Raw genomic sequence first — 56,571 nt, forward strand, 5'->3', positions numbered from 1 at the left:
TGCAGCGCGAGCGCCGCGGCCTCCGCATCCTCGATGCCGTGCAACACCTGCTCGGTTCGCTGGAAAAAGATCTTGCCGGCTTCCGTCAAACCGAGATGACGGGTGCTCCGGTTGAACAGTTGCACCCCGAGCTGCGCCTCGAGCTCCCCGATGTAGCGCGACACCGACGCCGGTGAGAGCCCCGCCCGCCGGCCGGCCGCGGAAAAGCTGCCCTCGCGCACCGTGCTGACGAACAATTCCATGGCCTGGAGCCGGTTCATCGATCTTTTCATTTTCTGCAAAAGAGATGCTCGGACTATGCCAATTGTTCGAAAAACCTCAAGCCCGTAGCTTTGCCTGAAGCGGCCGTACAAGGCCGAAACGTTAAATGGCGAGGAGCGCATCCAATGGAATTTGGCGTATTCATTCTGGCTCAGCAGCGCGGCTATCACCAATCCTCGCAGCAGGTCATCAACAATGCCGTCGAACAGACCGTCGCCGCCGAAGCGGCGGGCTTCGATACGGCATGGTACGCCGAGCACCATTTCAACAATTACAGCCTGTGTCCCTCGCCCCTGATGATGGTTGCGCATTGCGCCGGCCTGACGAAGCGGATCCGGCTCGGCACCGCCGTCTGCGTGCTGCCGCTTTACAATCCGGCGCGGCTGTTGGGCGAGATCGGCTTTGCGGACACGGTCTCGAACGGCCGGCTCGATCTCGGCATCGGCTCGGGCTACCAGCAGTTCGAGTTTGACCGCTTCGGTGTCGACCTGAACGATTCGCATTCGCTGTTCGCCGAGTTCTATGACGTGCTTCAAGCCGGCATGCGGGAGCGGATATTCTCCTATTCCGGCAAGCATCTTCAGATGCCGCCGACTGCCATCGCCGTGCGCACGGTACAGACGCCGATGCCGCCGATCTGGGTGACGTCAGGGCATCCGGAAACGCTCGGCCGCGCCATTCGCGACGATCACAACCTGTTTGTCACCGCGCTCCTCAACGGTCTCGATGCCATCAAAGCGCTACGCGAACGGCTCGAAGGCATTGCCGCCAAGGAAGGGCGCTCGATCGACGACACGCATTTCGGCTTCCTGCGTTGTGCTTACGCCAGCGACAATGAGAGCGAAATCCTCTCCTACCTCGACAATGCCCGCTTTCAGCGCCGGCTGTCGGAAAGCCTGAAATTCCGGCGTGCCCAAAGCGACGACGGTTACCTGATCAAGGAGGAAGCCGGGCCGAACGACATGAGCCTGGAGACGATGCGCAGCAATCTGCCGGTCGGCAGCGTCAACCAGGTGATCGACCGGATGCTGGAAGAGATCAGCATCCTGAAGCCTTCCCATATCGCGCTTCAGACCCAACTCGGCGATTTCGATCAGCGCACGATGCTGCGGCAGATCGAGTTATGGGGCAGCCGCATCATTCCGGCGATCAGGCGAGAACTGGGATCAAGCCGGGCCGGCGAACGCAAGGTCTCCGGCGAAGCCGTTTCGGCATAAGGCAGCCGCGCGGCGTGGAATGGTTATTCCGGAGGCACGGACCATGGGCTGTGAATTGAACCCCCAAACGACCGATTTCCGCTCGGTCGAGGCGACGGAATTTCGCAACGCGATGCGAAGCCTGGCGAGCGGCGTCGCCATTGTGGCCACAGGCAAGGGAACAGAGCGACGCGGACTGACGGTCAGCTCGGTTACGTCGCTTTGCATCGATCCGCCCTGCCTGCTGGTCGGCATCAATACCAGCTCGGAGACTCATGACGCAATTCTCCACAGCGGCCACTTTGGCGTCAGCCTCCTCGGCATGGCCCAGCACGACCTTGCTTTGCGTTTCGCCGGTCGTGGCGGTGTGAAGGGTGTCGATCGGTTCGAGACCGCGGCTTGGAATCAGGGAATCCTGGACGTGCCGGTTTTACGAACATCGATCTGCGCACTGGAGTGTGTGCTGCACCAGCACCAGGTGGTCGGCACGCACGGTATCTTCATCGGGAGGATCGTTGCGACGCGGGACGGTGATGGCGCCCCGCTCGTCAATTTTCACGGCGAGCTTCGGTCGCTATCTGCGTGCTGACGGCATCGCGATAATTGCGTCGGCGTTTGCGCGCCGATCGAGCGCTACCCGCAACTCCGGCCTCGGCAAGGAAATTGAGAGATGATCGTGGAATGCACGCCCGAAGGCGGCGTACGCCTCGCAGAGCCGTTCGATTTTCGCAATTTCAAGCTGGTGCTGAAAGGCACGACCGGTGTCCGACCTGCTTCGATCGAGAGCATCACTTTCGTCGATGACCGCAATGCGCTCGTCCCCATCGACCTTGTCCCTGCACTGCCCGGTCGACCGGATGACGCGGCCTGGGAGGCGGCCTATGCCGACATGATCGAGCAAGCCCGCAGGCACGGCTGGATCGATGCAAACGCAAACGCGATCCGTGCCCACGTCGAAAGAAAATAGCGCGAACCGTTCCCAGCCGCGGAGCCCGCGCCGCATGGCTCTCTTCGGGGCGAAGCGGCCGAACCCCGCCCCGTCGAATCGGGCAGCTTTGTGCCAATATCGGCCGTTCGACGAATGGCCATGCGCTCGTCGTCGATACAGGTCGCAGACCGAACGATGTCGATCTCGCCGCGCTCACGCGCGCGCCGTAAGGCCTTCGTCCACAACCTCGGCAGCCGCCTCCGGTGCGTGAAGTGTGCTAAGTCGGCGTCCATCTGGGCTGATGGCGTTCGACCAGCCGTGGAGAACACCGAGTGGTCGGCCATGGGCGCTCGACGGGCTGCGATCGGGTTGTTAAGCCCGCCCGCCTAGGAAGATTTTGAGTCGAGACATGACCGTTGCGATCGAGATGGGACATACGACGGCAGGCGCCCCGGCTAACCTGGACCTTGAGGAACTGCTGGCGACCCGCCTGCTGGTGCAGGGCAATTCGGGTTCCGGCAAATCCCATCTGTTGCGCCGGCTGCTGGAACAGAGTGCCCCCTGGGTGCAGCAGACCATCATCGACCCCGAAGGCGACTTCGTGGCGCTTTCCGACCGATTCGGCCACCTCCTGATCGATGCCGAGGACCATACCGAGCGGGGCCTGCAGGTCGCCGGCGAGCGAGCGCGCATCCATCGCGTCTCCACGGTGCTCAATCTTGAGGGGCTCGACGCCGAGAACCAGATGCGGCGCGCCGCCGCCTTCCTCGGCGGGCTTTTCGAGGTCGCCCGCGACCATTGGTACCCGATGTTGGTGGTGGTGGATGAGGCGCAGCTCTTCGCGCCGGCAGTCGCCGGCGAGGTTTCGGACGAGGCGCGCAAGCTCTCGCTCGGCGCCATGACGAACCTGATGTGCCGTGGCCGCAAACGCGGGCTTGCAGGGGTCATCGCCACCCAGCGACTGGCAAAGCTCGCCAAGAACGTCGCGGCCGAGGCTTCCAACTTCCTCATGGGCCGAACCTTTCTGGATATCGACATGGCGCGCGCAGCCGACCTTCTGGGCATGGAACGGCGACAGGCAGAGGCCTTCCGGGATCTGGAGCGCGGGCAATTCATGGCGCTGGGACCGGCCCTCTCCCGTCGTCCGCTGGGGCTGCGCATTGGTCCAACGGACACCACGCCGCGCAACGCGACCCCGCGCCTGATGCCTCTGCCGGAAGCGACACTGGACGCACGCGCCATCATCCTGGCAGCGCCGCCGCCCGAGAATAATCGGCCCCAGCGCCGGTCGCCGCCAGACCTCCTCGGCCAGCTCATGGCGGCGAAAGCCGCAGCGCTGGAGATCCGTCCCGAAGCGACGGAGCAGCCGCTCGGCGCTGAGGAACTCGCGGAGCGGCGCGAGCGAGTGGACCGTATTCTGCGCGCCGTCATGGCGGAACCCGAGGCCGGATTCCGCGCCATCGGCGTCCTCTATCAGGAGTTCGTGGTCCGCTGCCGAATAGAGGGCCTCGGTTCGGCCGTGCCGGAGCTAGGTGACTTCCGTCGCATGCTGACGCGCGCCCGCGCCGGGCTCGGCTCCGATGTGGCAGAGGATGATGGGTGGCAGGATGTCTCGGTCCGCGCCTCACTTCTGCCGGAGGATATGCAGGGCGTCTTCATGATGATCGCCCGCGCCGCGAAGGAAGGTTGGCCCTGCCCAGGCGATGCAGCGATTGCACGCGCCTATGGCTCACATTCGTTGCGCCGTGCACGGCGTCTGCTGACCTACATCGAGGAGCAGGGTCTCATCGTTTGCCAACTCGACGGTGCCGGTCGGCGGATCGTAACGCTCGTCGAACTGGCTTGGGCGACGGCACCGGGCGACCCCAATGCCGAGGAACTGCCGGCGGAGCAAGGCTGCGGCGGCTCGACTCCATGATGCGACGGTCGAGCGCGCACTCAGATAATATCACGCATCAAGCCGTAGCTGTCTGCAGCAGAAGACTGCCACGGGGCTTGTGATACACAACTTGATAATGGCGCCCGTCTCGCTCCGCGGTATATGATTCGCAAAAGCCGTTGAGCGCTGCGCTATAGTTCCTTTGACGAGTCTGCGCTGTGGTCGCCGATCGCTTTTGCATGTCCCCCTCAAAAGGAGTTCTGAGCTTGAGCGTTGCCTTCACCAAGGAAGACAGTGCCGAAACTGCGTCGGAGACTTTGCTTCCCGACCGCCCGGTTTCGCCTCATCCGAACCTTGTCACGGAAGCGGGTTTAAAGGCTCTGGAATTTCAGCTCCAACAGGCTCGCGAGGCGTACGAGACCGCGCAGAAGATCGAAGACGTGAATGAACGCCGGCGGCAAGCAGCAACCCCTTTGCGTGATGCGCGCTACTTTGCGGCGAGAGTTCGAGCGGCTCAGGTCATCCCCAATCCGACGTCGACTGACACTGTCGCCTTTGGGAGCACGGTGACGTTCAGGCGAGACGATGGGCGCGTACAGAAATATCGTATTGTGGGAGAGGACGAAGCGGATCCCAAGGCCGGTTCTATTTCCTTCGTATCACCAGTGGCAAGGCTTCTGATGGGCAAAACTGTTGGGGATGTCGTCGGCACATCCGGTCAGGAACTTGAGATCATTGCGATCTCGTAGCATGCCCGCACCCCGCGCCGCACCATTGACAGCCCGCGCTCGGCTGCCTCGGTGGAACACTCCGCGCCCTTGCCCGTTCTCTTCGATTACAAAGAGGAAGGAACTGTCCCATGATGAAAATCGCTATTGCCGTGGCGGCTGCCGCAACGGTGCTGACGACTGCTCCGCTTGTCACTCCAGTTAAGGCCCAAGGCGTCGATGTCCAGGTCGGGCGGGACCGCGACTACGATAGGGACGATCGCCGACGGTACAACTCCGACACCACAGTAGGCGTCGGACCGGGCGGTGTCACCATCGGTCGAGGACAACGTTGTCGTACCGTGACCACCACAGTTGAAAGGGACGATGGCCGCATGATCAAGCGCAAGGAGCGCCGCTGCGACTAAAGCGGCGGAACTGACGTCCGGCCTCTGACCATAGCTCAACTCGGAGCGGGCACCGAACGATGACGCTTGCGTCGCCATCATCTTGTGCGCTGGCGTTCTCCGATCGGCGAAATCCGTTTGACAACCAAAGCATTGACATTGTTGCCCCACCCAGACTCGTAGGGCGCTGGAGAACAGCGCCCTCACTGCGGGGCGATGTCTTCTCCGATCAGGTCTTGGCCTTCTGATCCGAGACCGCCTCGCGAGCCAGTCGCTCTGCTTTCAAACGCTCCCGATTTGCATGGAGCGCCTGTTGGGCGCGTTGATACTCGGAAAGTGCCGCTTTGGCGTCCGTGTCTCTGAAGACCTTTCGAGCTTCCCGTTCGGCCGCGGTCGGCGTCCTCCGCTCGGATATGTGATTGCTCATTTGCTCCTCCGTCGGTCGCAACGGTCCTCGCGCAAGGTGGTACGCGCATCAGGACTGCCAACCTAGGTGGTAGGTTTTCCTCCGGCTTGAATTTTGGGGTGTGAGTGCCAGAGGCAGGGATTCGACGCCTGACGAACCCGTTGGTTCCATTCCGTCTTGGCGGCTTCAAGTCGCATGGCCGGTGCCCCGAACTACGGGCGCGGCGGCCGATGGCGGCGCATCAAGCCGCACGGCGACGCCCTCGAGCTGCGGGCTCGGGGACGGATAAAGCTTCATCACCAGCGGGTCGTGTCCTGGAACGATATGACTTTCGTCCGGCGCAAGTGCCAGCAGGCGGTCGAAGCCTTCCAGCATTTCGCCGATGTGGAGCGCGGTCGTAAACGGACGTTCAGCAGCCATGTTCTCGTAAAAATGGCTGACATCGGAGGCGAGTACGACAAATCCTCGGCGGGTCCTGACCCGAACGAATTGAAGCCCGGCGGAATGGCCGCCGGCCGCATGTACCGTGAGCCCAGGCGCGAGCTCGGCATCGCCATCATAGAACAAGACTCGTCGCGCATAGTTCAGCCGTACAATCCCGCAGATATCGTCGACCTCGAATGAATGCGATAACCTCGGATATCGCATGAAGCGCCCCGTGGCATACGTCAGTTCACGCTCCTGCAGATGGAACCGCGCGTTGGGGAAGCGGTCGAAATTGCCGACATGGTCGTAGTGCAAATGTGTCAGGATGACATCCTCGACCTCGGTCGCATTGATGCCGAACGCGCCGAGCGTCTCCACCGGGCAGCGCAGGAACGTCCTCTTTCGTTTGCTCGATACTTCCGCGTTGAACCCGGTATCGATGACGAAGGTACGACCTCCGCCCCTCGCCACCCACACGAAATAGTCCATTGGCATCGGCCCATCATGCGGATCGCCACCGATGAAATGCTCGCTCCGCCGCGCATCGCGAGTAGCATAACGGATGGCAAACAGTTCGTATTCCTGCTCGGCCATGGTCAGGATTTCGTTTCAACTTCGTTGAACGCTTCCCGCGCGTTTCGGAACGCATCGATGCCCGAAGGGATGCCGCAATACACGGCGACCTGAAGCAGAATCTCCTTGATCTCGTCCTTGGTGAGGCCGTTCTTCAGCGCTCCCTTGACATGCAGCTTCAGTTCGTGAGGCCGGTTCAGCGCTCCCAGCATCGCCAGATTGACGATGCTGCGGGTGCGGCGGTCGAGTCCCGGCCGCGTCCACAACGCCCCCCAGCAAAACTCGGTCGACCACTCCGCCATTGTCCGGGTGAATTCGTCGGCGCCTGCGATGGATTTGTTGACGTACTCTTCGCCAAGCACTTCCTTGCGGACCTTCAATCCCTTGTCGAACAACTCAGTCATCATCGGCTCCTTCCATTGTTTGAGTACGGTGTTTCAACCCGTGCTCAGCCATGCGCCCTCATCAGGCTCGAGACTTCGGCAAGCGTGTCGAGACGCCAAACGTCGTCGATGATGCGATCGACATCCCATCCGCTTCCACCCAGCCGCCCGCAATTGCGTAATTTCGCTTCGATATCGCCATCCGACAACGGGTCGGCAAGACTTCCCTTTGCAGCCATCACGACCTCGCTGAACGTCTCTCCGGACGTCAGTTGGATCGTGACTCGCGCGGCGCCATCCGGAAGCGAAGCGTCAAGCACCGCGCCCACCTTCTGACGCAAGGCCGCGATGTCGGGCCGAAACACGATCGCGTCCGAGAATTCGACGACACCGGCAGCACCCAGCAAGAGCGCGCAGGCGACGCAATGATGAATGCTGACGCGTGCGTCGCGTTCGTTGCGAACCGGACGGTCGCCGCGCGCCAGCAAGAGCGCAGAACCCTGCACCGTGACGGAGGCTATATCATCGACACGCCGGTTCAATTCTGCCCGCAACTTGAAGCAGGCATCGATCACGGCATGGAACACGATGCCCGCCGGATAGGGCTTGTAGGTATTCCTCGCGATCTCCCAAGTCTTGCCGAGACCGCCCGTCAGGCGCCCAAGATCTGGTTCGTCCCCCATGGCGCGAGCCCAGCCGAGCCGTCCTTCAATCGCCCGCGGCGAAGCCGAATAGCCCTCGGCCGCGAGCAACGCCGCGAACAGGCCATTGCGCGCCGCATTGCCGACACTGACATTCTTGGCCGCGGTTGGAAGATTTTCGACAATCCCCGCGGACTGACTGGCCGCAATTCCGATCGCATCTGCGATCTGGCCTGCCGAGAGCCCGAGCAGCCAGGCACAGGCTGCGGCGGCGCCAAACACCCCGCAGGTCGATGTGATATGCCAGCCACGCGCATAATGTCCCGGGGATACTGCGTTGCCGACGCGGCATTCGACTTCCACGCCAAGAATGAATGCGGTGAGAACGGCTTGCCCCGAAAACCCTCGCGGTTGCGCCAACGCCAGCACGGGCGCTGCGACCGGCGCCGCTGGATGAATGATCGTATCGAGATGGGTATCGTCGAAATCGAGCAGATTGGCCGAAATGGCGTTGACGAACGCCGCGCCCATCGCATCGAGCCGTTCCGGACGACCGATCACCGCGGATGTCGCGACACCGCTGAACGGCAATAGAGCCCGCACCGCGCTGGTAACGGCGGGATCATTCGCCGATCCCAGCGCTGTCGCGAAGAAATTCAGGATCGAGCGTTTCGCCTCGTGACTTTGCGTCGCGACATCCATCCACGCGATGCCGGCAATGAAATCGGCGAGCATTGTGCTGGCGCCTTGCGCTTCATCTTGCCGCACGGAGCAAATTCCTCGGACCTCGTTTTTCCGACCCTATTCCGGCGCACCGTGGCGTGTCGACAAGAATCTTATGCTTGACAGATTGACTGACAATCCGGACATTCGACCAAACGCGGCCGGGAGCCCTGCCGCAAAAAGAACAATGAACGCCCGCCTCGGGCGGTACGACAGGGAGCGAGACGATGGCGGGAGAGACGATCGGCTTCGTGGGAACGGGCCGCATGGGCGGGCCGATGGCCGGGCGACTGATGGATGCCGGCTACGCCCTGTGCGTCTACGATACGCAGAGCGAGGCCACCAAGCCGCTCGTCGCGCGCGGGGCGCGCCTTGCAAAATCGCCTGCCGAGGTTGCCTCGTCGGCAGATATCGTGCTGGCGAGCCTGCCGACCCCTGACATCGTCAAGGCCGTCGCACTAGGGCCTGACGGAATCATTGCGGGAAACCGCGCCCGCATCGTGATCGACCTGTCCACCAGCGGCCCCGGTGCGGCCAAACTGATCGCAGAAGGATTCAAACCCAGAAACCTGACGCTGGTGGATGCTCCGGTCAGCGGCGGCATCAAGGGCGCGGTGAACGGCACGCTCGCGGTCATGGTGTCGTGCCCCAAGGACACCTATGAGACGGTGCAGCCGATCCTAAAGCACTTCGGAAAGCTGTTTTATACCGGCGACAAACCGGGCACGGCGCAGACCGCAAAGCTCGCCAACAATCTGATGGCGGCGGCCGCCCTGGTGATCACGTCGGAAGCGGTCGCGATGGGCGTCAAGGGCGGTGTCGACGCCAAGGTGCTGATCGACATCATCAATGCCAGCAGCGGCCGCAACAGCGCGTCCGAAGACAAATTCCCGCGCGCCGTGCTTCCCGGCACGTTCGATTTCGGTTTTACCACCGGCCTTTCTTACAAAGACGTGCGGCTCTGCATCGATGAGGCCGAGGCCATGGGTGTGCCGATGGTGTGCGGATCCGTGGTTCGGCAGATGCTTGCCATCACCAACGCCAAATATGGCGCGTCGTCCGATTTCACATCGATCGCAAAGGTCCTTGAAGAGTGGGCCGGCGTGGAAATGCGCGGCTAGGATCCGGCAAAGCCGAGCGAGGAACGATTGCAATGACGATCGGGTCGAGCGGATCGAACGAGACGCCTCTGGCGCGGCAACTGGCCCGCGCTTCGCTCGCCGTCGATCTCAACCGATTCGATGAACGCGTCATCGCCAAGGCCAAGATTTGCCTTCTGGACTTTCTCTCCTGCGCATTCGAGGCGCGTCATCATCCGTGGAGCCGTCAGGCGATCGGCATCGCACGCCACAACGAGAACGGCGCAACCATCATCGGGACAAGCAAGCTTGCGACGCCAGGCGACGCGGCCTTCGCCAACGCGACGCTCGGCCATGGCTTGGTGCGCGAAGACATGCACGCCGCCAGCATCTGCCATCATGGCGTCGTGATCTGGCCGACGCTGCTCGCTCTGTCCGAGCGAACGCCGCTGTCTGGCGCCACCCTGCTCGCCGCTGCGATCGTCGGCTATGAGGCCGGCGCGCAGATCGGGCGAGCCCTCTTCAACGCCGATCTGGCGCGCCTTTATCGACCGACAGGTCTTGTCGCACCGCTGGGAGCAGCCCTCGCGGCAAGCCGTGCGCTTGGCCTTACCGAAGATGCTGCGACGAGCGCGGTTTCGATTGCCGCCAATACATCGTCCGGCCTGAACGAGTGGCCGCATGCCGGCGGCTCGGAGATGTATTTCCATCCGGGCTTTGCCGCCCGCAACGCCATCGCAGCGATTGAACTGGCGGAAGCCGGCGCCTACGCCTCGGAAACCATCCTCGAAGGCGAAGCTGGAATGTTTGCGGCCTACCGACGCCAGGGCGCGCCTGCCGGCATCCGGTTGTTTGCAGGCTCAGAGCCGGAAATCATGGCCGTCTACAACAAACCGGCGCCGGCCTGCAATTTTGCGCAAACCGCCGCGCAGGCCGCGTTGCGGGCGGCTCGTGAGCTTGAGAATCTGGAAGAGATCGAGGCGGTTTCGATCCTCGTCCCCGAAGCGGCGGCGCGCTATCCCGGCTGTGATTCCCAAGGGCCTTACCGGAATCCGCTGCAAGCCAAGATGAGCATTCCCTTCAGCGTCGCAGCCGTGCTTGCCCGCGGCGCCATTGAAGAGGACAGTTACGCAGAGATCAATGACCCCAAAATCCTGCGTCTGGTCGAGCGAACCGATCTGCAATGCGATTCCAGTTTCACGGCCGCCTTCCCGGCGCAGCAGGGCGCCGAAGTCTCGATCGGCCTGCGTAACGGAAAGGCGATCCGGCAACGCCTCGACAATGTCATAGCGGCCACGCCGCAGGAAATCCGCACCCGCTTTCGACAGGCCGCCACGGACGCCATCGGCGGTAATCGCGCGCGCGGTCTGGAGGAGCTTGTCGACGGCTGCGAACGGCTCCCGGACAGCGGCGTCATCGCCAAGCAGTGCCGGCTTGAACCGGCAGAGCGGCTGCTCCGGCCAGCTTCGTGATGACTGGACAAGAAAAAGGAAACGCAATGACCAAACCGGGACCGATGATGCCGGCAGCAAGCCCAGGACCCACATCCTCCCGTGTGATGCGAGGTGAGCGGTGACCGCAGCGCTGGAAGGCTTTCTGCAGGCCTTGACCGCCGGACTTCTGATCGGTGCGGTCTATGGCCTGATGTGTGTCGGGCTCGGCCTGATTTTCGGCGTCATGCGGGTCATCAACTTCGCCCAGGGCGATTTCATGATGCTCGGCATGTATGCGGCGTTCTATTTCTTCACCGCGCTCGGCGTGCAAGCCACTTTCGGCAACGCCTTTGGGCCGTTCGTGGCTATTCTCCTTGCCGGTCCAGTGCTCGCGGTGTTCGGTTACGCGATCCATCTCGTCCTGATCTCGCGCGTATCGGGCACGCGCACCACCTCCCTCGAGGGTGAAGGTCACTACGCCCAGCTCATTCTGACGCTTGGGATCGCGCTGATCCTGCAGAACGGCGGCCTGATCGTGTTCGGTTCGGTGCTGGCGTCGATCCGCACGCCGCTGTCGAGCTCGGCCTGGGAGCTCGGGCCCCTGTTCAATGACATCAGTGTGTTCGTCAACAAGGCGCGCGGCATCGACGCTGTGGTCTCGCTGGTAACGATGATACTGCTGACCCTGTTGATCACGCGATCGCGGCTCGGAAAGTCGCTGCGGGCCGCAGCCGACAATCCGACGGCGGCAACCTATATGGGGATCGACGTCGATCGCGCGCATCGCGTTGCCTTCGCGCTCGGCACCGGCATAACAGCGATTGCCGGCGGCCTGCTCGCCACCAATTATCCATTTCATCCCTTTGTCGGCGTCGAATACGTCATCGTCATGTATGCCGGCGTCGTGCTCGGCGGCATGGGCAGCATCATCGGCGCCTTCTGGGGCGGCATGACCATCGGCCTGGTGCAGCAGATGTCGACGCTGGTGCTGCCGACGCAACTGCAGAACGCCGCGATCTTCGTCGTCTTCCTCCTGATCATCTTCTTCCGTCCGCAAGGCTTCTTCGGACGCATGGTCGAGAGGACGTGACGATGCAAAACCTGCGATCGCTCCTCCCCATTCTGATCTTCACAGCGCTCTATGCCGTGCTGTCGCTGAGCGTCACCAATTCGTACTACCAACTGGTGATGACGCTGGTGCCGGTGTGGGCGGTGTTCGGCCTGTCGTGGAACCTGCTCAGCGGCTACACCGGCCTGATCTCGTTCGGCCATGCCGCGTTCTTTGGAATTGGCGCCTACACCACAGCGCTCGGTCAGATCTATTTCGACCTTTCGCCGTGGATGCTGATCCCGATTGCAGCCATGCTCGGCGGCATCGCCGGGTTCCTGATCGGATTTCCGACATTCCGGCTGTCGGGACACTACTTCGCGCTGGCGATGCTCGCCTATCCGCTCGCCATTCTCTACGTGTTCGAATGGCTCGGCTTCCAGGAAGTCACGTTGCCGATCAAGCGCGACAATCCGATCGCCTACATGCAATTTGCGGATCCCCGTCTCTACACGTTGCTGGCGCTCGCCATGATGCTAGGGACGATCCTGCTCACCCGGGTGATCGAAAAATCGCGGTTCGGCATGGCGCTGCTGGCGATCAAGCAGAACGAAGCCGCGGCCGAAGCAGCCGGCATCAACACGCTGGCCTGGAAGCTGCGCGCGATCACCCTGAGCGGAGCGATTGCCGGGGCAATCGGCGCCTTCTACGCCGTCGTGCTGCTGGTGGTGACCCCGCAATCAGTGTTCGGCATGCTGGTTTCCGCGCAGGCGCTGACGGTCGCCATGTTCGGTGGGGTAGGAACAGTCTGGGGACCGGTGATCGGCTCCGTGATCCTGATCCCGCTTGCCGAAACGCTCAACGCAGAAGCAGGTTCGCGCTTTCCCGGCATTCAAGGCGTGATCTTCGGACTTGCGATCATATCCGTCATCCTGGTTGCGCCTGAGGGACTGTTCTGGAAACTGCGCGATTTCTTGCGGAAGCGAGTGACCTCACCCGCTGTAGCGAGCCCGAGCGCGCCGGTTCAACCTGCTGCCGCCATCGCCAATCCGTCCCGTCCGGAACGATCCAGGGGCGCGGGCGAAGTGGTGCTCGAAGTCCGCAACCTGTCGCGCTCCTTTGGCGGGCTGAAAGCCGTCCAGAACGTCAGCTTCAAACTGCGGCGCAACGAGATCCTTGGAATCATCGGTCCGAACGGCGCCGGAAAGACCACGCTGTTCAACCTGCTGAACGGATTCCTGCGACCCGGCACCGGCGAGGTTCTCCTCGACGGGCGCGACATGTCAGGCCGCAAGCCGCACGAGCTCTGCGAGGCCGGTATCGGCCGGACCTTCCAGATCATGCGCCCGTTCTTGCGTATGTCGATCTCGGACAATGTCGTTGTGGGCGCCTATGTCCGCGCGAAAACAGACGCCGAAGCCAGGCAGTTGGCGACCGAGGCGATCGCGCGTGTCGGCCTGTCCGATATTGCCGACCGCATCGCCGGCGAACTCACGACCAAGGAGCTGCGGCTGATGGAATTGGCCCGCGCGCTCGCCGGGCAACCGCGAATCCTGTTGCTCGACGAAACACTGGCGGGCCTCGGGCATGACGAAGCCAACGAGGTCGTGGCGGTGATCCAGCGTCTCGCCCGCGACGGCATGACGATCGCGATCATCGAGCACACCATGCAGGCCATGGTCCGCCTGGTCGATAGTTTCCTCGTTCTCGACCATGGCGCCGTCATTGTGGAGGGCGAACCGGAAGCCGTCACGCGCGACAGCCGCGTCATCGAGGCCTATCTCGGCAAGAAATGGGTGGCCCATGCTCCACATTGAAGGGCTGACCGCCGGCTATTCGGCAATTCCGGTTCTGAACGGCGTCTCGATCAAGGTCGAACAGGGCCAGTTCGTCGCTATCGTCGGCCCGAACGGCGCCGGCAAGACCACGCTGTTCAAGGCGATCTCCGGAATCGTGCGGCCAAGCGCCGGTACGATCACCTTCGAGGGGACCGACCTGTTGTCGGTTCATCCCGCGCGTCGTCCCCATCTCGGCATCGCCCATGTTCCCGAAGGCCGCCAGGTTTTTCCCTCGCTCACCGTGATGGAAAATCTCGAGATGGGCGCGATGACCGAAGCAGGCCACCGCGACTGGAAGCGCAACATCGAGCGCATCTTCGACTGGCTGCCCGTGCTCGCCGAGCGCCGCGACCAGTTCGCGGGAACGTTGTCAGGCGGACAGCAGCAGATGCTGGCGATCGGCCGGGGATTGGCGTCTTCGCCAAAGCTTCTGATGCTGGATGAACCTTCGATGGGGCTCGCACCCACTGTAGCCGATTTCATCTTCGAACGGCTGATCGAGATTCGCCGGCAGTCGAAGCTGACAATCCTGCTGGTCGAACAGCGCGTGGCGGAAGCACTGGAATCCGCCGATCACGGCTACGTCCTCGAAGCCGGCCGCGTCGCGCTCCAGGGCAACAACGAAACCTTGCGCGCGGACGACCGCGTGCGCAAGGCCTATCTCGGCATGTGACAACGAACGATCAACAAGCCATTGGGAGGAAAAATGAGCCAGCAAAGAGAAGCCAACAAGGCATCCAAAAAGTCGCTCACGCGCCGGACAGTGCTTTCCGGCGCGGCCGCCATGGGACTTTCGACGATCGCGCGGGCGCAGGCGCCGGCCGAGGTCAAGGTCGGCCTGATCGTGCCGCTTTCCGGCATCTATACCCGCCCTGGCCAGGTGATGCGCATGGGCGCGGAGATGGGCATTGAGCACATCAATGCGCAGGGCGGCATCAAGTCGCTTGGCGGCGCCAAACTCAAGCTGGTCGTGATCGATTGCGGCGATACCACCGAGAAGGCCAAGAACGCCGCGCAGCGCATGGTGGCGCAGGAGACCGATCTGGTCGCCGCGACCGGATCATATCTCAGCTCCTTCACGCTGGCGGTCACCGAGGTCACCGAGCGCGCCGAACTGCCGATGCTCACCCTCTCTTATTCGGACCTGCTCACTGAGCGTGGCTTCAAATACATCTTCCAGACCGCGGCACCCGCAAGCCGGCAGTCGGAACTCGGCCTGCCCGAGCTGATGAAGCTCGCCGAGAACGCATCGGGCAAGCGTCCGAAGAAGGTCGCGATGCTGATGGACAATACGGCGACGTCGGTTGCGACCGCGAAGGCGCTGAAGGAGAAGATCTTCGCGCAGGAAGACCTTCAGTTGATCCTGGAGGAAGTCTGGACACCGCCGCTTTCCGACGCCACGCCGCTGATCCAGAAGGTCAGGTCGGCCCGTCCCGACCTGCTGCTCTTCATGCCCAATGCAGTATCCGACGCCAAACTCGGCCTTGAGAAAATCAACGAGTTCGGACTGGGCCAGGGCAAGATTCCCACGGTCTCGTTCTCGATCACGATTGCCGAACCAGACATGCTGCAAAGCGTCAGTCCCGAAGTCGTCCAGGGCATCATGACGGTCGTCGCGAACTGGGGTTCGAAGGGCCATGAGGAGCTGATCGCCGAGCTCAAGGCCAAGTACAAGGAGCCCTGGATGACGCAGAACGTCATCTCGACCTATGGCGACATGTGGCTGATGAAGCTGGCGCTCGAGAAGGCCGCCAAGGCCGATCGGCGCGCGGTTGCGGAAGCGTTCCGGACAATGGATGGCGGCCCTTCGAAACACTACCCCGGCGGTCAGTTGAGGTTCGATGAAAAGGGCCGTCGGGTCGGCGCCGGCGTGGTGGTCGTGCAGTGGCAGTCGGGTGTGCCCGTCACCGTCTATCCGCCCGATCTCGCGCAGGCGGCGCCTTTCTGGCCGAAGAAGTCTTCCTGATCTGAACAAGCCTCTCGGAGATTTTCAAGGAGTCATTGTCATGAGCAAGATTACGCGACGAACGCTGCTTGCCGGCGCCTCGATCGGACTAATGGCACCCCGTGCGTGGGCGCAAGCACCATCTGAAGTGAAAGTTGGATTGCTGGTGCCGGTCTCCGGTCTCTATGCACGGCCGGGGCTGGTGATGCGCCATGGGGCCGAGATGGCCGTGGACCACATCAACGCGCTGGGCGGCGTGAAGTCGCTGGGCGGCGCCAAGCTCAAGCTGGTCGTCCTCGATTCCGGCGACACGACGGAAAAGGCGAAGAACGCGGCGCAGCGCATGGTGGCGCAGGAGCCAGATCTGGTGGCGGCCAGCGGCGCCTATCTGAGCTCGTTTACGCTCGCGGTCACCGAAGTGACGGAGCGCGCCAATCTACCGGTCCTCACCCTCTCCTACTCCGATCTGATCACCGATCGCGGCTTCAAATACGTCTTCCAAACGTCTGCGACCGCCGGCTCCCAGGCCAAGCAGGCCCTGCCGCAAATCGTGAAGCTTGCCGAAACCGCTTCCGGCAAGAAGCCCAAGACGGTTGCGATCGTCACCGACAATACCGGTGCATCGGTCGCCTCGGCGAAGTCGATGCGGGAAGGCCTGCTTGCCGAAAACGGGCTGCAACTGATCGTCGACGAAACCTTCACCCCGCCGCTCGCCGACGCCACCTCGCTGGTGCAAAAGGTCCGAGCGGCAAGGCCCGACCTGCTCTTCTTCCTGCCGACCGTGATTTCCGACGCTAAACTGCTGCTCGAGAAGATGAACGAGTTTGGCCTGGGACAAGGCAAGATCCCGACCATTTCGTTCGGCATCGCCATCGCCGAGCCCGACATGCTGCAGACCGTCAGCCCGGAATTGCTGCAGGGCGTGCTCACCTGCGTCGCTAGCTGGGGCGCCAAGGGGCACGAGGCGTTGATCGCCGAGCTCAAATCCCGCTACAAGGAACCGTGGATGACGCAGAACGCGATCTCCACCTATGGCGACATGTGGATCATCAAGGACGCGCTGGAGAAGGCCGGCAAGGCCGACCGGGTCGCGGTCGCCGACGCGTTACGCTCCATGGACGGCGGCCCCTCGAAATATTATCCGCTCGGCGAGATCAAGTTCGACGAAAAAGGCCGTCGCGTCGGCGCCGGCATGACCATCGTGCAGTGGCAGTCCGGCGTACCCGTCACCGTCTTCCCGCCGCAACTGGCCTTGGCCCAGCCGTTCTGGCCCAAGAACTAACCCTCAAGGATCTGGAAACCGTCATGGACAAGGCAACCTACGACCGCGGACTCAAAATTCGCAAAAGCGTTCTCGGTGATGAATTCGTCGACAAAGCCATTGCGACGGCCGATGACTTCAATCGTCCGATGCAGGACCTCACGACGGAATACTGCTGGGGCTATGTGTGGGGCCGTGACGGCCTTTCGCACAAAACTCGCAGTTTCCTCAACCTCGCGATGCTGTGCGCGCTCAATCGCCCGCACGAGCTCAAGACTCACGTTCGGGGCGCGCTGACCAACGGCGCCACCCGCGAGGAAATACGCGAAGTGTTCATGCAGGTCGCAATCTATTGCGGCGTGCCGGCCGGCGTCGACGCCTTTCGCAATGCGCGGGAAGTCTTCGCCGAGCTGGATCAGAAGAAGTAACCGGAGCCGCAACCGCGATGCTGAAGGGAAAGCGGGCACTCGTGACCGGCGCGACGGCAGGACTGGGACTTGCCGTAGCGGAAAGCCTTGCCGGTGCGGGCGCCAACATCGTCCTTCATGATCTCGTCGACCCCAAAGCGACGGCAGACCAGCTTCGCTCCCGCTTTGATGTCGAGGTGACGAGCGTTGCCGCGGACCTGTCGCAGCGCGCATCCATCGAAGCCATGATGGCCGATCTGCTCGGGCTGGGCGCAATCGACATCCTGGTGAACAACGCCGTGGTCCGGCATTTCGCGCCGGTCGAGAATTTCGCACCGGAGCGATGGGACGAAGCGCTGGCCGTCAATCTGTCGGCGCCGTTTCACCTGATCCGCCTGGCATTACCTGCGATGAAGGCACGCAATTGGGGCCGCATCATCAACATGGCCTCGATCTACTCCACCCGCGCCGTGGCCGACCGCATCGACTACGTGACAACCAAGACCGCCATCCTCGGCATGACCCGGGCCGTCGCGATCGAAACGGCAACGAGCGGAATCACCTGCAACGCGATCAGCCCGGGCACCCTACCGACGCCGGCGATCCAGCGAAAGATTGCATCGATTGCAGCCGATGAAAGCCGGGCCGTTGACGAGACGACGCGCGACTATCTGGCGGCTCGGCAGCCGAGCGGACGGTTCATTGGGATGGAAAGCGTCGGAGCGATGGTTGTTTTCCTTTCCAGCCCGGCTGGACAGGACATCACCGGCGCGACCCTGCCGATCGATGGAGGCTGGGCCGCCGCATGAGCACGAATGTCCGATTGCGGAGATGATGATTCTGCCCGTAAATCGCTATTGAACCAATGCCGGTACCAGGGCGGTAGACGATGAACAAACGCGGTGAATTGCAATTCACGCTTCGAATCGAGGACGTTCCGACCGTTCGCTCGATGGTCGCGCAAAAGCTGCGCGGAGCGATCATGTCGGGAAGGCTGAAGCCGGGCCAGCGCCTGGTCGAACGGGAGCTTTGCGAGATGATGGGCGTGAGCCGGCCGTCCATCCGCGAGGCGCTCCGGGTGTTGGAGGCGGATGGTCTCGTCAAGACGGTCCCTCACCGCGGTCCGGTGGTCAGCACCATCAGTCTCGAGGAAGCAAAGCAGTTGTACGCGGCGCGCGCCGTGCTCGAAGGATTTGCCGGCCGTGAATGCGCCCGTCTCCGCGATCCGGACGTGGTACGCAGAATTGGGGAAGCGCTGGCGCGGCTGAAGGCGGCATTCGCCGAGGGCGACTTGACCGCCGCCCTGGAAGCCAAGACGGATTTCTATGCGGCAATGATTGGCGGCTGCCAGAACGCCTTCATCGAGCGAATGCTCAGACCGCTGCACGACCGCATTACGCTGCTGCGGATTACCTCGATGTCGCATCCGAAACGTATCAACAAGAGCTTGCGCGAAGTCACCGCGATCTGGCGCGCGATCCAGAGTGGCGATCCCGATCTCGCCGAGCAGTGTTGCGTCGACCACGTCAAGGCGGCCGCGGTGGCCGCGCTCAGCATGATCGAGCAATCATCCGCTCCAAAGGAAAAAGCAGTGGCGGAGGAATAGCCGGAACCGGCCAAGGCTTCTTGACAGACCGACGGCAGATAGGAAATTGCAATGAAGTTCTTCAAGACGATTTTTCTGTTGCTGTTGCTGTTGTCGTTGCGGGCGCCACCGGCTTTCGCACAGGAATACCCGAACCGGCCGATCACCCTCGTCGTTCCGTTCTCGGCCGGCGGACCTGGCGACGTGATCGCGCGGCTGCTTGGAACATCGATGAGCGCAACGCTGAAGCAGTCGATCGTCATCGAGAACGTCGTGGGCGCCGGCGGCACGATCGGAACCAATCGCGTCGCCAAGGCAGCGCCGGACGGATACACGCTGCTGCTGATGCATGTCGGCCAGGCGACCGCACCGGCGCTCTATGCCAAGCTGCCGTTCGACCCGATTGGCGATTTCGCGCCGATCGGTCTCGTCACTGATGTTCCGATGCTTCTGGTGGCGCGAGCGAATTTTCCAGCAAAGGACCTGAAGGAACTTGTCGCCTATGTGCGTGCCCAAGGCGACAAGGTCACCTACGGCAATGTGGGCCTCGGCTCCGCCTCGCATCTTTGCGGGCTGATGTTCATGAACGCGATCGACGCAAAGCTCACTCCGATCTACTACAAAGGCGGTGGACCGGCGCTCAACGACATCATCGCCGGTCACATCGACGTCTATTGCGATCCTGCAACCGGGCCGACGCCCCATATCCAGGCCGGCACCATTCCTGGCTACGCGATTACCAGCAAGAAACGGGCGGCGACCCTGCCGAACGTGCCGACCTCGGCAGAGGCTGGCGTACCGGCGTTCGACGTTACCACCTGGTACGGAATGTATGCGCCGCGCAACACGCCCAAGCCGATTGTGGACGCGCTGGTCGCCGCCTTGCAAAAGGCGCTCAAGGATCCGCCGCTGGTCAACCGCTTCGCCGAGTTGAGCATGACGCCGGTCGAACAGGAGCAGGCTACGCCCGCGGCGCTCGATGCGTTCCTTCGAGCCGAAACCGCCAAGTGGTCGCGCATCATCAAGCAAGCGGGTATCGAGCCTCAATGACTCAACTCCCTTCACCCTTCAATCGGGGAGCAGGCTGGCTCATCGTGCAGAACGGCCGGGCTGCATCGCAAAGGTATTGCGCCTTATCACGCGTCATCGAGAACTACTGGGCGGGGGGTTGAGGATGCGGAGCAAACTGGGATCGTTCTGCAGGGTGTGAACACTAATCCCTAGGCCCCCGAGCGCATAGACGCCGATCGCAATCCCGCCGACGGCCCAATATCCCGTGGCGATTCCGCCGGCCCCGAGGCCTAGCGCCAGCGCCATTCCACCAATGCACAGGATGCCGAGGCTGACGCCGCCGAACGCCACCACGCCCATCGCAACCCCACCAAAGGCGGCGAAGCCGACGGCGATATTACCCACAGCAATGATGCCGCGGGCGGGCCTTAAGCCGACAAGCCACGTCGGGCCAAGCATGACGTGGATGAGCGGCAGACCGAACAGAATTGTCTGTGACTTGTATTCATAGAAGTACGGCGGCCGTCCTGCCCACGCGCCGCTCGCCGCTGTTGCGGAACTTCGTTCCCGCAAAGGCCTGCCGCATTCGGGACAGGCCGTCGCCTGTTCGCTGATCTCCCGGCCACAATCCGCGCACCGCACCAAAGTCATCCTGGCATCTCCCGCTGTCCTGATGTGCAGGTTGCCCCATTTCTTAAATCGGAGCTGAATCAGTTCCACATATGAACGGCGATGAGCCAGCCCGTTCGTTCGCGCGCGAATATGTTCAGCCAGTTGCCCTTGTAAGGACCGCCACCGCCGAGTCCCCGAAGTGTCCAGCGGCCCGACGCGACCAGAGAGGCATCCTTCGCGAACACGTCACCAAGATCGACAACATAGTCGCGAAAGCCTTGCGCGCGGATATCGGCAAAGAACGCGCAGATCGCCTCCGCGCCGACGACGGTCGATCGTCCGGGCGGCACGATCCGCGCGTCCGGAGTGTAGAAGCGGGCCAGATCGGCGACCTTGCCTGAGTTGAATGTGTGAGCCCACTCATCGACGAGGGTTTGCGTCTGTTGCTGCATGATTGACGATTTCTCCCTCATCTGTGTGCGAAATCATCGGGCGCGACGGCCTGCTGTTGTGCTACGCCAAGCAGAGGCCAGAAGACCCAGTCCTCAAGCGGACAGAGCGGCGTGATGGTCCCGTCCACACCGGCTGGTCGGATGCGCACGCTATCCGTCGACGGGTAGTCGAGCACAATGCGCGTCGCTCCGAGCCGACGGGCAAAGCTCTGCGAGCCGGAGATCGTTTCGACCTGAAGCGCCGCTCGCGGCCCATGGATGAGCAGGAGGCGCGATCGGCCGCGCTCTTTCCTTGCCGCTTGGGCGAACGCCTCCGGCGGCATATCGGTCAGATAGTAGATGACTGTGTCTGGCGTCGTGAGGCGCGCGAGGCGTGGAAACCAGTGCCCTTGGAGCGGGAGCAACACCAGAGCGATGCCGTGCGCCCGGCGCAACAGGTCGGCGATGATGCGCAGCCGCGGCTCGGGCCGCTGACCCTGATGCAACAGGACCACCTGACTGAACCTCCGGTTCTTGCCAAGAAACGCCGCAAGCCGAAACAGCACGGAGAAGACGCAGACATGGTGGATCGTATCGACCCAGAGTGGACCGAAACCGTCGAGCCCGCGCGCCTCGCGAACGTGGAGCGTATGCTCCACTGCGCCGAGATATCTCATCACCTGATCCGTCGACATGTTCTGCATGACCAGCGGCTCAAAGGCGAAATCGATGATGTTCAGCGCGGCCTTCCGGTTGACTGCGTCAGGCAAGCTCATGACGCCGCTGCGTGCGCGCAAGAGCATGTGGTCGAGGCGACTCCCGTCGACCTGCGCGATCAGGCGGTCGCGCACATGGCGGCTTGCGCTACTGGCGGCGAAGGCGTTGGCGACAAAGGTGTCGAACCTGTCGGCGGTCAGATCGAAGGCGCCAGCCGGCGTAATCGCGTTCACGGCTCTGAGCTCTCCAGCACCCCATCCGCTCCGGTCGGCCGGTGCGAACGCGCAGCCTCCAGCGCCGGTTCACCGGCAAAGAGCATCGCGCTGTCGATCTGCCGTCCGTGCAACACACTCACCTTTTCCAGCACGCGCGCCTGGGCAGCCTGCAGCGTGTCCAGCGAATGACGCTCGCCGGATTGCCTGGCCTCGACGGTCGCTTCCTCAGGGACCCATTGCTCGGCCGAGACCACACCGAGATCCTTGGCACGGCTAAAGATGTATTCGGCCGTATTCCATTTCCAGCTCGGACAGGGCAGCGCGGCCTCTGCCGGATTGCTGTAGATGAAGCGATGTGCACAGAAGCCACCGCACATCGGCAATATCTTGCACGAGGCGCAAACCGGGTTGTCGAACGGCGTCCAATGGGACCACAGGCTGGCATTGACGCTATCGTGGAGCTTGTCCGGCTCGAAGATGCTGCCCGTCCGCTTGCTGGGATCGTGCGCCGTCTCCCAGCACTTGTGCACGTCTCCCTCGCCCGACACGACATAGCCGCCGTGCGAGGCCGCCACGCACATTCCGGCGAATCCGCTCGACGGCGTCTGGATGGATGCGAAGCCAAGACGGCGCGCGCGTTCCTCCAGAGCGAGCACCTTGCGATTGAATTCCGCGCGCGAGAGCCGCTCTTCGAAGGCGCTGCCGCTCTCCGGCGTTGAAGCCTCGATCGGCGCGAAGTAGACGCTGAAGTTGCCGCGCTTGGCGAAATTGCGCTCGACGAAACAATCGAGCATGGCATTGACGTTGTCGACGTTGGTTTGGCCGACATTGACGCGCGCATTGATCGAGATTGCAGTCTGGTCCAGCGCTTCGGCGATATTGTCGAGGATGCGGTCGAAGGTGCCGTGCCCTGACGTCAGGGGCCGCATCTTGTCGTGGGTTCCACGATCGCCATCGATGGTCACCTGCACCCAGCGAACGCGACGCGTGTAGAGCTGGGCGGCCATTTCGCCGTTCAGGAACCAGGCGTTGGAGACGATTCCGGCGCTGTAGGCGATTTTGTGCTTGTCGCAATAGGAGATCAGCAGGTCCGACAGGCGAAAGATCGAATCCTTGCCCATCAGGGGCTCGCCGCCGTACCAGACGACACTCAGCGATCTGAGATCCTTCTTTGCCTTGACGAAATCGACGATGGCATTCTGCACGTCGGGCTTCATCTTCGTCGTCGGCTTGTTCAGGCCCTGGAAACAGTATCCGCAGGCGAAGTTGCAGGCCATGGTCGGCGCGATTGTAAGCGTGAGGCTGCCTTTGGCGCTCCGTGTCGCTTCGTAACTGTCGCGCACGACGGCAAACTCGTCGACCATCGCACCCACCACGTGACCACCGCCGACGAGCGCTTCGAGCAACAGGTGGTCGCTCACCTCTCTGCCTGAGAACGCCGGTCGTTCGGCCAACCCGCGATAGATCCCGGCCTCGCCATCGGACAGCAGGATGAGCGACCGTGTCCGCGAATTGAAAAGCAGCGCGGCGCCATCGGCAAGCCTGACCGGAATGTCGTAGCGCGAGACTTTGTAGCGGCTCGCGCCCGGCTCCCGCTGGCGGCCATGAACGGTCGCCAGCGTCTGCCGGGCCGCCGCCTCCAGCGCATCGGCTCGCGCAGAATTCTGCGCCGGCAATGCGATCTCGGCGGCCTGCGGCTCGCCGTCCTGGGAAACCTGGCATTCGAAATCTGGCATGGCTCGGTCCCGTGCTGGTTAGCGCATCTGCGACGGGGCGGATCGTGCCGCCGCGATCTGCGCCAGTGTTGTTTCCGCCAGGTTGGCAAGCATGTCGTTCCACAAGGCGAGGAAAGCATCCGCCCGGATCGAGGCATCGGCGATGGCGGTGCCGGAGGCCTCGTCGAGCGGCAGCCCGGTCAGCGTGACCACCCGCCGGTTGACCGCCATGATAGTGAAATCTCCATGGCGGCCGATTCCGGTGATACGCAGAGCGAACCGGCCGCCCAGCGCTTCCAGATGGCGAACATCGTAGAGCTGTGGCAGCAATCCGAGCATCAGATGGCGGAAGAACGCGAAGTTTCCCGCCGCTCCGGCCGGGCTACGCCACGCGCCCTCCAGCAGCACCTCCGGCGTGAGCCGCACGCCTGACATGAAGCTCGCAAGCGCGATCGGATTCGACACGTAGCGGCGGCCCGCCGCCGCGATCTCGCGCATGGTGATGCGCGCGGTGTGGTTGCGCATGTCGACCATCAGCATGATGGCAGCACCGGGATGACGTTCACCGCGCAGAACGAAATTGGATCCAGCACCGGCGCATCGACGCCGCAGACGCCGCCGAGATTGGCGGCACACACGCCGGTATCGACGCCGCAGGCGTCGGCGCCCGCTTTGGCGGCGCAGGCATCCGCATCGGCCGCGCAGGCATCGAGCGAAGCGTTGGCCGCGCAAGCGTCGGCATCGGCGGCGCAGGCATCCGCCGACGCGTTGGCGGCGCACGCATCGGCATCGGCCGCGCAGGCCTCCGCGACCGCATCGGCCGCGCAGGCAGCGGCGTCAGCGGCGCAAGCTTCGACGGCCGCGTCGGCGCCGCAAGCGTTGCTGTCCGCCGCACAGGCTTCAGCGCCTGCATCGGCGCCGCACACATTGCCGTCAGCCCCGCAAGCTTCGACGGTGGCATCCGCGCCGCACACGTTGCCGTCCGCCACGCAGGCCTCCGCGCCTCCATCGACACCGCAGGCGTTGCCATCAGCCGCACAGGCTTCGACAGTGCCGTCCGCAGCGCAAGCGTTGCCGTCGACGCCGCAAGCGTCCGCCCCGACGTTGGTTCTACAGACATCTCCGTCTGCGGCGCAGGCCTGGATAGTGCCATCGGTCCCGCAGACGTTCCCATCCGTCCCGCACGCGCCGGCGCTACCCTTGGCGCCGCAGGCGAGGTTGCCGTCGACCCCGCAGAGCTTCGGCCCGCTATATTTCGAGCCACAATAGCTTCCGTCGACGCCGCAGGCCTTTCCTTCCGTAAACTTGGCGCCGCAGGTCGCATAGTTGACGGCGCAGACCGCACCGGCCCTGGCGTTCGCCGCACAGGCGCTTGCCTTGGCGACACACCCGGCACCGCCGCCCGCGGCGGCGCCACACGCACCGATGTCAGCGGCGCAAACCGTGCCTATCCCTGCAACGGCGGCACAGCCGGTTCCCTTTGCTCCGCACACCGTGCCTTCGCTGAGCTTGCCCACGCAGGGCGATGCGTTCGCTCCGCAGGCGGTGCCGATACCCACGTCGAAGCCGCAGGGCGTGATTGCGTTTGCTGCACAGGCTGCGCCGGCGCTCGCGTCGATGCCGCACGGCACGGTCGGACCGGACGCGGGCTGTGCGGCCGGCGCTCCTGTTGGAGGCGGAGCACTCGGTGCGGCGGTCGGGGGCGGTGCACTTGGCGTTCCGGTGGGAGGCGGCACGCTCGGCGTGCCTGTGGGAGGCGGAGCGCTCGGCCGCGGCGGCGAGCCCAGCGGCACATGCACGGTGTCGCCTGGATGAATCCGGTCCGGATCGCGAAACTGTGGATTGGCCTTGACCACGTCCGGGTAGGGACGATCGTACTGGCGCGAAATGCTCCAGAGCGACTCGCCTTCCTTGACGCGATGGTCGATGACGTTGTCGTTGGCGGCGGCATTGGCCCCTGCCCGTCCATCTTGGACTGCCGACGCACGGTCGGCGCGGGAGGCATCCCGAGGGGCGGCGTCAGGCCGGCTCGCGCGTTGCAAGCTCTCTGACCACGCCTGAGCGTCGCTGCTGCTTTCCTCTTTCTTCGCCGGCCGCTGTGAGCGGGCGGCGAGTGGCCTGTCGATGACCTTCGCCATTGTCCAATCCGCCAGTTGCTAACAATGTTCGCCGCTGAAGCACTCTGGTGGCTGCGGCCACCGCTTCCTACACACATTGGATAGCGCGCTGACCTGACATCGACCTGACGAGGCCATGACTACGGTTGAGGGTGCGGTGGTGTCGCGCAGCCTCGCAAGCAGCGAGGCGTGGGTGGCCCACATGAACGATCGAAACGTGCTCAGCCGAGAATAGCCTCGCCGAACAGCACCCGTGCATAGTCGCGGAGAGCCGTCATGCTTCGTGGATTGGGATCTTCGATTCGTGCCGGGTACCAGCTTCCCGGCACGGCACGATACTCGCCCCGGAAACGATGATCCTGCGGATCATACAGGTAGCTTCCGCCGAACTCCGGATGTTTGCCGGGAGGTGCCCACACGTTGCGATCGTTGGATGCCGTAAGCGGGAAGCGCCCCGAATCGTCCTGATCGACCGTGTGTGCCTGATCGACGAGATCGCGTACCTTGTCGGGATCCATGCGATTGAGCCGCTCCATCAACTGCTCGGGCGTCACGCCGAACTGGCTGGCGGTCGTCGCAAGTGCAGGCCCGGCACTGCCGCCATCATTGTTGCTGTAGTCGGACAGCGCCGCAGCGATCTCCGGCCGATAGCCGGCCGCCTCGAGGAATTCGCGGCTCGGCCCCTCGAATCGAGCCTTGTCCTTTGCGTCGCTATAGAAATAGAGACCGATTGCGGAGGCGAGCACCAGGCCCGCGCCCACCGGCCCGCCCCACGTCGCCAGCCAGCCGCCGCTCGAGGCGACAGAGCCGGCCGCCATCAGGAAGCCACCGCCGGCGCTCGTCGTATAGAGGCCGGAGGCAATCCAGTCGCCACGGGCGGCCGCATCGATTGCGAAGGCGCTGTCGATTAATCCGCCTCCGATCTTGAAGTAGGTCGAGAACTTGACCCAGCCCGGCTCGAGCGCAAGCCCGGTGCGGTTTGCCTTTGCGAGAATGGATGTCGAAAGACGCTCGGCGCCCGGCATGGCACCCAGACCGAGCCAGCCGCGCTGCGCGCCGACGGCAAGCAGTTCGGCCGTTTCCTTGCCCGTGCCGATTGAGTAGTAGACCGCCTTGGTCATGTTGAGCAGATGGCCGGGGTCCTTTGCGAACTTGTCCCATGCCAGCGCCGCCTGATAGCCGTTGAAGGCAGCACCAAGACCGTTCATGCCGCCAAGGAAGGCGGACGCCTTCTTCGGATCGAGCTTGACCTCCTGGCCGGTTCCGAAAATATCGCGGACGGTGTTCGACGCGGTCGCTCCCGCGGAGGGAATGGCGGCGGTTGTGCCGGCGCCGAGATCGACGACCGCGCTTGATGAGGACGGCTGCGACGTCATCAACGCGTTGCCAAGCTCTTTGACAAAGCCTCTGGTGCTGCTGACCGATGAGTTCGGCGTGGCTGACGGCGACAACGTCCCCGCCTCCTGTCCAAGCACAATGCGCAACACCTCCTTGCTGCCCTTGTCGCTCAGTCCCATCGCGAACTGCACTTCCTTGCTGCCGACGAACTCATTGCGCGTCCCAGTCAGCCGCTCCGTCGTCGGCAGCCCCTGCAGCCGCGGCAACGCATTGTTCAGCGCCATGCTGGTGCGCACCGCGCTATAACCCAACCCATCGACCGCGTTGTATGCGCGATCGAAGTTCGGCAGCAGATCCGGCCGGTTGGCGACGTATTCGATGGTGGCGCGATCGAGCTGCTCTGGCGACATCGTGCCCGACCAGTCGGCGCGCAGGCGGCTCACCTCGGCAGTCGCATCGCCGAAGGCCTTCACATCGTCCTTGATCCTGCCGTGCAGGATCTCGACCCCGACCTGGGTTGCGCTAAGCAGGCTGTCGGCCTCGCCGGTCCGGCCAGTGTCCTTGAGTTGCGTCGCCATCTCCAGCGCCAGCGTCGCGCCGGTGCCGTCGCTGACGGATTGCATCACGGCTTCCTGGTAGGCAGGCAGCGGATAGGCCGGGCTGTTCTGTACGTGCGGCTGGAATTTTTCGCTCGGCAGGTGCCGCACCATGATGTCGGCGACCTGCCGCGTCACCTCCGCACCATCATTGCCGCGCGCGGCGTAGTCCGTTGCGGTGGCAATATTCTTGTAGACGCCGGCGACGTCCTGATATTCGATCGGTCCGCCTTCGGTGAGGCTGCGCTTCATGTCGGCGGCAATGCCGTCGATCGTCGCCAGACTTGCCGCGACGATACGCTCCGCCGTCTCCGGTGAGACGTTTTCCGTCTGCTGACGCAGCGCCTCGGCCGCGGCCTTGGCGTCGCCCGTTCGGTAGGCGTTGCGCACGGCGTCGACACCGGGCTGCACGGTCTTGTTGTACGTCGCCTGGTCGACGATCTCGTTGAACGCGGCGTCGTCGGGACCGTGCTGCTGGATCAAGGCCGCGCGCGCACCGATTGCCATCTCACGCTGCTCAGGCGGCACCTGCTCGGCCACGCTGTCGAGCTGCCGCTCGATTTCCTCGCGCAAAGCCGTCCGTTGCGTTTCGAGATTCTGCTCAAGACCGGCCAGTCGTGCCTGCTCAGGGCCGGCGTTGCGCGCCGCATCGACGTCGCGTTGCGCCTGCGCCACCGCGCCATACTTGTCGACGACAGTGCCGAGCGTGTCGCGGGTCCAGCCTTGGCGACGCCATTCGTCGGTCACGGTGCGATAGGCGGTTTCAATCGTATCCCCAACCTTGGGGTCATTGGGGCGGCTTCGCCTGAGCTCGTCGATCTGCGGGAGGACAGCTTCCTCAGGATAAGGCTTACCGGTCCCGATGCGGCGTAGCTGCCCCTCGACCTCCGTTCGCACGTTGCCCCATGCCGTGCCTGCGGCGTTTCGCGCCTCCTGCAGCTCCGCGTTGGCAAGCCGTCGCTCGCTCGGCGTCGCATTCGGATCATGCGCCATAGCCTCGAGCGACGCGAGCGAGCGGTCGGCCGCCTGCGCATCGCTTACCAATCCGTTCAGCTCGGTCTGGGTCGTCCCGGCCTGACGCCATTCCCTGTCGACCGCCGCCCGCGCATTCTCAACCGTCTCCTGATACTTCGGATCGTCGGGAACCCGACCACGGATTTCATCCAGCGCGGGACCCGTCGCCACGTCCGGCAGCGCCGTGTTGCGCCCTGCTTCGCGCAGCTCGTTCTCCACGGAACGCTGAATGTCGCCCCAGCGCTTCGATACCTCGCCGCGCGCATCCTCCAATTCGATGCTCGCAAGTTTGCGCGCTGACGGCGTGGAGTTGGGATCGCGCGCCAATCGTTCCAGCGACGCCACGTTTTCTTCCGCGCGGTGGGCGCCGCCGACTTGCTCGCGCGCGCGCACCACGCGCGGATCGGCATTTGGCACGAACGCGACGTCGCCGGGCTTGATGACGTTGGGATCGCGAAGCTGCTTGTTGGCCTTCAGAACATCGGAAAACGGCGCGCGATACTCCTTTGAAATCCCGTAAAGGGTGTCGCCGGGCTTTACTTCATGCGGGATCTCGTTTCCGCGCACAGCTTGCGGATTTCCATCGATGCGGCTGCGCTCGCGCTGTGTCTTCTGCAGGGCGGCATCGAACTCCGGATCGGTTTGCCCGGCAGCGGCGCCGCGGTCGTTCCGGGCGACGCCCGGCTGTACCTGGTTAGCATTTGCCCGGGACATCCTTCGATCGTCCGCTTGCTCGGGAGTCGTTCGCTGCTTCTCCGAGACGCTCCGCGCAGGGCTTGCACCAGACATCGATTTAACTCCGGTCCTCAACAAGATTAGGCATCAGAAATGGCAGCATCTGCCGCACGCGCGTCCTCGATCCGGGCGACGCCTTACGTCTTCAATTCGGTGGTTCGCGCCGCACGAGATGGACATACGGCCGACGCCGATCGGTCAGCAGATTTTCTGGCCGACGAAGCTGATGACAAGCTGACGTGGGAAGATGCTGCCGGCAGCGTCAGCGCGGCGCCGAGACCGAGCGCGCCACCAGTTCAAATTCCGCCCGGCGCGCGCTGAAATTCTGCTTCTCGCCGACGCAGACCGTGGTGGTTCGCCCCTTCGGCGTCTCGATCAGCATGAAGAGGGTTCGAACGTCCTGCGCCCGCGCGGGCAGGCCCGGCCGCGACTTGAAATCGCCGATCATTGCAACGCCGCCAATTCCGTTGACGTTGAAATGCTCGGTCGCGGACACATCGTAGTTGATGGCAACGGTTGCCCGCGCCAGATCGAGCCAGCGTTGCCCTTCGACGATGTCGTTGATGTCGCTTTGCTTCAGCTCGGCGTTCTGCGGCAGCGGCGTAAACGCAACCTGACAACCCGTATCGCCGTCGGATGGCTTCTTGACCTCGAACCGCACCACAAAGGTCGGCGTCGGACCCATCGAGCGGGCGATGTAACCCTCGGGAGGATCGATCGCCAGTCCGGTGCTTGCATCGCGCAACGGCTCCGGCGTCGCGGGCGTAATCAGCGCCAGCGCAAGGCACACATCAAGACACATACGCACCGAGCGTTTCAGCACCATCACGCTCCCTTGCAGGCCGGCATTCAGAGAAACGGCGTTGGCCCTGACGGAACCGACCGTCAGGGCCAAACACCTCACGTTAGTCAGGCGAAAATCAGGCCGCCTGTGAAAGGTCCTGTTGTCCACCGTCCGCTCCGCCGAGCAGGCGTCCGAGCAGTGACACGACCGTCGTCAGGGCATCCTTTTCGTTCTGCGGGAGGTTGAGACGATCGACCAGCGACGAGAGCGTGCTCAGGATCTGATCGAACGGACCGCCGCGGGCTCCGTCCTGCTGGTGGGCCGGAGCAACGTCACCGCCCTCACCGGCCCGCGGAGCCGCAACGGGCTGAGGCTGCTGGCCACCGCCAACGCTGCCGGCGCCGTTCATCACGCGACCGAGCAGCGACACCACCGTCTTGAGCGCGTCCTTCTCCTGCGGCGACAGGTTCAGCCCGTCGATCACACCGTTGAGATTCTGCAGGATCTGATCGTCGGTACCGCCAGTACCCTGGGTCGGCCCAGTTCCTGCATAACCGTCAATATCCTTGATATTGTTTCCGGTGATTTCCTGGCCGTTCGGCAGCACGAGATCATCGATCTCGCCGTTCTTCGCCTTCATGACAGTGCCGTCTTCATACTGCTGATCGAGCGCCTGCCCTTGTCCGGACTTCAGCTCGGTCTTCAGATTGCCTTGGAAGCCGGTCATTTCGGCAGCCTGATCGCCGCGCGTAATGGCGACCTTTTCGATGTAGGTCTTGCCTTCGCCATTGGTCGGATCGATCGTGATCTTGGTGCCGTCGGGCAGTTCGAAGGTCGCGGCCTTGCGATGGAAGTCGGTCTTGTCACCGTCGCCGGTCTCGATATGAGGGTCTCCCCAGACCTTGAACTTCTTGCCGGTCTGCTTGTCGGTGACTTCCAACTGGCCCTTGTGTTCAGTGCTGGCGGTGATGCAGTAGCGGCCGGTGTCGACCGTGTTGCCGTTGACCTTGAACGGTTCGCCCGACCCGCCACAGGACGAGCCGCCGGAGCTCGGAGGCGTGGTCGGCTCAGTCGGTTCGGCCCCGCCGCTGCCATTGCAGCCGCAATCGCCACCCGGCCGACGCCCGCCGCCGCCCAGGACATCGTCACTGGCAAGCTGGCGCACGAGGCCGGAGAAGGACTGAAGCGCCGAACCCTGCGCATTCGGATCCTGGCCGGCCGAAACGAAGTTCAGTGCTCCCGTGATCAACCTGACGCGTTCGCCGTCGCTCCATTGATCGCCGGACTGGCCAGCGCTTTTCAGAATATTTGCGAAGATCGACGCCACGTCCTGCTGCTCGTTCTGCTGTACGCCCCCGCCCGCAAGTTGCCCGAGGCGATCGGCATTGCCCGTCATACGCTGTGCGACATCTGAAATCATGCTGCTTGCTCCTTCGCATCTCGTGATTGGTCAGTCGCAGAAACGACCGAACTTAGGTTCCTGCCCGGCCTGCCACGGCGCTCGTTCCGGGCCGGCTTGGGGTCAATTGATGGATGAACCTTGAAAGCATGGGCACCGCTAGCGTACCGCACGCCGGCTCATGGTCGCACCATAGGCATGCAAGCTTTCGAGAACCTGACGGGGATGCGGATTTTGCGGCGCGGCCAGCCGTCAAAAGAATCGTCGTGAAATCTCGCGCCGACGAGACTTGCGTCACAACCGATGGATCACCTTGAAAGGATGATTGCGATCCGCGAACGCCAATGTCCTTCAGTGGCGCCGCCGCTGCAACGGACTTATGCGATCATTGCTGGCGTGCGCGTGTGGCCGCCGCGTCCAGGCGCGCCGACAGGTCGGCGTCGTAGACGAAGTTCGCGAAGAATTCACCGTCCGGCGTCACCCGAAACGTCGCCTTGTTCCATGGCTCGTGCGCGCTCGAGGTCATGATCGTCTGCAGCTTCTTGATGGCTTTGGCGACCGCATAGTCGAGACGATCGACATCCAGATCGGCAACGCCTCGCTCCGCGGGGTCGCGCGTATAGTCTCCGGTAAATCCGGTCGACGTCTTCCAGATCTCGGTCTCAAGCCGGATTTCCTGCCACGGTTCGTCGACCGCGGCCACGAGCGCGTTCGCCACAAAATCGTAGATTTCCTCGACGGTATTCAATTCAGCCATGGCATCTGCTCCCGTCGGCGTCGTGCTCGAGCGCGACGGTTCCGTCAGGGCGAGCGATCAGATGTCCGCCGGATGGATAGGCCATCGATCCCGGCGGAAGCTGATTGTTTTCCCGCCAGTCATCGAAGTTGTCGTACGCGCGCCCGATATTATCGACGAAGCGCTCGCGCCCATCGGCGCCGGTGACGCGAAAGAGCGGTAGCCGGACCGGGCCGGTGTCCGCGCTCGAATAGGTGACCGGCAGAACCGTCACCCGCGCGGCGTCGCCGCCCGCCACTGCGCGAATCTGGTCGGTGACGACGCGAACCGCCGCAGCGTGTTCGCCGCTGCCATAGAGCGAGAGTTCGCCGCGCGAGACGGCCGCCTGAACTTGCGCAAAGCTTGTGCCGGGCGGCAGCGCCGGCGGCATGCCCATCGCAAAGCCGACGGTATTGTCCAGATCGGTTCCGCGCAGATGCTGCGGCGTGTCGCCACGCGCGAAAAGAAAGCGTTGGGCGGGCGCCTGTGCCTGCGGCTCGACAATCGCACGATTGGTCCAGGGATCGTCCGCTTGCCGTAGCGCATCGGCGGTGATCGCCGGATTCATGCGAATGGTCGCGAGCGCATCTATGCGCGCCGCAAGCGGCGCCTTGTCGGCGCCCTCGCGTCGCTCGGCTGCGACGGCGCTGGCTCGTGGCGACATATTGCCTCCGTTGACATGCGGAGCGTCGATCAACATTCGCCACGGCCGGCGTCGACGGCATCATGCATGCACCGACGAGCGTGGCAGTCGCAGGCAAGCTAGCGTTCAAAGCTGATGCGAAGCTGACGCTACAGGGCCGGACGTGCTATCGAACGTTCGCGGTTCCCAGCGTCTTCGAGAGCGCGAGGTTGTTGCGCGCCGCGCGATCGTCAGGCGAAACTGCAAGAGCGCGGTCATAGTGTCGCTGCGCCTCCTGATGCCGACCGACCGCGTCCAACGCTATTCCGGCGCCATTGAGCGCTTTGACGTTTTGCGGATGCCGTTCGAGGATGGCGCCGAACGCTGCGAGGGCTTCTGCATGCTGCTGTCGCCCGAGCATGATCTGCGCAAGACCGACCTCACCATCGACATTGCCGGGCGCTACCGCAAGCGCCTCGCGAAACGCGGCCTCTGCCCCGTCGAAGTCGCCATTGCGCATGAGCGCGCGGCCGAGATCGATCTTGGGCTGTGGTGTGGACGGCTGACGTTCCGCGATCCGCCGATAGATATTTGCTGCGTTTAGCGCGTTTCCGCTGCTCTCGGCGGCCTGGGCCAGCCGCGTCAGCGCCGCGGTGTCGAGATTGGCGCTGCTCGCGGGAGGCTCGGATGATCCCGCGACGGTGCCGAGTTGTGCTCCGGCTCCGGCGCAGGCGCTGAGGCCAAAGGCAAGCAACGGGAGCGCGAGCGAGCGCAACCACTTCGATCCCGCGCACGATCCCGACGGCTGCGCACCCTGACTCAACACGCACCTCACGACTATCCAGCCATGCGGTCATCCGACGGCCGGTACGACACCCTGTGGAAACGATCCAGATCGCGGAGCCGTATCGGAGCCAAAGCTCCCGGCGAGTCCAATCGTACCGACCGGCTGAATGGTAAAGTCGCTCGCCAACTCTTGATATGAAAGCACAGGAATGTCCAGACCGTTGCGCACGAGGAAGCCGCGCACGAAGCGGCGGATATCCATTGACGTCAAAATCACCGGCCGATTGCGATCCGAATGCGCATTTGCTCCGATGCGGCGAACCCTTTGCAAGAGCCCTTCCGAAACCTTGTCCTCCAGAACGAGATAGGGACCGACCGCGGTATCACGGACTGCGCTGCGGATCGTGTCTTCTGCAGCACGCTCGATCATGTAGGCAGGTACAATCCTGTGGGCGTTCGCATATTTATGACAGATTTGCCGCTTCAGTGCGGCGCGGACGTACTCGGTCAGAAGCACGACATTCGGCTCCTTTTCGCCCCATTCGGCGAGCGCTTCGAGGACCAGCCGCGGATTGCGGACCGAGACGCCTTCGTCGACCAAGCGCCGCAGCACATCGGCGATCCTCTGCACCGGGGTGGCACGCGTCACTTCCTTCACAAGTTCGCCATACCGGCCTTCCAGCCGCGTGAGCAGCGCCCTGGTTTCCTGAATGCCGATAAATCGTGCAGCATTGCGCGCGAGCACCTCTTGCGCACGGGCCGCGATGACATCCGTGCAGTCGCAGTAGCCGATGCCGGCCGCCGACAGCGAACTCTCGTGTGCTGCATCGATCCAGACCTGATCGGACGATCTGGCATCGCCATCGGTCTGCGCCGAGATGCCGGCGAGTTCCAAATTCACGGGATCGTCACACAGCAGCAGCCGCTGCGGATCCACGTAACCCTCCTCAACCGGTACGCCTTCCACCTCGATCCGAAATCGTGACGTGCCAAGCGTCGAATCGAAAACGACGCCAACCTCCGGTATCAGAATGCCCAGCGTATCGGCCAAACTGGCACGCGAAGCATCAAGCTTCGATCGCAGATTCTGCATCTCTGCCGTGGAGCGCAGATCGTCCGCCAGCAGAACGATGACCGGCGGCGCTTCTGCAGGCGCCGCCTGGCGCATCTCTCGCGTGCGCGACGGGGCGTTCGCGCGCGCGTCGCCTGCTCTCGCCATGTCTTCTTTGGCGATCCCCGCATCCTCGTCGCCCGCATTCGATCTCGTTCCTGCGACCAGGCTTCCGGCGCCGAACGCAAGCGCAAGCACCAGGAATACCGCCGTCGGAAAGCCGGGGATCAAGCCCATGGCAAGCAGGACGATGGCAGCCAGCCACAGCGCGCGCCGATCTGCGGATAGCTGGCCGGCGATATCGCGTCCGAGGTCCAGCCGGCTGTCGCCCGTTACTCGCGTGACGACCGTCGCCGCGGTAATCGAAAGCATCAATGCGGGAATTTGCGAAATCAGCGCATCGCCGATCGTCAGCAAGGTGTACTCGCGCACAGCTTGAACCAACGGCATGCCGCGGCTCAACGTGCCGACCGCGATGCCGCCGATCAGGTTCACGACAATGACGACCAGCCCGGCGATGGCGTCGCCCTTGACGAACTTCATGGCGCCGTCCATCGCCCCGTAGAGCTGGCTTTCCTGCTCGAGGCGACCGCGCCGGCGCCTTGCCTCGACCTGATCGATGTCGCCATTTCGCACTTCGGCGTCGATCGCCATCTGCTTTCCCGGCAGCGCATCGAGAATGAAGCGCGCACCTACTTCGGCGACGCGCTCCGCGCCCTTCGCGATGACGATGAACTGCACCACCGTGATGATCAGGAAGACCACCAGGCCGACCAGAACGCTGCCGGCGATGACAAATTCGCCGAATGTCCGGACGATGTCGCCTGCATTGGCCTGGGTGAGAATGAGGCGGGTCGTGCTGATGGTGAGCGCCAACCGGAAGACCGTCGACAGCAATATGATGCCCGGCAATGTAGAGAATTCGAGCGGGCTCAGCACATAGAGCGACACCATCAGCAACAGAACTGCAAATCCGAGATTGAAGCCGATCAGCAGGTCGACCAGCAGCAATGGCATGGGGAGGATCATCATCGCGACGGTGAGTATGAGCACCAGCGCGATCATCAAATCCGGACTGCCGGGCGCCCGGGCGACCAGCGTCTTCAGTCGTTCCATCATTCGCGCCCTCCATGCGATCGGGCAACTACAAACTGATCAAATCGCCGGCGTGCGTCGGCCATCTGCCCCTCGAGACGCAGCGCATGGCTTCGCAGCAACAGAAGCGGCGCCTCCGATGCCGGATTGGTATCCAGATCGTCCAGGCGATCGATGGCGGCGAGCGCGGCCGCCCCGTCCTTGTTCGCGAGGTGCGCGTACGCCATTATCCTGATTGCTTCGACATCGTCCGGCCGCGCCCGCACGACGAGGCGTAGCAGTGCAAGCGCGCGGCGGCATTGTCCGCAGGCCACATAGACGTAGGCGAGCGCGGAGAGCAGATCGCGCTGGTCGGAGCCGACAATCGCGCCTGAACGATGCGGCGGCTGATCGTCGGACGGGTCGGGCTTCCGCATCACGCCACGCATGGCGGGCTAACCTTCGACCAGGCTGTTGCTGTTCTGGCGCAATTGCGACAGCCGCTTGAGTTCGCGCCGGATGGTTAGCACCCCCTCGCGAACGAGTCGCTCGTCTGCGCTGCCTGCAAGGTCCGACTGCAGTTGCTCGAGCAACGCGCGATGGCGCTCGGCCTGCAGGACGTGCGGATTGCGCAGCCGCGGCATCACGAATGTCATCAGCGCGTCGACCAGATTTCGACCTGCAAAGCCCGAAGCGGCGTCGGGCCGATCGGCCCGCGAAATGATGGTTTGCGCCTCGTCCAGATGCCTGCGGGTGACGCTGTCAAGGCCCGGCGCGGCGAGCGTTCGTTCGATCGCGGCGTCGAGGCGCACGGCGGGCGGCAGGCTGGTCAGCTTGGGCATCGTCCGCACCCCGCTCCGGTCAAGGTGAACGCATCAGTAACGAACTGCGACAAGCTTCCCCTCGCGCCGCAGCAGGACTTTCTCGGCCTCGATGCGCTCGATCGCCCATCCGCCATCGAGCATGGCGCCCTCGAGGTACTTCTGACCTCTGATGAGAAGGTGAGGATGGGCTCCGCGCCACACGCCTTCGATGGACAGCGACAGCGGGACCTTTTCTGCCCTGACGCTGACGCCGTTCACAAGCGTGATGTCGCCTTCAAAGCGTTCGTCGAACCATCTTTGAACGGTCTGCCATTGCGCCGCAGCCTTCGGATCGATGGTCCCGGTCGCGGCGACGATTCCGACCCCAGGCTCGACCAGAACATTCAGGATGCCCATGCGCTCGACTTCCGCCCGCATGGCATCGGCCGCAGCCTTGACCGCGTCGGATCCGGGATCGGGAATGCTAAGGCCACCTTCGCGCTCACGCTGCACCGCCTGTCTGACGATCCCAGTCACCGGGATATCGGTCGGGTTCGCGGCTGAAGCGAGCCAAGTCTGCCGCAGATCCGCGTGAATCGCACCGGCCGTTTGCGAAATCGGCGCGTCCGCCAGCGAGTGCATCATCAATGCGATCGAGAGGATGCTGACCAGTCCCACCCCCATCAGCAAACGCGACCGCGACATTGAAACGCCGAACAGGCCGCCGCGCGATTGCGGGGCCGGATCGTCGGCGCGGCTGAAATGCAACTGCGCGGCGCCAATGTTCATTCGCAAAGGCGTTGCAACCGCCTGTCGTGCTCCGGCTGCAAGATACTTCTGCGGGCCGACCGAAATCCTGCCCGCCAACGCCTCGACCTGAAGCTCGGCTCCGGAGGTATCGATCAAGGCATGAAGGCGTTCGACGTCGGCTTCCATGAGCACGATGTCGGCATCCATCGAGCTGCCGATCGTGTAACGCCCGGGCGCGAAGGCATGCGACGAACCGGCATACAGCCCGGACTCAATTGACATTGTCAGACAATTGGGCGGTAACGACATGGCTCGCTCCGATTCTTCGTGGCTGGAAGCCCCGCGTTCTGCAAGGCGGTTCCGAGGCGGGCTCGGAATGAAGACGAGTGCGCGATGCGCGCCATGGAGCGCGCACCGCGATGTCTGAGCAGACGATTACTGAACGCGCTCGTCGGCCACTTTCTTCTGCGTGTTCTGGTCGACCTGCAGGCGACGCAGCTCCATGCTCTTCTGCATGGATTCCTGATACGTCTGCTTGAGCTGGTCCATCATGGCCTGGAAATCGCCGCCGGCCGCGCCGCCGCCGTTACCGCCGCCAGCGACGGCACCCGCCGCCGCGTTCACGACGTTGCCGACACCACCTAGTACTCCGCCCATTGTTCATCTCCTGTCGTTGATGTCCTGGATGTCTTTGCCGTCTTCGTCACGCCTTGGCCTCCGACTGCTGTCGAGCCACGACGCGACGTCCATCAGGCTGCCGCGCAGAGGCGGCAACCTGAAGCCTTGTGTTCGAATCGCACCTCATCGAGCGCATGTTCTTCACGAACGACGCTCTAACCTTAAGAATCCTCTTCTTCCTCAAGCGCTTCCCGGCCCATATCCATGATGTCCATGAGCGGCTGCACCGACATCATGCCGATGGCCTTCTGCAGTTCCGCCTCGAAGGCTTGCGACTCTCCACCGCCGCCATTGCCTTCGATCGCGCCGCCAACGGCTCCGCCGACCATGCTGCCGACAGGACCGCCGAAAATGCCTCCCGCGATCTGTCCAATCGCTCCGAGTACACCCATGACGAATTCTCCTTCGTTCATCTCGTGGCGCGACGGACGATCTGGCCGGCGCGATACGCGGAGTTGAATGCGATCAGGCTATCGGTAGATCACCGCAGCCGACCGATGAGGCGTCTTGCGATTTTCTTTTCGCAACAGACCTCATGGCGCACACGCTATGAGCGTCAGCTTTCGGGAAGCTGACGAGAGGTCGGCTTTTTGAGGAAGGAGAAATAGAGGATGTGGACAACCGCTCAGCGCGGACTTTAGCGTCGGTTGGGGCTACCGGGATCGCCGTCACGTCCACCAGGCTGCTCGCGTCCGGCTGATGTGCCTGAGGATTCGTTCGGGCCGAAGGTCGCCTCCAATCGTCCGTTACGAAGGATAGTGGTCTGCGAACCGCGAAAAACGGTCAAGAACGTATCCTGCGGAGGCGTCGATTCCACTCGCACGCCGGCGGGCTTTGGGCGCGCTTGCTCCTCGGCGATCAACCCATTGAGGGTCTGCTCGACCAACGCCACGAATCGCGGCGGTCCCGTCACCAGAACAAGCTGCGTATTAGGAGCCGGCCTCACCGCATATCGCTCGTCGGCGACGTCGAACGCCGCAAGCGTCGACGCAAGCTGTTCAAAGGATACCGGACCGGGAACAAGCAACCTGCTTTGCGATTCGCGGGCCGAGGTGACATGCAGCACCTGTCCGTCAAAGTACCACTCAAGATTAAAGAGTGAGGCCAGCCTGTTCAGGAAGGCCAGCGGCGCAAGGTCAGGGAGCCGGCCCTGAATGCGGCCGCGGATCTCCTGGCTCACATTGACCTTGATACTGAGATTGCTGCCGAACTCCAGAAGCGCCGCCGACAGATCCTGGTTAATAACCGTGTAAGTGTAAGTGGTGTCGGGCAGTTTGAGGTGCGCGGCGAGCGCTCTCGAGGACAACAGCAGCGACGCCGAGACGCTCAAGCCCGCAACAACAAAGCTCGCTGCAACGAGGCGTGCAACAAAACCACGCCCCTTGTCGCGCGCGGCGCTGGAACTCTGCTCGGGCACCGTTCTTGGCGTCATACATCCGTCGTTCTGCAAGCCGTCTCCCCGATCGTTATCCGACACACATATCGAATCGATGACACCAGGTTCGGAACGGCGGCGATGATCTCGTCACTTTCCGGTCAGCTAGCCTCAATAGCCTTCCCTGCACCGCATGCAATGCAAGAGCAGCTTCTCGAACATCAAGCCGAGGCGAAAACATGTCCTTCGATCCGCTGGCGGCTATCAATGGTGCAGTTTCCACCACGGCGCCCCTGTCTGGAAGCGCCGCGCCGGCTGGCGATGCCGCGGGTGCATTTTCCCGCGTGGTCGCAAACGCATCGTCGGAGGCGAGCAACACCGCCACATCCCACGCGTCGGCACGCGCACAGGAAAGCAGGCACGAGGCCACACGTGTGGCGGCCGTGCGAGAGTATCCGCTGACGTCATTGCCGAGAAATCCACATGACGGACTGGGACATCACGTGCTGGATCGGCTGGAAACACTCTATCGCGGCGATCAGAGGCTGCGCACGGCGAATTCCCATTCCGCAACCGATGCCTCGCCGGTCGCGCTCGCGGGCGCTGGACTTCCGCGCGGACCCGCCGCTGCGCCGCTAAACGGTGCGACGAGGCCGGATGACGCCTTCAACGTCATGATTCGCAACTTCGAACAAGTCTATCAGCAATCCATTCAGGTTGGCTTGATGACCAAGAGTACCGGCGCCTTCACCACTTCGATGAACAAACTGATGTCCTCGGCGTGAGCAGCGGCTTGGATATTCCCGACCTCAAGCGGAGACCCATATGATCGCCGTCCGTGCCGTGGTGAAACTGGTCGTGCTCGCGGTCGTGTTTTGTACTCTGGCAGGATGCCAGACGGAGCTTTATTCCAAGCTGGACGAGCGCGAAGCCAACAACATGATTGCGCTCCTGCACAAATACGGCATTTCAGCCGAGCGCTCGTTCGCCAAGGACGGCACCAGTCAGATCAGCGTCGCAGAAAACCAGCTCCCGCAAGCGATCGAGCTTCTCAAGGCAAACGGCTTGCCGCGCAGGACGTTCACCAACATGGGAGAGGTCTTCAAGAGCAGCGGCCTGATCTCGTCACCGACGGAGGAGCGCGCGCGCTTTATCTACGCGCTGAGCGAAGAGCTGTCGCGCACGATCTCCGACATTGATGGCGTTCTTTCCGCCAGAATTCACGTTGTTCTTCCAAAGAACGACTTGTTGCGTCAGGATGCGACGCCGTCATCTGCGTCGGTGTTCATTCGTCACGATGCGCGCGCACCGCTGAAATCGTTGCTGCCGCATGTCAAGATGCTGGTGGCGAACAGCATCGAAGGACTGTCCTACGAAAAGGTGTCGGTTGTGCTCGTTCCGGTGGAACGTCCTTCCATTGACGTTGCTGCGCCAACGACGGTCGGCGCAGCAACTCAAGCCGGACTGATGGCAGCCCGGCCGGCTGGTTCGTCTCAAGCGCTCTATCTTTCCCTCGCGGGCGCCGCGCTGCTCCTGACCGGGGCGCTGGCCTTCTGGCTCGGCCGCCGCCAGGAACGACACGCGCGCGGCGGTTCGTCGCAAGCGTCCGGCGCCGCCCGCAATGATCCACCAAGAATAAAAAGTCTCTCCTCGAATGATCGTAGCGCCGATCAGGCGGTCGCGCAGCGTGCTGCCTGAGGTTGGCGTTTCCGGCAAAGGACTTCATGTCAACCGAATCTACCCTACGCTCCGAATGGAAGGAAATGGCTCCGCCTGATGCCGCGCGGCTCGTTCTCGCCGCTCATCCGCGAAGACTGGCGGATACGCTCGACAGCCGGCTCTCCGTCGCCGTCATCGGCCGCCTGCAGGGCTGCCCTCGTCTGCATGCCCGAATTGCGCCGTTGCTGATCCGGCCGGAGGTCGACGGCCCGGGCGATATGCCCGCAGACGATGCGACTGCGTTGGCGAACCGGCGAGCGACATTCGAACGTCTGTTCCAGGTCGATCTGAAGCAGGCATCGTCGCTGGCCGGCGCTGCCTGGCACGCCCGGTCGCTTCGGCAAATGATCCGCGGCCGCGACGTCGCCGATCTTGTCGCCCAAATCGGGCAGCGCGCCCATGCATTCGGTTTGCGCCGTGAGGGCTTCGCGCCCGCACTGCATTCCGTCGCGTCCGGCGCTTTGGCCGAACGAATCACGCGCGACGGATATGCGTGCCTTGGCGTCTGGTTTTCGTCCTTTCCGCAGCCAATGCGGCAGCAATTATGTGTCCGGCTGCCGCCTGAAAGCGCTGAGTCTTCCGAATGGAGCGACGCGCAGCGGAGACTGGCGCTCGGCCTGATTGATCCTGTGCTGTCAGAACTTGACGAGTCGATGAATGCCTCCGCTTGAGCCGCCGGCGCGTCCCAAATTGAAGCCACGCGGCCCCGTCGTGCGAGCTGAGGAGTTCAACCATTGGCGCGAGGCGGCGCGCGCGGTCGATGCAGCCCACCACTATCTGAAATCGATGCAGGAGCTGGCCCAGGCTGCCTACGAGCAGGAAAGGCAGCGGGGGTTTCTTGAGGGTCGCGAGGCGGGTAGCCGCGAGGCCGCGCAGCTCGCGACGAACCTGGCCGGAGAGGCCACGCGCTATCTCGGTGAGATCGAGCGTGCCGTTCCATCCATGATCATGGTCATCGTCGAGCACATTCTCGGCACGTTCGACGAGGTCGAGTTCGTGACGCGGGCCGTTCACCAGGCGGTGACGACGCTGGCCGGGTCGGAGATATGTCTGCGCGTCGCGCCCGAGATGGTCGAGCCGCTGCGCCGATCGCTTGACGAGGACGGCTCTTGCGACGTGCACTTGCTGCGCGTCGAGGCCGATGCCGGCATCGCCCCCGGCGATTGTCAGATCGTGACGCAGGCCGGCAACATCGAGATCGGTCTGGCGGCGCAGAGCCGGGCGCTGCGGAACGACCTGCAGCAGCGGCTGAGCGCGATCGAGATCGCCGGCAGCAATGGACAGCACGCCTCATGACCGAGGAACGGTTATCCATTCGCTTCGCGTCGCACCTGCCGCGGCTGCATGACGCCGTCAAACAGATTGACACCCGGCCGGTGCGGGGTCGCGTCACCAAGGCGGTTGGCACGCTCGTTCACGCCGTCGTGCCCAATGTCCGCATCGGCGAATTGTGCACCATAGCGGACGCCCAGGCCGGGCACTCGATCAACGCCGAGGTCGTGGGTTTCACCAGCAAGGGCGTGCTGCTCACGCCAATCGGCGGACTGCATGGGCTGTCGATGCGGAGCGAGGTGATACCGACCGGCCAGACCATGACGACACCGGTTGGCGACGCCCTTCTAGGGCGCGTCATCGACAGCCTCGGGCGCGCGCTCGACGGCGGCGCGCCGATCAACCGTCGCGAGAATGTCCGTTCCCTGCATGGTCCGGCCCCCAATCCGCTCACGCGGCAGATGATCGATCGTTCATTCAGCGTCGGATTGCGTGCGATTGACGGGCTGCTTAGCTGCGGCGAAGGCCAGCGCGTCGGCATCTACGGAGAGCCGGGAAGCGGCAAGTCCTGGCTGCTCGCCCAAATCGTCAAGAATGCGGACGCCGATGTCGCAGTGATCGGCCTGATCGGCGAACGCGGACGCGAAGTGCGGGAGTTCATCACGCGGCAGCTCGGCGAGGCGGGGTTGAAGCGGGCCGTCCTCGTCGTCGCCACATCGGACAGGTCGCCGATCGAACGGCTCAAGGCGGCCTATGCCGCAACTGCGATTGCCGAACATTTCCGCGACAGCGGGCGCCGCGTCCTGCTCTTGATCGACAGCATCACCCGCTTTGCCCGCGCGGCGCGCGAAATTGGCCTGGCCGCAGGTGAACCACCAACCCGCCGCGGCTTCCCGCCATCTATCTTCGCGACCCTGCCGCAATTGATCGAGCGCGCAGGCATGGGTGAGCGCGGCTCGGTGACGGCCTTCTACACCGTTCTCGTCGAAGGCGATGGCACCGGTGATCCGATCGCCGAAGAGACGCGGGGCATTCTCGACGGCCACATCGTTCTATCGCGCACGCTCGCGAGTTCAGGCCACTTTCCGGCCGTCGACATCCTCGCAAGCCGCAGCCGGCTGATGGAAGCGGTGGTCTCCCGCGAACATGGCATCGACGCCGGCAAGCTGCGCGCCCTGCTCGCCCGCTACGCGGAAATCGAGTTCCTGATCCAGGTTGGCGAGTACAAACAAGGAGCAGACAAAGTGGCCGACGAGGCCGTCGCGAAGATCGACAACATTCGATCGTTCCTGAGGCAGCCGGCCGATGAGCGGACAACCTTCGAGGAAACCAGACGATGGATGGCACGCCTCACCTCATGACCAATATGCGCGCGCTGTCGCGCTACCGCGCGTTGCGCGAGCAGCAGGCTTGCCGCCTCATGCAGGCGGATGCCACGGCGCGCGACGGGGCACGCTCGGCAAACGAGGCGGCGGCGGCCGCGCTTGCTTCCGCGGAGGACGATCGAAGGCTTGGCGAGCAGCGTTACTACCGCGATCTCGCATGCACCGCGCGCGTTACGATCGACATGCTGTATCGGCGGCACGACGAGCTGGTCCGACTGGGCGCAGCGGTGGAAGGCGCAAGCCGCCTCGCGGAGACGGCGAGCGCGGCGCTCGCGCGCAGCGAGAGCGAGTTGCTCCGGTCCACGGCCGAGTATCGCGTGCGGTTTCGTGAAGTCAGAAAAGCACGCCTGCTGCAGGGCAAGCTTGAGGATGCCTTCCGTTCTCACATGGCGCTGATCGACGAACTGGACGCGGAAGAACAGCGCAGCATTAGGTATGTGAGTAGGCCCGGCGGCCGGAGTGAATGGCCGTGATGAGTGCCGACGGAGCGCTTGCGACCCACCGAGAGCAGCCGCAGAAGACCGGCGTCGCGCCATGGCAACCGCGAATGCTGTGCGAACTGCCGGATTTAGCCGTCCTGAACGCTTGTTCCGTCCGGCGCGCGCCGTTCAGGGGCTCCATCGAAGGCCTGCCGATCGAATTTGACCTGTCGCCCACCTACACGTCTGCGCCGGCCGCCACGGCAGACGATCGTTTCGAAGCGATCCTGAGCTGGGGAGACGCTCAAGCAATCGCTACGCTTGCCTTCGCACCCGTGCGCCGCCTGTTGGAGCGAATTCAGCCGGAGCTTTCCGACGATCCGCCGAGCGATCCGGCTCTGTCTCTACTTATGGAACTTGCGCTGGCTCCCCTGCTCGCGAAAATCGAGATGTACACCGGCACGCCGCTCGCGCTTCGGTCATCTTCCCGCCGGGCGGCCGGCGATCTCCCGAGACCCGGTCCGCAGTCGCGCTGGCTAGTCTTTCGCGGCACGCTGGGTGGCGATCTCCTTGAGCTTGCGCTTGAATTCGACGGTCACGTCGTCGAGGACTTCGTCAAGCTCTTCCAGCATGTCGCGCCGGCAAGATTGTCGTTGCCGCAGACATTCGTTCCCATCGTCACGATCCTCGGCGCAGGCGCCGTACGGCTGCCGGTGCGCACGCTGCAAGACCTGCACCATGGCGACGTGCTGATACCGGACGAATTTCCATTCGAGCGCGGCGAAGTTGCTCTCACGTTCGGGCATCGATATCGGGCTATCGCGCGCCTGGAACAAAACGGAGCGCGTGTTCAATCCGCGCTTCAGCACAGCAAGTCAATTCGGGAGATCAATGCGATGGATGGCAAGGGCACATCCGGCGTCGTCGAGATGGATGATCTCGGCGATCTCGAAGTTCAGTTGACGTTCGAACTGGGTCGACAGACCGTCGAACTGGAGCAACTCCGCACGATAGCGCCCGGCTATGTCTTTCCGCTCGCACGTTCGCCGGATGACCCCGTCGACATCGTCGCCAACGGCCGCCGCATCGGCCGCGGCGAGATTGTGCGTGTCGGTGATGGTCTCGGCGTTCGCCTTGTTCGCCTGTTCGACCATGGCTGACATACAGCCCGGCATACTTGCGCTTATCGCGATCACCTTCGGCTTGGGATTGCTGGTCTTCGTCGTCGTGACGACGACCTCATTCCTGAAGATCTCGGTCGTGCTGTTCCTCGTTCGCAACGCGCTCGGCGCGCAGCAAGTGCCTCCGAACATCGTCCTGTATGGCGCCGCGCTGATCCTCACCGTCTATATCAGCTCCCCCATCATCGAGCAGGTCTACGGGCAACTGAACGATCCGACCCTGCAGTACAAGACGTTCGATGATTGGGGCGTCGCGGTGAAGCGCGCCCAGGAACCCGTGCGTGACTATCTGAAACGCTTTACCAGGCCGGAAGAGCGGCAATTCTTCCTTACCGCCACCGAACGCGTATGGCCGGCCGACATGCGTAATCGCGCGAGCGAGGATGACATTTCCATCCTTGCCCCTTCCTTTCTGCTCGCCGAACTCAAGCGTGCCTTCGAGATCGGCTTTCTGCTCTATCTTCCGTTCATCACCATCGATCTCGTGGTGACGACCATCCTGATGGCAATGGGCATGTCGCTGGTATCGCCGACGGTGATTTCAGTTCCGTTCAAGCTGTTCCTATTCATTGCAATCGATGGCTGGTCGCGGCTGATGCACGGGCTCGTCCTGAGTTATGCGCAATAGCGGAGGACGCTCTCATGGAAGAAGCCAGCATTCTGACGCACATGAGCACATCGCTCAGCCTGTTTCTCGTGCTGACGTTGCCGCCATTGCTGGCGGCGTTGGTGGCCGGACTGATCGTCGGGATCCTGCAGGCCGCCACACAGGTCCAGGACCAGACGCTACCGCAGACCGTCAAGCTGCTCGTTGTCGTCGCCGTACTCGGCTTGCTTTCTCCGCTGCTTGCCGGCCCGCTGATCGATCATGCCCGGCGTCTGTTCACGGAATTTCCTGCGCTCACCACGCGTTTGTGAGGGATAGTCGACCGCGATGACGTCACTGCTCTCATCGGCGGATTTTCAGCAGTTCATTGACGGCGCGTTGACGGCTTTGCTGGGCCTCGGCATCGCCGCCATGCGGACCCTGGGCATCGCTCTGGTGTTCCCGGTGTTCACCAAGGCGGAGCTCGGCGGCGTCATCCGGTCGGGCTTTGCGCTCGCCATGGGTCTTCCCGTAATGTGGCACGTGACCGACAGCATCGGGGCGCTGGGGCCGCACCAGAACGCCCAACTTGTCTTGATCGCGATGAAGGAGCTGATGGTGGGCGGGCTCATCGGCTTCATGTTCGGCGTGCCGTTCTGGGCCGTCCAGGCGGTGGGCGAGCTGGTCGACGAGCAGCGTGGCGTGACCAACGAGGAGGCCTTCGATCCTGCAACGCGGTCGCAAGCGTCGTCGCTCAGCCTGTTTCTCGGCATCAGCGCGATCGCCGTCTTCGTCGCCGCGGATGGCCTGCGCATTGTGGCCGGAACTCTCTACGACAGCTACGCAATCTGGCCCGTGACGAGCTTTACGCCCAGGCTCACGCTCGACAACGCCCTTTCGATTGCCAAGGCCCTCGATCACATCCTCGGCTACGCGCTGCTGGTCGGTGGCCCGGTCATCGCACTGTTCCTGCTGCTCGATCTGTCGGTGATGCTGATCGGCCGGTCCGCTCCGCAACTGAACGCGTATGATCTGCCGCCGACCCTGAAGAACGTGGTGTTCGTGGTCTTCATCGGCATCTACGCGACATATCTCATGAACTATATGCGGGACGAGCTGGCGGGTACGCACGGCGTCAGGGGTCAGCTCGAGCGGTTCCTGCAATGAGCGATGCCAGCGAGCAAAAATCGCTCCCGCCTTCGACGAAGAAGCTTCAGGACGCGCGCAAGAAGGGAAAGATATCCCACAGCCACGATTTCGTCAGCGCGGTCGGTGCGGTGGCGGCGATCGCGTATCTGTGGGCATTCTCGGCGAGTATCGTTGGCCTTTGGCGGGACGTGCTGCTGCTCGCCGTTGGTATGCAAAACGAACCGTTTCAGGTAGCGCTGCCGCAACTGGGCGCAGCGCTGATCGCTTTGTGCTGGCGAACGGTTGTGCCGCTGCTGACGGTCGCTGTCGCGGCTGCAATACTTGCCAACCTCATCATCAATCGCGGCCTCTTGTTCTCGCTCGTGCCGATGACCCCGGATCTGGAACACATCAACCCGTTCACCGGGTTCAAACGGATCTTCGCGCTCAGGAACTGGATTGAGCTTGCCAAGACCGTCGTTAAGGGCGTTCTGCTCGGATCCACCTTCGTCATCGTGTTGGCAGGCACGCTGAACACGCTGGTCCGGCTGCCGATCTGCGGCGAAGGCTGCATCGGCTTCGTGTTCGGCAGCATGGCGCAGTTGCTGCTCGGCATCGGCATTGCCTTCCTCCTGACGACCGGCTTGATTGACATTCTGCTTCAGCGCTGGCTGTTCCTGCGCGAGATGCGTATGACGATCACGGAAAGCAAGCGCGAGCTGCAGGATCAGGAAGGCAATCCGCTGGTACGCAGCGCGCGCCGGCGCCAACGTGAGCAGCAGGCCCAGGAACCCGCGATCGGTCCGCGCCATGCCACGCTGTTCGTGCGCGGCGACGGCGTAGTGATCGGCCTTCGCTATATCAGGGGCGAAACATCCGTGCCCATCGTCGTCTGCCGTGCTAGCGGCGCAGCCGCCCAATCGCTTCTGGACATTGCAGCATCCGCCCGCATTCCGGTTGTCCCGGATGCGGCGCTTGCCCGCGGCCTGCGGCGCAAGCCGCGGCTCGGCAGCGCCATCGCAAGCCAGCAGTTCGAACGGGTCGCCCGGGCAATGCTGGCCGCCGGCCTCGTCTAGGAGCGTGAACGAACTCATAAATCTATAGACGTTGGCGGACGTCCGTTTTGGTGCGTATTACCGACTCAAGTCGGCTTATCAATGTCTCCTATTCCATCGAGAGCGGACTGGTCAGCATGAACGACACGTCTCATTTCCCGATAACCTCGATGCCACGATTTTCAATATTTTTGCTTTTCTCGCTTGGCCCGTCGTGTCCTCTGTTGCCAAACTCAGGGGCTCGGGCCCTTTTGTGCTTTTGGCGCCGCCTCGATCAGCAGCTCGAGCGCTTTGCTGAAGCCGGAAGCGGCGTAAGATTGGCCCCGATAGTGCCCGAGACGCACGACGACGAGATCGTGCGAGGGAATGATCAGTGTGGTTTGCCCGCCAGCGCCCGCCATGTAGTAGGCATCGCGCGGGACTGGATATTGCCCGTCGCCGTTGAGCCAGAAAAAGGCTCCATAGATCGGCCGATTGTCCGCGGCCCAGGCAGGCGCAAGTGTGCTGACGAATGTGGTGTAGCCCTCTGGGAGAATGCGCTCACCGTTCCAAACGCCCCCCTGAAGATAGAGATTGCCAAGCCGCGCCCAATCGCGCCCGGAGCCAACCCCATAACCTTGCCCTAGAAAATTTCCGAACGGATCAGTTTCGATCACCATGGTGCGGATGCCGAGCTTGTCGAACAGCGCCCGCTGAGGAAATGAGAGATATTCGTCGCCGCGTTTTTCGACAGCGAGCCGGATCAGATAGTTGATCAGGACCGGATCGGTGTTGCGATAGCGTCCTACCGTGTTGGGAGGCCATTGCAATGGCCGTGTCGCCGCGTAGTGAAAGGAATCGATGCCGCCGGTATAGAGATAGACGTGATCCGGGTAAGGCCCCGTCGGGTCATAATCCGGGTCTAGGGGCGCCCTGATCCGAAGCCCGCTCGACATGCGAAGGAGATCCGCAATGCGTATTTTGGCGCGCGGGTCGCCTGGCGTTTGCCATTCAGGGATCGGTGCCGGCTGGTCCAAATCATAGACGCCGTCTTTGACCAGAATGCCAAAGAGCGCTGCCGTGACGCTCTTGCCCATGGACCAGCTTTCGAGCGGCGTCTGCGCCGTAACACCTTGCGCGTAGCGCTCGGCAATGAGGCGGCCTTTCCACGTCACAACGAACGCCGCGGTCAATCCTTCGGCCGGCTGGAACGCGGCATTCACAGCAGCTTTGAGTTTCTCGGCGTCGATCTCTGTCGGCAGCGGCTCCTGCGGCAGCATGTTGCCCATGGGCCACATTTGGCTCGCAGGATCGGGCAATCGGCTCTTGACGGCGACCGGCTTGAAATTGATGGCGGTCTCGCCGATCGGGAACGTGACGCAACCCTGGCTCCCGAGATGTTTGGCCGTCCGCGTCACGCCGCTAGGGAGCGTGACGTGGACCGCCTTGTTGGCGCGATCGATGACCGGCTTGCCGAGCTTCGCGCGCTGTCCGTAGGGCGCCGTGAAAAACCCAACATTGCCGGCTGCGAAATCGGGCGCCAGGCCGGTCATGAATACAGCGGAGCACATGACCTTCGCATATCCGGCCGCGTGATGCGTCAAGGGATCGCCTGGCGGCGGCACATAGGGCGTATCGAGTTCGAATGATTTCGCGCGGGCGATGAGCGCGTCTTTGGTGGGAGCCTGCGCAGCCGCCGCCGTACCGGTGAGAGTCACAAGAATCGTCACCAGAAGACCCTTATTCATGATCGCTCCTGCGAAAACGAACAATAATCGTTTGGTTCAATTGCTGCGCATGCAACACATCAAGATACCCTAACGCGCATCTGAGTCAGAGTATCGACCAGCCCTGGCGGCGCAGGATATCAGATCCGCGGCACAACCGCTCGGCCCTGGACTACGCTACTGGGCGGGCGCGCCGCCTGCGCCACCGGCCGGCGTCGCCGGGTTGGAGGGCGGAACGTTGACGAGAACCGCTCCACGTCCGGCTGTCTGTGGCGTGAGAACGGAATTGCCGCTGAACGTGCGATGGCGCGTCACCGGAATAGCGGCGCGCTCGCCATCGGACGGCGGCACCGCGGAACTTTCCAGCAGATCCTTCGGGTCGTTGACCATGGTGGCGAGGTTCGAAAGATTCGAGCAACCGAGCGTCGGTTCGAAATGATTTTCGTTCGGCGACGCCGTGATCTCCAGCGACGGACATCCCGGCGCAAGTGCTGTGTAGCGCACGGCAACGACGCGGATCGCGAAGCGATGGCGCTCGTCGGCCGGCTCGTTGACTTCCTTCACCTTGAAGGGCGTGACGCCCATGCGGATGGTGCTTCGCCTCACTGCGTAACGTGCGCGCGGATCGATCCCGATGACGTGCACATGGATGGCATCGAGCCGGCCAGAGCTCGCAGTATAGATGAAGTCTTCCAGGCGGCGCTGGTCTGCCGATGTCAGCGCACCACGTGAGCCGCTGGAGAGCAGAAGGATATGCGGCGCGGGTTCGACCAGGGCGGCTGGCGGCGTCTCGACATAGGCATGACAGGCCGAGAGCAGCGGCGCGAACAGGCCGACGGCCAGGAACATCATGGTCGTGCGCATCCGGATTCCCCTCGTCATTCGAGAATAAAGCCATCTTGGAGCGGTCGCGTAACTTTCGCCTTCGGCGCCTGACGTCCCGGCGGCGGTGACCCAACCCTGTTCAGCAAAACGCGATCGACGTCGGAGGGTGGCGCGACACGGTCGGTCGGCGCCTGGACGCGTGTCGCACTGATAGCGGGCCGCACGATGTAAGGCGTAACGATGATGACGAGTTCGGTTTCGTCCTTCTGGAAGTTGCTCGAGCGGAATAGCGCGCCGAGCACAGGGATATCGCCTAGCCAGGGGAATGCCGAGATATTGGTGCTGAAGCCTTTGCGGATCAGGCCGCCGATCGCAAAGCTTTGCCCGCTTGCGAGTTCAACGACCGTATCGGCACGCCGTGTCGCAAGGGCTGGAATGGTAAAGCCATTGATCTGGACCTGGCCGTGACTCGAAATGTCACTGACTTCCGGCTTGACCCGAACGCTGATCATTTCGCCGGCAAGGACGGTCGGGATGAATTCAAGGCTGACGCCGAAGCGCTTGAATTCGACGCTGAAGCGGTCCAGCCCCTGGGCGACCGGTATCGGAAACTCGCCGCCTGCGAGAAAGCTTGCAGGCTCGCCGGAGACCGCAGTGAGGTTCGGTTCCGCCAGAATGGAGACCAGACCCTCGGCTGCGAGCGCGTCAAGCACGGCGGAGATGTTCGTACCTCCAGCGCTAAATCCGACAAAGGCAGAACCGGCTCCCGTTGGCGATCGGATAAGTTGTCCCGCCGGACCAACGGCAGTTCGGCCATTCACGAGACCGAAACGGAAACCTCCCGTCTCGGCGGTCGCGTTGAGATTGAAACCGAACTCCTTGGCGGCGTTTCTGGCCACTTCCGCGACCCGTACCTGGAGATTAACCTGCAATGCGCCGGCTACGCGCAGTCTGTTGGTGATGATGGCACCCTGCCCCAGGAATTGCGCCGTAATCGATTTTGCGCTTTCCGCAACGTCGGCACTGGGTACGGTGCCGCTCAACACCGCACCGTTCGGCGTGTAGGACACCTGGATCGCATAGTCGCCGACCTCGTTGCGGAGCATTTCGCGCAGGTCCTTGATCGGCTGGGTAACAACGACTTCGTATTCGGCGATTGCCTGCTGGTTGTCGTCGAGCGCGAAGAAGCTCGTTCGACCGGGCTTCTTCCCGAAGATAAAGGCCGCGTCGTTGGAGGGTGTCTGGATATCGGCAATGGCAGGATCGGCGACAAAGATCGTCTTCGCCGGCTGCGACAGCCGTATCGTCTGGCCGCGCGCCACATCCAGACGAATTTGGCCACGATCGGCCACGCCGGTCGTCGCATCCCGCATCGCTGCCTTGCGCAAGGGAACCATGCGCACGGACGGCTGTTCAGCCGCCAATACGTTGCTGCCGGAAGCGCCAACGAGAACGCACAGCAACAATATCCAGGATCTTGTTGGTCGAAGCTTCAACGGCACTTGTCGCCGGCCTTTTCGGAATTACGCAGTGCGGGGCATCGTGAGGTCGACTTTGACTCCTGGCGCTCGGTTGAGCTTCAGGCACGCTCTCCAAGATCCCGACTGAGTGAAGTGCGTGGAGCTTCGGATTGCATGATTTATTCTAATCATCGATCGCAGCGCGGTCAGCACACGCCGCGCATCAGACGTTGCAAATGAAACAACATGTGGTCGGCACAACACACTTACATCAAAGCCGCCTCTTTGATGCCACGCTCGTGTCATCGAAGTGAATCGTTACCATCACATCAGGCTCGAGACACTTCCGAGCTCTTGCCGCCTGCATGCGTCGTGTCGGAAACGGCTGGCCGTGCGAGTTCGAGAATGTAGCCGATGCCGCGGTCCGTTCTGATCGAAACCGTTGCTCCCGATTTCGAAAGGTGAGTCCTCAGCCGGTAAATGCCGACTTCCAGCGCATTGGAAGAAACCTCATTGTCATAGCTGAACAGGCTCTCTTCCAGCGCGGCCTTTGGAACCACGCGCCCGAACCGGCGCATCAACACCTCAAGCAGGCAGATCTCGCGCCGCGGCACCTTGACCGAGGCGCCGTTGATCCACACCTGCCGCCCGGCGGGGTCGAACTCGACATTGCCCGCGCGCATCACAGGTCCAAACGCAGTGGTCGGTCGCCGCAACACGGCGCGCAGTCGCGCGATCAGCTCATCCATGTTGACCGGCTTGAGGATGTAGTCGTCGGCGCCCCCGTTCAGGCCTTCGACACGATCGTCGACGCTGTCCATTTCCGCTGTCAAGATCAGCGCAGGCACCGGCCATCCCGACCGCCGCCGGTGGCGAAGCCAATGGAGTCCGTCGCCGTCCGGCAGTTTGCGATCCAAGAGGATCGCGTCATAGGTCACCACTGCGACGGATTCCGACGCGTCCTCCAAGGTGCCGACAGAATCCGCAGTGAAGCCGTGAAATTTCAGGATATCGGAGATGACAGCGGCGACCTTCGGCTCGTCTTCGACCAGGAGCACCCGCATCCATTGTCCTCCCAAGGCGACCGCCGCGCCGCCTCAACCGTTTCGACAAGCGAGCACGCAGTCCTAACTGAGCGCGCATCGTTTGGAGGGCGATGCGGCTGCTGCTTGTGAGGCCGCTTCGCGAACGCGCGCATTCAGCATTTCAAGTGCGTTGAACCTCTTTTGAATGACGTTCTAATGAAGACACCGCGGCGAAATCCGTTCGCATGCTTGCAGCGGGTACCTGTCATGCGGACAGATCAAACAACGTCGGTTCGATTTGAGGTGGAGCCTCCAATCGCGCCCGTGGAAGATCGAGACAGATTTGAGTTCCACAACCGGGATCGCTTCGAACCGTGACGTTGCCGTTCGACTGCCTGGCGAAATTCCTGACCATGCTGAGCCCGAGGCCACTGCCGTTTCCGCCGTTCTTTGTGGTGAAGAATGGCTCGAAGATTTGCTCCGCAACCTCGGCCAACATGCCGACACCGGTATCGCTCACGACAATGCGGACATATTCCCGCGTCGCCGGATCCTCGCAACCTCGGTCATCCGCCGCACGATAAATATTCTTCACGCAGAGGCTGAGTTGGCCGCCATCGGGCATCGCATCCCGCGCATTGATCGCCAGATTGACGATGGCGGCTTCGAGCTGCGGCCGATCGACGTAAACGGGCCAGCAGTCCTTGTCGTAGCTCGTGCGGATCTGAATGTTGGCGCCAAGTGCGCACACCAGCAGGTCCCTGATCGATTCGACGGCTTCGATCACATCGACGACATCGGTCTCGATCGAGCGGCGACGCACGAAGGCGAGCAGGCGGCCCGTCAACTCGGCGCATGTCTGCGCTCCTTCGAGCGCCGAGCGGAGGCGACGACAGGCGCTGCCGTTGTCGCGAATGAGCAGATGAAGCAGATCGAGGTTGCTGATCACCACGCTCAGCATGTTTCTGAAGTCGTGAACGATCCCTCCGGTAAGCCGGCCGACCGCTTCCAGCTTGCTTGCGTGCAGAAGATCCGTCTCGAGGGATCTTCTGTCGCTGACGTCGAGCCAGAATCCAAAGAGCTCGCGGCTGCCGTCCTTGCGAACCTCACTCAGGACGGCATGATCAAAAAAGCACTTTTCGGTCCCGTCCGCGCAGCGCCAGCGGTACTCGACGCTCGCGGAGCCCGCCTTTTCGATGTTCGCGAACGCCTGAATCACCCGACCGTGTTCTTCGGGGTTGAGTCTGGCCTCCCACAGATTCGGTTGTCTCACGAAATCCGAACTCGAAAAGCCCGACAATCGTCGGATGCTGTCGTTGGTGAACCGCAAACGTCGCAAACCGGGGCCGCTGGTTGCCGTGTATAACGCAATCGGCAGCGACTTCAGTACGAGTGATTGGTGTTCCTCGCGATCACGCAATCGCTGTTCGGCAAGGATCTTTTCCTTCAGAATGCGCCGGTTCTCCAGCAGTAACCGCTTTTCCTGCTCGGCAAGCCAGCGTACCTGCTCGGTCTTTCGATGTAGATCGATGAGGATGTCGACCTTCGAGCGGAGAACCGTCGGATTGATCGGCCTGAAGACGTAGTCGACCCCGCCGGCAGCATAGTCGTTTGCGATCCTCAGTTCGTCGTCGCCGCAAGCCGCGACAAAAATGATGAAAGCCTGCGACGGGCGACGATCCGCCTTTATGCGCGCGGCCACTTGAAACCCGTCAAGGTCAGGCATGTGAACATCAAGAACGACAACCGCAACGTCGTCCTGGCGGACGCGGCTCAGCACTTCCGACCCGAATTGCGCCTGGATGACCTCACGATCAGGAGCCGCCAGGATCGCCTCCAACGCTATCAAATTCCGCGGATCTTCGTCGGCGATCAGAATCTTTGGTCTCGCGACCGGATCGTTTGCTTGATGCGGTGTCCGTGGCGCCAGGGCTTCGGTCAGCATTCTTCGCAGCCCCAACCGGAAACAATGCAGGATAACTCGACCGAACGCCGAACCGCGAAGACCGGATCGATTAGCAGTGCGGGGTTGCGAACGATCACGATGACGGCCGATTTCAGAAAGCGACATCTTCGCTCGATAACTCTGTCCATCAATCGTGGAGAGAATAAGATCATTCGTTAGCAGAGCGCATTTTCGAGCCGCTCAAACCCCGGGTTGCTGGCGCTTGGAGTAATCGCGACGCGCACCTTTGGTTCCGGCGCTTAACGAGCAGAGCGCGAAAAACGCATTTTGAAATTTGTGACAGATTTTTTCGCGAGCACGCATCTCGTTGACGAGGTTGGTCAGCTTCGCGTCAGGAAAGTCGGCAATGTATTTGGCAAGGCTCTCGCATCATGCCGCGGCTTCGATCGCCCCGCGGCGCAGACGTTGACGCGTCTCTAACGTTCGCGAAATGCACGCGCAACCTGGTCGTAGAGCGGTTTTGTAAGATAGGACGCCACGGTTCGATCGTTCGTTTTGATGAACGCCTCAACCGGCATTCCCGGCACCATCTTGACATCGCCCAGCCGGCTAATTTCCGCCGGCTCGATTGCAATCCTCGCCGTATAGTACGTGGCACCCGTGCGGGGTTCGGTCGTGACATCGGCAGATACGCGACTGACGGTGCCATTTATTTCCGGCGTAGTGCGCTGGCTGAATGCAGAAAACCGAAGAAATGCAAGCTGGCCGACGCGTACCTGGTCGATATCTTGTGGTGCGATCCTCGCCTCTACCGTCAAACGATCGGTCGCCGGCACAATCAGCATCAGTTGTTCACCTGCGGTAATGACGCCGCCGACGGTGTGAACGTTCAATTCGTGAACCGTGCCCGAGATCGGGGCGCGGATGTCGATCCGCCGCAACTGATCTTCAGCGGCGACCTTCCGTTCCATGTACTCATTGGCCTTTCCATCGATTTCGCGCAGTTCGCGGCCAACTTCGCTCGCCAGTTCTCGGTCGATCTGGGTGATCTGAAGTTCGATCTCGGCCATCTTCCCTCGTCCCTGCGCCGCCGCCGCGATCAATTGCGCGCGCTCGCCGT

The 56,571-nt window shown here is 62.8% G+C and carries 58 protein-coding genes (2 of these 58 running past the window's edge); 28 read left to right on the forward strand and 30 right to left on the reverse strand.

The genetic code is table 11. The features are described 5' to 3' along the window. Positions 1-260 carry the 5' portion of a LysR family transcriptional regulator gene (locus V1292_RS33460; protein WP_334376831.1) on the reverse strand. It extends 667 nt beyond the left edge of the window, so the window shows 260 of its 927 coding nt (coding positions 1-260); it begins with the start codon at positions 258-260; its stop codon lies off the left edge, out of view. A 126-nt stretch (positions 261-386) separates the two neighbouring features. On the opposite strand from V1292_RS33460, the gene V1292_RS33465 reads away from it, so the two are divergent. From V1292_RS33465 to V1292_RS33490, 6 genes are all read left to right on the forward strand, one after another. Then, complete coding sequence (locus V1292_RS33465) at positions 387-1,478, forward strand: LLM class flavin-dependent oxidoreductase (protein ID WP_334376832.1); 1,092 nt, start codon at positions 387-389, stop codon at positions 1,476-1,478. A gap of 43 nt (positions 1,479-1,521) precedes the next feature. After that, positions 1,522-2,046 (forward strand): flavin reductase family protein, encoded by a 525-nt coding sequence (locus V1292_RS33470; RefSeq protein ID WP_334376833.1) that lies wholly within the window; start codon positions 1,522-1,524, stop codon positions 2,044-2,046. 81 nt (positions 2,047-2,127) lie between these two features. After that, a complete protein-coding gene (locus V1292_RS33475; protein ID WP_334376834.1) occupies positions 2,128-2,424 on the forward strand; it encodes a hypothetical protein in 297 nt (98 codons plus the stop codon). A gap of 370 nt (positions 2,425-2,794) precedes the next feature. After that, positions 2,795-4,303 carry an ATP-binding protein gene (locus V1292_RS33480; protein WP_334376835.1) on the forward strand — a complete coding sequence of 503 codons (1,509 nt, stop codon included), beginning with the start codon at positions 2,795-2,797 and terminating at the stop codon, positions 4,301-4,303. Between the two features lie 227 nt (positions 4,304-4,530). Beyond that, entirely contained in the window at positions 4,531-5,013 is a 483-nt protein-coding gene (gene greA, locus V1292_RS33485) for a transcription elongation factor GreA (RefSeq protein WP_334376836.1), read from the forward strand. A 110-nt stretch (positions 5,014-5,123) separates the two neighbouring features. Continuing rightward, complete coding sequence (locus tag V1292_RS33490; RefSeq protein ID WP_334376837.1) at positions 5,124-5,399, forward strand: hypothetical protein; 276 nt, start codon at positions 5,124-5,126, stop codon at positions 5,397-5,399. Positions 5,400-5,607: 208 nt separating this feature from the next. Here the strand turns inward: V1292_RS33490 and V1292_RS33495 are convergent, their stop codons facing one another. The 4 genes from V1292_RS33495 to V1292_RS33510 all read right to left on the reverse strand — a co-directional run bounded on the left by V1292_RS33495 (position 5,608) and on the right by V1292_RS33510 (position 8,575). Then, positions 5,608-5,805, reverse strand: a complete 198-nt coding sequence (locus V1292_RS33495) for a hypothetical protein (protein WP_334376838.1) — start codon at positions 5,803-5,805, stop codon at positions 5,608-5,610. A 165-nt stretch (positions 5,806-5,970) separates the two neighbouring features. Continuing rightward, the gene (locus V1292_RS33500) at positions 5,971-6,804 is read right to left on the reverse strand and encodes an N-acyl homoserine lactonase family protein (RefSeq protein ID WP_334376839.1); all 834 of its coding nucleotides are present in this window, start codon (positions 6,802-6,804) and stop codon (positions 5,971-5,973) included. 2 nt (positions 6,805-6,806) lie between these two features. Then, positions 6,807-7,190 carry a carboxymuconolactone decarboxylase family protein gene (locus tag V1292_RS33505; protein WP_171582870.1) on the reverse strand — a complete coding sequence of 128 codons (384 nt, stop codon included), beginning with the start codon at positions 7,188-7,190 and terminating at the stop codon, positions 6,807-6,809. Between the two features lie 41 nt (positions 7,191-7,231). Continuing rightward, positions 7,232-8,575, reverse strand: coding sequence for an MmgE/PrpD family protein (locus V1292_RS33510; protein ID WP_334376840.1), 1,344 nt, complete (start codon positions 8,573-8,575; stop codon positions 7,232-7,234). Between the two features lie 182 nt (positions 8,576-8,757). Between V1292_RS33510 and V1292_RS33515 the strand changes: the two genes are divergently transcribed. The 11 genes from V1292_RS33515 (at position 8,758) to V1292_RS33565 (ending at position 20,176) form a co-directional block, all read left to right on the forward strand. Further along, positions 8,758-9,651, forward strand: a complete 894-nt coding sequence (locus V1292_RS33515) for an NAD(P)-dependent oxidoreductase (protein WP_334376841.1) — start codon at positions 8,758-8,760, stop codon at positions 9,649-9,651. Positions 9,652-9,683: 32 nt separating this feature from the next. Beyond that, positions 9,684-11,081 (forward strand): MmgE/PrpD family protein, encoded by a 1,398-nt coding sequence (locus V1292_RS33520; RefSeq protein ID WP_334376842.1) that lies wholly within the window; start codon positions 9,684-9,686, stop codon positions 11,079-11,081. Positions 11,082-11,193: 112 nt separating this feature from the next. Next, the gene (locus tag V1292_RS33525) at positions 11,194-12,132 is read left to right on the forward strand and encodes a branched-chain amino acid ABC transporter permease (protein ID WP_442894696.1); all 939 of its coding nucleotides are present in this window, start codon (positions 11,194-11,196) and stop codon (positions 12,130-12,132) included. 2 nt (positions 12,133-12,134) lie between these two features. Continuing rightward, on the forward strand, positions 12,135-13,907 hold the full coding sequence (locus tag V1292_RS33530; protein ID WP_334376844.1) for a branched-chain amino acid ABC transporter ATP-binding protein/permease: 1,773 nt from the start codon (positions 12,135-12,137) through the stop codon (positions 13,905-13,907). Then, positions 13,894-14,601 (forward strand): ABC transporter ATP-binding protein, encoded by a 708-nt coding sequence (locus V1292_RS33535; protein ID WP_334376845.1) that lies wholly within the window; start codon positions 13,894-13,896, stop codon positions 14,599-14,601. The genes V1292_RS33530 and V1292_RS33535 overlap by 14 nt, the downstream gene beginning before the upstream one ends. Before the next feature lie 33 nt (positions 14,602-14,634). Next, positions 14,635-15,894 (forward strand): ABC transporter substrate-binding protein, encoded by a 1,260-nt coding sequence (locus V1292_RS33540; RefSeq protein ID WP_334376846.1) that lies wholly within the window; start codon positions 14,635-14,637, stop codon positions 15,892-15,894. A gap of 40 nt (positions 15,895-15,934) precedes the next feature. Next, positions 15,935-17,155 (forward strand): ABC transporter substrate-binding protein, encoded by a 1,221-nt coding sequence (locus V1292_RS33545; protein WP_334376847.1) that lies wholly within the window; start codon positions 15,935-15,937, stop codon positions 17,153-17,155. A 23-nt stretch (positions 17,156-17,178) separates the two neighbouring features. Further along, positions 17,179-17,562 (forward strand): 4-carboxymuconolactone decarboxylase, encoded by a 384-nt coding sequence (gene pcaC, locus V1292_RS33550; protein WP_334376848.1) that lies wholly within the window; start codon positions 17,179-17,181, stop codon positions 17,560-17,562. A 17-nt stretch (positions 17,563-17,579) separates the two neighbouring features. Continuing rightward, the gene (locus V1292_RS33555) at positions 17,580-18,350 is read left to right on the forward strand and encodes an SDR family oxidoreductase (RefSeq protein ID WP_334376849.1); all 771 of its coding nucleotides are present in this window, start codon (positions 17,580-17,582) and stop codon (positions 18,348-18,350) included. 80 nt (positions 18,351-18,430) lie between these two features. Further along, positions 18,431-19,147, forward strand: a complete 717-nt coding sequence (locus tag V1292_RS33560) for a GntR family transcriptional regulator (protein ID WP_334376850.1) — start codon at positions 18,431-18,433, stop codon at positions 19,145-19,147. A 51-nt stretch (positions 19,148-19,198) separates the two neighbouring features. Then, positions 19,199-20,176: a tripartite tricarboxylate transporter substrate-binding protein gene (locus V1292_RS33565; RefSeq protein WP_334376851.1), complete on the forward strand. Its 978-nt coding sequence runs from the start codon at positions 19,199-19,201 to the stop codon at positions 20,174-20,176. Between the two features lie 93 nt (positions 20,177-20,269). On the opposite strand, the gene V1292_RS33570 is transcribed toward V1292_RS33565, so the two are convergent. From V1292_RS33570 to V1292_RS33660, 19 genes are all read right to left on the reverse strand, one after another. Next, on the reverse strand, positions 20,270-20,788 hold the full coding sequence (locus tag V1292_RS33570) for a zinc ribbon domain-containing protein (protein WP_334376852.1): 519 nt from the start codon (positions 20,786-20,788) through the stop codon (positions 20,270-20,272). A gap of 59 nt (positions 20,789-20,847) precedes the next feature. Further along, entirely contained in the window at positions 20,848-21,201 is a 354-nt protein-coding gene (locus V1292_RS33575; protein ID WP_334376853.1) for a YybH family protein, read from the reverse strand. Between the two features lie 17 nt (positions 21,202-21,218). Further along, on the reverse strand, positions 21,219-22,130 hold the full coding sequence (locus tag V1292_RS33580; RefSeq protein ID WP_334376854.1) for a hypothetical protein: 912 nt from the start codon (positions 22,128-22,130) through the stop codon (positions 21,219-21,221). Continuing rightward, positions 22,127-23,848: a radical SAM/SPASM domain-containing protein gene (locus V1292_RS33585; RefSeq protein WP_334376856.1), complete on the reverse strand. Its 1,722-nt coding sequence runs from the start codon at positions 23,846-23,848 to the stop codon at positions 22,127-22,129. Before V1292_RS33585 ends, V1292_RS33580 begins: the two co-directional genes overlap by 4 nt. An 18-nt stretch (positions 23,849-23,866) precedes the next feature. Beyond that, positions 23,867-24,367 carry a hypothetical protein gene (locus V1292_RS33590; RefSeq protein ID WP_334376857.1) on the reverse strand — a complete coding sequence of 167 codons (501 nt, stop codon included), beginning with the start codon at positions 24,365-24,367 and terminating at the stop codon, positions 23,867-23,869. Beyond that, complete coding sequence (locus tag V1292_RS33595) at positions 24,361-25,965, reverse strand: LysM peptidoglycan-binding domain-containing protein (RefSeq protein ID WP_334376858.1); 1,605 nt, start codon at positions 25,963-25,965, stop codon at positions 24,361-24,363. The genes V1292_RS33590 and V1292_RS33595 overlap by 7 nt, the downstream gene beginning before the upstream one ends. A 200-nt stretch (positions 25,966-26,165) precedes the next feature. Further along, positions 26,166-29,606 (reverse strand): LysM peptidoglycan-binding domain-containing protein, encoded by a 3,441-nt coding sequence (locus tag V1292_RS33600; protein WP_334376859.1) that lies wholly within the window; start codon positions 29,604-29,606, stop codon positions 26,166-26,168. Positions 29,607-29,889: 283 nt separating this feature from the next. Continuing rightward, a complete protein-coding gene (locus V1292_RS33605) occupies positions 29,890-30,453 on the reverse strand; it encodes a hypothetical protein (RefSeq protein ID WP_334376860.1) in 564 nt (187 codons plus the stop codon). Between the two features lie 94 nt (positions 30,454-30,547). Continuing rightward, a complete protein-coding gene (locus tag V1292_RS33610; protein WP_334376861.1) occupies positions 30,548-31,831 on the reverse strand; it encodes a DUF1521 domain-containing protein in 1,284 nt (427 codons plus the stop codon). Between the two features lie 364 nt (positions 31,832-32,195). Beyond that, entirely contained in the window at positions 32,196-32,567 is a 372-nt protein-coding gene (locus tag V1292_RS33615; protein WP_334376862.1) for an immunity protein YezG family protein, read from the reverse strand. Further along, positions 32,560-33,249: a DUF4781 domain-containing protein gene (locus V1292_RS33620; RefSeq protein WP_334376863.1), complete on the reverse strand. Its 690-nt coding sequence runs from the start codon at positions 33,247-33,249 to the stop codon at positions 32,560-32,562. Before V1292_RS33620 ends, V1292_RS33615 begins: the two co-directional genes overlap by 8 nt. Before the next feature lie 145 nt (positions 33,250-33,394). Continuing rightward, a complete protein-coding gene (locus V1292_RS33625; protein ID WP_334376864.1) occupies positions 33,395-34,030 on the reverse strand; it encodes a tetratricopeptide repeat protein in 636 nt (211 codons plus the stop codon). Between the two features lie 30 nt (positions 34,031-34,060). Further along, a complete protein-coding gene (gene sctV / locus V1292_RS33630; protein ID WP_334376865.1) occupies positions 34,061-36,223 on the reverse strand; it encodes a type III secretion system export apparatus subunit SctV in 2,163 nt (720 codons plus the stop codon). After that, the gene (locus tag V1292_RS33635) at positions 36,220-36,627 is read right to left on the reverse strand and encodes a histidine kinase (protein WP_334376866.1); all 408 of its coding nucleotides are present in this window, start codon (positions 36,625-36,627) and stop codon (positions 36,220-36,222) included. Before V1292_RS33635 ends, sctV begins: the two co-directional genes overlap by 4 nt. Before the next feature lie 6 nt (positions 36,628-36,633). Continuing rightward, positions 36,634-37,020: a hypothetical protein gene (locus tag V1292_RS33640; RefSeq protein ID WP_334376867.1), complete on the reverse strand. Its 387-nt coding sequence runs from the start codon at positions 37,018-37,020 to the stop codon at positions 36,634-36,636. A gap of 33 nt (positions 37,021-37,053) precedes the next feature. Beyond that, on the reverse strand, positions 37,054-38,013 hold the full coding sequence (locus tag V1292_RS33645; RefSeq protein WP_334376868.1) for a SctD/MshK family protein: 960 nt from the start codon (positions 38,011-38,013) through the stop codon (positions 37,054-37,056). A 153-nt stretch (positions 38,014-38,166) separates the two neighbouring features. Continuing rightward, the gene (locus tag V1292_RS33650; RefSeq protein WP_334376869.1) at positions 38,167-38,388 is read right to left on the reverse strand and encodes a nodulation protein NopA; all 222 of its coding nucleotides are present in this window, start codon (positions 38,386-38,388) and stop codon (positions 38,167-38,169) included. 182 nt (positions 38,389-38,570) lie between these two features. Further along, complete coding sequence (locus V1292_RS33655) at positions 38,571-38,801, reverse strand: hypothetical protein (protein WP_334376870.1); 231 nt, start codon at positions 38,799-38,801, stop codon at positions 38,571-38,573. Positions 38,802-39,046: 245 nt separating this feature from the next. Continuing rightward, on the reverse strand, positions 39,047-39,859 hold the full coding sequence (locus V1292_RS33660) for a secretin N-terminal domain-containing protein (protein ID WP_334376871.1): 813 nt from the start codon (positions 39,857-39,859) through the stop codon (positions 39,047-39,049). 164 nt (positions 39,860-40,023) lie between these two features. Here V1292_RS33660 and V1292_RS33665 point away from each other — a divergent pair, with 164 nt between their 5' ends. The 11 genes from V1292_RS33665 to V1292_RS33715 are packed head-to-tail and all read left to right on the forward strand — an operon-like array spanning position 40,024 to position 48,550. After that, a complete protein-coding gene (locus V1292_RS33665; RefSeq protein ID WP_334376872.1) occupies positions 40,024-40,569 on the forward strand; it encodes a nodulation protein NolB in 546 nt (181 codons plus the stop codon). 40 nt (positions 40,570-40,609) lie between these two features. Continuing rightward, entirely contained in the window at positions 40,610-41,482 is an 873-nt protein-coding gene (gene sctJ / locus V1292_RS33670) for a type III secretion system inner membrane ring lipoprotein SctJ (RefSeq protein ID WP_334376873.1), read from the forward strand. 26 nt (positions 41,483-41,508) lie between these two features. Then, entirely contained in the window at positions 41,509-42,174 is a 666-nt protein-coding gene (locus tag V1292_RS33675) for a hypothetical protein (RefSeq protein ID WP_334376875.1), read from the forward strand. A 19-nt stretch (positions 42,175-42,193) separates the two neighbouring features. After that, entirely contained in the window at positions 42,194-42,799 is a 606-nt protein-coding gene (gene sctL / locus V1292_RS33680) for a type III secretion system stator protein SctL (protein WP_334376876.1), read from the forward strand. After that, positions 42,796-44,136, forward strand: coding sequence for a type III secretion system ATPase SctN (gene sctN / locus V1292_RS33685; RefSeq protein WP_334376877.1), 1,341 nt, complete (start codon positions 42,796-42,798; stop codon positions 44,134-44,136). The genes sctL and sctN overlap by 4 nt, the downstream gene beginning before the upstream one ends. Continuing rightward, the gene (locus V1292_RS33690) at positions 44,112-44,633 is read left to right on the forward strand and encodes a hypothetical protein (RefSeq protein WP_334376878.1); all 522 of its coding nucleotides are present in this window, start codon (positions 44,112-44,114) and stop codon (positions 44,631-44,633) included. Before sctN ends, V1292_RS33690 begins: the two co-directional genes overlap by 25 nt. Beyond that, positions 44,633-45,739 (forward strand): type III secretion system cytoplasmic ring protein SctQ, encoded by a 1,107-nt coding sequence (gene sctQ / locus V1292_RS33695; protein WP_334376879.1) that lies wholly within the window; start codon positions 44,633-44,635, stop codon positions 45,737-45,739. Before V1292_RS33690 ends, sctQ begins: the two co-directional genes overlap by 1 nt. Further along, positions 45,732-46,388, forward strand: a complete 657-nt coding sequence (sctR, locus tag V1292_RS33700; protein WP_334377234.1) for a type III secretion system export apparatus subunit SctR — start codon at positions 45,732-45,734, stop codon at positions 46,386-46,388. The genes sctQ and sctR overlap by 8 nt, the downstream gene beginning before the upstream one ends. 14 nt (positions 46,389-46,402) lie before the next feature. Next, positions 46,403-46,678 carry an EscS/YscS/HrcS family type III secretion system export apparatus protein gene (locus tag V1292_RS33705; protein WP_028346779.1) on the forward strand — a complete coding sequence of 92 codons (276 nt, stop codon included), beginning with the start codon at positions 46,403-46,405 and terminating at the stop codon, positions 46,676-46,678. Between the two features lie 16 nt (positions 46,679-46,694). Further along, positions 46,695-47,513 carry a type III secretion system export apparatus subunit SctT gene (gene sctT / locus V1292_RS33710; RefSeq protein WP_334376880.1) on the forward strand — a complete coding sequence of 273 codons (819 nt, stop codon included), beginning with the start codon at positions 46,695-46,697 and terminating at the stop codon, positions 47,511-47,513. After that, positions 47,510-48,550, forward strand: a complete 1,041-nt coding sequence (locus V1292_RS33715) for an EscU/YscU/HrcU family type III secretion system export apparatus switch protein (protein WP_334376881.1) — start codon at positions 47,510-47,512, stop codon at positions 48,548-48,550. Before sctT ends, V1292_RS33715 begins: the two co-directional genes overlap by 4 nt. Before the next feature lie 212 nt (positions 48,551-48,762). Here V1292_RS33715 and V1292_RS33720 read toward each other — a convergent pair whose 3' ends face one another. The 6 genes from V1292_RS33720 to V1292_RS33745 form a co-directional block, all read right to left on the reverse strand. After that, positions 48,763-50,256: a serine hydrolase domain-containing protein gene (locus tag V1292_RS33720; protein ID WP_334376882.1), complete on the reverse strand. Its 1,494-nt coding sequence runs from the start codon at positions 50,254-50,256 to the stop codon at positions 48,763-48,765. A gap of 156 nt (positions 50,257-50,412) precedes the next feature. Continuing rightward, a complete protein-coding gene (locus tag V1292_RS33725) occupies positions 50,413-51,099 on the reverse strand; it encodes a CpaD family pilus assembly lipoprotein (RefSeq protein WP_334376883.1) in 687 nt (228 codons plus the stop codon). A 14-nt stretch (positions 51,100-51,113) separates the two neighbouring features. Further along, positions 51,114-52,523: a type II and III secretion system protein family protein gene (locus tag V1292_RS33730; protein WP_334376884.1), complete on the reverse strand. Its 1,410-nt coding sequence runs from the start codon at positions 52,521-52,523 to the stop codon at positions 51,114-51,116. A 326-nt stretch (positions 52,524-52,849) separates the two neighbouring features. Beyond that, positions 52,850-53,584, reverse strand: coding sequence for a response regulator transcription factor (locus tag V1292_RS33735; protein ID WP_334376885.1), 735 nt, complete (start codon positions 53,582-53,584; stop codon positions 52,850-52,852). Between the two features lie 226 nt (positions 53,585-53,810). Beyond that, positions 53,811-55,616: an ATP-binding response regulator gene (locus tag V1292_RS33740; RefSeq protein WP_334376886.1), complete on the reverse strand. Its 1,806-nt coding sequence runs from the start codon at positions 55,614-55,616 to the stop codon at positions 53,811-53,813. A 311-nt stretch (positions 55,617-55,927) separates the two neighbouring features. Further along, positions 55,928-56,571: the end of an HlyD family type I secretion periplasmic adaptor subunit gene (locus V1292_RS33745; RefSeq protein ID WP_334376887.1), read on the reverse strand. The gene runs 667 nt beyond the window's last position; only the last 644 of its 1,311 coding nucleotides appear in the window; its start codon lies beyond the right edge, outside the window; its stop codon occupies positions 55,928-55,930.

Origin of the sequence: Bradyrhizobium sp. AZCC 1719 (genome assembly GCF_036924525.1) — a bacterium.
GTDB lineage: Bacteria > Pseudomonadota > Alphaproteobacteria > Rhizobiales > Xanthobacteraceae > Bradyrhizobium.

Excerpts from the sequence above, each read along its gene's own strand:
- V1292_RS33465 (WP_334376832.1), top strand. The coding sequence starts at position 387 with ATGGAATTTGGCGTATTCATTCTGGCTCAGCAGCGCGGCTATCACCAA.
- V1292_RS33470 (WP_334376833.1), top strand. The coding sequence starts at position 1,522 with ATGGGCTGTGAATTGAACCCCCAAACGACCGATTTCCGCTCGGTCGAG.
- V1292_RS33475 (WP_334376834.1), top strand. The coding sequence starts at position 2,128 with ATGATCGTGGAATGCACGCCCGAAGGCGGCGTACGCCTCGCAGAGCCG.
- V1292_RS33480 (WP_334376835.1), top strand. The coding sequence starts at position 2,795 with ATGACCGTTGCGATCGAGATGGGACATACGACGGCAGGCGCCCCGGCT.
- V1292_RS33490 (WP_334376837.1), top strand. The coding sequence starts at position 5,124 with ATGATGAAAATCGCTATTGCCGTGGCGGCTGCCGCAACGGTGCTGACG.
- V1292_RS33495 (WP_334376838.1), bottom strand. The coding sequence starts at position 5,805 with ATGAGCAATCACATATCCGAGCGGAGGACGCCGACCGCGGCCGAACGG.
- V1292_RS33500 (WP_334376839.1), bottom strand. The coding sequence starts at position 6,804 with ATGGCCGAGCAGGAATACGAACTGTTTGCCATCCGTTATGCTACTCGC.
- V1292_RS33505 (WP_171582870.1), bottom strand. The coding sequence starts at position 7,190 with ATGATGACTGAGTTGTTCGACAAGGGATTGAAGGTCCGCAAGGAAGTG.
- V1292_RS33515 (WP_334376841.1), top strand. The coding sequence starts at position 8,758 with ATGGCGGGAGAGACGATCGGCTTCGTGGGAACGGGCCGCATGGGCGGG.
- V1292_RS33520 (WP_334376842.1), top strand. The coding sequence starts at position 9,684 with ATGACGATCGGGTCGAGCGGATCGAACGAGACGCCTCTGGCGCGGCAA.
- V1292_RS33530 (WP_334376844.1), top strand. The coding sequence starts at position 12,135 with ATGCAAAACCTGCGATCGCTCCTCCCCATTCTGATCTTCACAGCGCTC.
- V1292_RS33535 (WP_334376845.1), top strand. The coding sequence starts at position 13,894 with ATGCTCCACATTGAAGGGCTGACCGCCGGCTATTCGGCAATTCCGGTT.
- V1292_RS33540 (WP_334376846.1), top strand. The coding sequence starts at position 14,635 with ATGAGCCAGCAAAGAGAAGCCAACAAGGCATCCAAAAAGTCGCTCACG.
- V1292_RS33545 (WP_334376847.1), top strand. The coding sequence starts at position 15,935 with ATGAGCAAGATTACGCGACGAACGCTGCTTGCCGGCGCCTCGATCGGA.
- pcaC (WP_334376848.1), top strand. The coding sequence starts at position 17,179 with ATGGACAAGGCAACCTACGACCGCGGACTCAAAATTCGCAAAAGCGTT.
- V1292_RS33555 (WP_334376849.1), top strand. The coding sequence starts at position 17,580 with ATGCTGAAGGGAAAGCGGGCACTCGTGACCGGCGCGACGGCAGGACTG.
- V1292_RS33560 (WP_334376850.1), top strand. The coding sequence starts at position 18,431 with ATGAACAAACGCGGTGAATTGCAATTCACGCTTCGAATCGAGGACGTT.
- V1292_RS33565 (WP_334376851.1), top strand. The coding sequence starts at position 19,199 with ATGAAGTTCTTCAAGACGATTTTTCTGTTGCTGTTGCTGTTGTCGTTG.
- V1292_RS33570 (WP_334376852.1), bottom strand. The coding sequence starts at position 20,788 with ATGACTTTGGTGCGGTGCGCGGATTGTGGCCGGGAGATCAGCGAACAG.
- V1292_RS33575 (WP_334376853.1), bottom strand. The coding sequence starts at position 21,201 with ATGCAGCAACAGACGCAAACCCTCGTCGATGAGTGGGCTCACACATTC.
- V1292_RS33585 (WP_334376856.1), bottom strand. The coding sequence starts at position 23,848 with ATGCCAGATTTCGAATGCCAGGTTTCCCAGGACGGCGAGCCGCAGGCC.
- V1292_RS33590 (WP_334376857.1), bottom strand. The coding sequence starts at position 24,367 with ATGCTGATGGTCGACATGCGCAACCACACCGCGCGCATCACCATGCGC.
- V1292_RS33595 (WP_334376858.1), bottom strand. The coding sequence starts at position 25,965 with ATGGCGAAGGTCATCGACAGGCCACTCGCCGCCCGCTCACAGCGGCCG.
- V1292_RS33600 (WP_334376859.1), bottom strand. The coding sequence starts at position 29,606 with ATGTCCCGGGCAAATGCTAACCAGGTACAGCCGGGCGTCGCCCGGAAC.
- V1292_RS33605 (WP_334376860.1), bottom strand. The coding sequence starts at position 30,453 with ATGGTGCTGAAACGCTCGGTGCGTATGTGTCTTGATGTGTGCCTTGCG.
- V1292_RS33610 (WP_334376861.1), bottom strand. The coding sequence starts at position 31,831 with ATGATTTCAGATGTCGCACAGCGTATGACGGGCAATGCCGATCGCCTC.
- V1292_RS33615 (WP_334376862.1), bottom strand. The coding sequence starts at position 32,567 with ATGGCTGAATTGAATACCGTCGAGGAAATCTACGATTTTGTGGCGAAC.
- V1292_RS33620 (WP_334376863.1), bottom strand. The coding sequence starts at position 33,249 with ATGTCGCCACGAGCCAGCGCCGTCGCAGCCGAGCGACGCGAGGGCGCC.
- sctV (WP_334376865.1), bottom strand. The coding sequence starts at position 36,223 with ATGATGGAACGACTGAAGACGCTGGTCGCCCGGGCGCCCGGCAGTCCG.
- V1292_RS33635 (WP_334376866.1), bottom strand. The coding sequence starts at position 36,627 with ATGCGTGGCGTGATGCGGAAGCCCGACCCGTCCGACGATCAGCCGCCG.
- V1292_RS33640 (WP_334376867.1), bottom strand. The coding sequence starts at position 37,020 with ATGCCCAAGCTGACCAGCCTGCCGCCCGCCGTGCGCCTCGACGCCGCG.
- V1292_RS33645 (WP_334376868.1), bottom strand. The coding sequence starts at position 38,013 with ATGTCAATTGAGTCCGGGCTGTATGCCGGTTCGTCGCATGCCTTCGCG.
- V1292_RS33650 (WP_334376869.1), bottom strand. The coding sequence starts at position 38,388 with ATGGGCGGAGTACTAGGTGGTGTCGGCAACGTCGTGAACGCGGCGGCG.
- V1292_RS33655 (WP_334376870.1), bottom strand. The coding sequence starts at position 38,801 with ATGGGTGTACTCGGAGCGATTGGACAGATCGCGGGAGGCATTTTCGGC.
- V1292_RS33665 (WP_334376872.1), top strand. The coding sequence starts at position 40,024 with ATGTCCTTCGATCCGCTGGCGGCTATCAATGGTGCAGTTTCCACCACG.
- sctJ (WP_334376873.1), top strand. The coding sequence starts at position 40,610 with ATGATCGCCGTCCGTGCCGTGGTGAAACTGGTCGTGCTCGCGGTCGTG.
- V1292_RS33675 (WP_334376875.1), top strand. The coding sequence starts at position 41,509 with ATGTCAACCGAATCTACCCTACGCTCCGAATGGAAGGAAATGGCTCCG.
- sctN (WP_334376877.1), top strand. The coding sequence starts at position 42,796 with ATGACCGAGGAACGGTTATCCATTCGCTTCGCGTCGCACCTGCCGCGG.
- V1292_RS33690 (WP_334376878.1), top strand. The coding sequence starts at position 44,112 with ATGGATGGCACGCCTCACCTCATGACCAATATGCGCGCGCTGTCGCGC.
- sctQ (WP_334376879.1), top strand. The coding sequence starts at position 44,633 with ATGAGTGCCGACGGAGCGCTTGCGACCCACCGAGAGCAGCCGCAGAAG.
- sctR (WP_334377234.1), top strand. The coding sequence starts at position 45,732 with ATGGCTGACATACAGCCCGGCATACTTGCGCTTATCGCGATCACCTTC.
- V1292_RS33705 (WP_028346779.1), top strand. The coding sequence starts at position 46,403 with ATGGAAGAAGCCAGCATTCTGACGCACATGAGCACATCGCTCAGCCTG.
- sctT (WP_334376880.1), top strand. The coding sequence starts at position 46,695 with ATGACGTCACTGCTCTCATCGGCGGATTTTCAGCAGTTCATTGACGGC.
- V1292_RS33715 (WP_334376881.1), top strand. The coding sequence starts at position 47,510 with ATGAGCGATGCCAGCGAGCAAAAATCGCTCCCGCCTTCGACGAAGAAG.
- V1292_RS33720 (WP_334376882.1), bottom strand. The coding sequence starts at position 50,256 with ATGAATAAGGGTCTTCTGGTGACGATTCTTGTGACTCTCACCGGTACG.
- V1292_RS33725 (WP_334376883.1), bottom strand. The coding sequence starts at position 51,099 with ATGCGCACGACCATGATGTTCCTGGCCGTCGGCCTGTTCGCGCCGCTG.
- V1292_RS33735 (WP_334376885.1), bottom strand. The coding sequence starts at position 53,584 with ATGCGGGTGCTCCTGGTCGAAGACGAGCCGAAGGTCGCCGCTGTCATC.
- V1292_RS33740 (WP_334376886.1), bottom strand. The coding sequence starts at position 55,616 with ATGTCGCTTTCTGAAATCGGCCGTCATCGTGATCGTTCGCAACCCCGC.